General features: G+C 63.5%; 54 protein-coding genes and 2 pseudogenes (1 of these 56 cut by a window edge). 33 read left to right on the top strand and 23 right to left on the bottom strand.

Annotated elements, in window-relative coordinates; translation table 11 throughout:
* The 3 genes from M8744_RS10460 to M8744_RS10450 form a co-directional block, all read right to left on the bottom strand.
* Positions 1 to 857, bottom strand: the 5' portion of a protein-coding gene (locus M8744_RS10460; RefSeq protein ID WP_251414983.1) for an aspartate-semialdehyde dehydrogenase. 166 nt of this gene lie to the left of the window's left edge; the window shows 857 of its 1,023 coding nt (coding positions 1-857); the start codon lies at positions 855 to 857; its stop codon lies off the left edge, out of view.
* Positions 858 to 924: 67 nt separating this feature from the next.
* A complete protein-coding gene (locus tag M8744_RS10455; RefSeq protein WP_251414965.1) occupies positions 925 to 2,103 on the bottom strand; it encodes an MFS transporter in 1,179 nt (392 codons plus the stop codon).
* Positions 2,104 to 2,213: 110 nt separating this feature from the next.
* The gene (locus M8744_RS10450) at positions 2,214 to 2,756 is read right to left on the bottom strand and encodes a helix-turn-helix domain-containing protein (protein ID WP_251414963.1); all 543 of its coding nucleotides are present in this window, start codon (positions 2,754 to 2,756) and stop codon (positions 2,214 to 2,216) included.
* 73 nt (positions 2,757 to 2,829) lie between these two features.
* Between M8744_RS10450 and M8744_RS10445 the strand changes: the two genes are divergently transcribed.
* From M8744_RS10445 to M8744_RS10415, 7 genes are all read left to right on the top strand, one after another.
* A complete protein-coding gene (locus M8744_RS10445) occupies positions 2,830 to 4,107 on the top strand; it encodes an acetylornithine deacetylase/succinyl-diaminopimelate desuccinylase family protein (protein WP_251414960.1) in 1,278 nt (425 codons plus the stop codon).
* 101 nt (positions 4,108 to 4,208) lie between these two features.
* The gene (locus M8744_RS10440; protein ID WP_251414957.1) at positions 4,209 to 5,684 is read left to right on the top strand and encodes an ABC transporter substrate-binding protein; all 1,476 of its coding nucleotides are present in this window, start codon (positions 4,209 to 4,211) and stop codon (positions 5,682 to 5,684) included.
* 109 nt (positions 5,685 to 5,793) lie between these two features.
* Positions 5,794 to 6,741 (top strand): ABC transporter permease, encoded by a 948-nt coding sequence (locus M8744_RS10435; protein ID WP_251414954.1) that lies wholly within the window; start codon positions 5,794 to 5,796, stop codon positions 6,739 to 6,741.
* Complete coding sequence (locus M8744_RS10430) at positions 6,738 to 7,553, top strand: ABC transporter permease (protein ID WP_251414951.1); 816 nt, start codon at positions 6,738 to 6,740, stop codon at positions 7,551 to 7,553. The genes M8744_RS10435 and M8744_RS10430 overlap by 4 nt, the downstream gene beginning before the upstream one ends.
* A complete protein-coding gene (locus tag M8744_RS10425; RefSeq protein ID WP_251414948.1) occupies positions 7,550 to 9,157 on the top strand; it encodes an ABC transporter ATP-binding protein in 1,608 nt (535 codons plus the stop codon). The genes M8744_RS10430 and M8744_RS10425 overlap by 4 nt, the downstream gene beginning before the upstream one ends.
* Positions 9,147 to 10,601 carry an aldehyde dehydrogenase family protein gene (locus M8744_RS10420; RefSeq protein ID WP_251414945.1) on the top strand — a complete coding sequence of 485 codons (1,455 nt, stop codon included), beginning with the start codon at positions 9,147 to 9,149 and terminating at the stop codon, positions 10,599 to 10,601. Before M8744_RS10425 ends, M8744_RS10420 begins: the two co-directional genes overlap by 11 nt.
* Before the next feature lie 30 nt (positions 10,602 to 10,631).
* A complete protein-coding gene (locus M8744_RS10415) occupies positions 10,632 to 11,375 on the top strand; it encodes an SDR family oxidoreductase (RefSeq protein WP_251414942.1) in 744 nt (247 codons plus the stop codon).
* Between the two features lie 136 nt (positions 11,376 to 11,511).
* On the opposite strand, the pseudogene M8744_RS10410 reads toward M8744_RS10415, so the two are convergent.
* From M8744_RS10410 to M8744_RS10385, 6 genes and pseudogenes are all read right to left on the bottom strand, one after another.
* Positions 11,512 to 12,102: pseudogene (locus tag M8744_RS10410) on the bottom strand (Hint domain-containing protein); the annotation flags it as partial.
* Between the two features lie 752 nt (positions 12,103 to 12,854).
* Positions 12,855 to 13,040: a Trm112 family protein gene (locus M8744_RS10405; RefSeq protein WP_251414939.1), complete on the bottom strand. Its 186-nt coding sequence runs from the start codon at positions 13,038 to 13,040 to the stop codon at positions 12,855 to 12,857.
* Complete coding sequence (locus tag M8744_RS10400; RefSeq protein ID WP_251414936.1) at positions 13,037 to 13,684, bottom strand: LON peptidase substrate-binding domain-containing protein; 648 nt, start codon at positions 13,682 to 13,684, stop codon at positions 13,037 to 13,039. Before M8744_RS10400 ends, M8744_RS10405 begins: the two co-directional genes overlap by 4 nt.
* 26 nt (positions 13,685 to 13,710) lie before the next feature.
* Positions 13,711 to 14,637 (bottom strand): tetratricopeptide repeat protein, encoded by a 927-nt coding sequence (locus M8744_RS10395; RefSeq protein WP_251414920.1) that lies wholly within the window; start codon positions 14,635 to 14,637, stop codon positions 13,711 to 13,713.
* A 77-nt stretch (positions 14,638 to 14,714) separates the two neighbouring features.
* Entirely contained in the window at positions 14,715 to 15,503 is a 789-nt protein-coding gene (locus M8744_RS10390) for an exodeoxyribonuclease III (RefSeq protein WP_251414917.1), read from the bottom strand.
* 246 nt (positions 15,504 to 15,749) lie between these two features.
* Complete coding sequence (locus M8744_RS10385) at positions 15,750 to 16,436, bottom strand: response regulator transcription factor (RefSeq protein ID WP_251414901.1); 687 nt, start codon at positions 16,434 to 16,436, stop codon at positions 15,750 to 15,752.
* Positions 16,437 to 16,591: 155 nt separating this feature from the next.
* Between M8744_RS10385 and ribA the strand changes: the two genes are divergently transcribed.
* Together ribA and M8744_RS10375 are read left to right on the top strand one after the other, a co-directional pair.
* Positions 16,592 to 17,683, top strand: a complete 1,092-nt coding sequence (gene ribA / locus M8744_RS10380) for a GTP cyclohydrolase II (protein ID WP_251414898.1) — start codon at positions 16,592 to 16,594, stop codon at positions 17,681 to 17,683.
* 27 nt (positions 17,684 to 17,710) lie between these two features.
* Entirely contained in the window at positions 17,711 to 18,205 is a 495-nt protein-coding gene (locus M8744_RS10375) for a L,D-transpeptidase family protein (protein WP_251414895.1), read from the top strand.
* A 22-nt stretch (positions 18,206 to 18,227) separates the two neighbouring features.
* Here M8744_RS10375 and M8744_RS10370 read toward each other — a convergent pair whose 3' ends face one another.
* Together M8744_RS10370 and M8744_RS10365 are read right to left on the bottom strand one after the other, a co-directional pair.
* Positions 18,228 to 18,881, bottom strand: a complete 654-nt coding sequence (locus M8744_RS10370) for a YggS family pyridoxal phosphate-dependent enzyme (RefSeq protein WP_251414892.1) — start codon at positions 18,879 to 18,881, stop codon at positions 18,228 to 18,230.
* A gap of 104 nt (positions 18,882 to 18,985) precedes the next feature.
* Positions 18,986 to 19,942 (bottom strand): porin, encoded by a 957-nt coding sequence (locus M8744_RS10365; protein WP_251414889.1) that lies wholly within the window; start codon positions 19,940 to 19,942, stop codon positions 18,986 to 18,988.
* Between the two features lie 292 nt (positions 19,943 to 20,234).
* Here M8744_RS10365 and M8744_RS10360 point away from each other — a divergent pair, with 292 nt between their 5' ends.
* Positions 20,235 to 20,777: a DUF3576 domain-containing protein gene (locus M8744_RS10360; protein WP_251414886.1), complete on the top strand. Its 543-nt coding sequence runs from the start codon at positions 20,235 to 20,237 to the stop codon at positions 20,775 to 20,777.
* 84 nt (positions 20,778 to 20,861) lie between these two features.
* Here the strand turns inward: M8744_RS10360 and M8744_RS10355 are convergent, their stop codons facing one another.
* Positions 20,862 to 22,121 (bottom strand): glycosyltransferase, encoded by a 1,260-nt coding sequence (locus M8744_RS10355; RefSeq protein ID WP_251414884.1) that lies wholly within the window; start codon positions 22,119 to 22,121, stop codon positions 20,862 to 20,864.
* A gap of 153 nt (positions 22,122 to 22,274) precedes the next feature.
* Here M8744_RS10355 and leuS point away from each other — a divergent pair, with 153 nt between their 5' ends.
* The 6 genes from leuS (at position 22,275) to M8744_RS10325 (ending at position 28,671) form a co-directional block, all read left to right on the top strand.
* Entirely contained in the window at positions 22,275 to 25,025 is a 2,751-nt protein-coding gene (gene leuS, locus M8744_RS10350; RefSeq protein WP_251414881.1) for a leucine--tRNA ligase, read from the top strand.
* On the top strand, positions 25,012 to 25,500 hold the full coding sequence (gene lptE / locus M8744_RS10345; protein ID WP_251414865.1) for an LPS assembly lipoprotein LptE: 489 nt from the start codon (positions 25,012 to 25,014) through the stop codon (positions 25,498 to 25,500). Before leuS ends, lptE begins: the two co-directional genes overlap by 14 nt.
* Complete coding sequence (holA, locus tag M8744_RS10340) at positions 25,497 to 26,528, top strand: DNA polymerase III subunit delta (RefSeq protein WP_251414862.1); 1,032 nt, start codon at positions 25,497 to 25,499, stop codon at positions 26,526 to 26,528. Before lptE ends, holA begins: the two co-directional genes overlap by 4 nt.
* A 98-nt stretch (positions 26,529 to 26,626) precedes the next feature.
* Complete coding sequence (locus M8744_RS10335; RefSeq protein ID WP_251414859.1) at positions 26,627 to 27,118, top strand: peptidase associated/transthyretin-like domain-containing protein; 492 nt, start codon at positions 26,627 to 26,629, stop codon at positions 27,116 to 27,118.
* Positions 27,118 to 27,708 (top strand): ferric reductase-like transmembrane domain-containing protein, encoded by a 591-nt coding sequence (locus M8744_RS10330; protein WP_251414856.1) that lies wholly within the window; start codon positions 27,118 to 27,120, stop codon positions 27,706 to 27,708. Before M8744_RS10335 ends, M8744_RS10330 begins: the two co-directional genes overlap by 1 nt.
* Positions 27,709 to 27,792: 84 nt before the next feature.
* Positions 27,793 to 28,671, top strand: coding sequence for a DMT family transporter (locus tag M8744_RS10325; RefSeq protein ID WP_251414840.1), 879 nt, complete (start codon positions 27,793 to 27,795; stop codon positions 28,669 to 28,671).
* 60 nt (positions 28,672 to 28,731) lie between these two features.
* Here M8744_RS10325 and rpe read toward each other — a convergent pair whose 3' ends face one another.
* Positions 28,732 to 29,418, bottom strand: coding sequence for a ribulose-phosphate 3-epimerase (gene rpe / locus M8744_RS10320; RefSeq protein WP_251414838.1), 687 nt, complete (start codon positions 29,416 to 29,418; stop codon positions 28,732 to 28,734).
* 209 nt (positions 29,419 to 29,627) lie between these two features.
* On the opposite strand from rpe, the gene M8744_RS10315 reads away from it, so the two are divergent.
* Positions 29,628 to 31,307, top strand: coding sequence for a long-chain-fatty-acid--CoA ligase (locus M8744_RS10315; RefSeq protein ID WP_251414830.1), 1,680 nt, complete (start codon positions 29,628 to 29,630; stop codon positions 31,305 to 31,307).
* A gap of 57 nt (positions 31,308 to 31,364) precedes the next feature.
* Entirely contained in the window at positions 31,365 to 32,186 is an 822-nt protein-coding gene (locus M8744_RS10310; protein WP_251414828.1) for an IclR family transcriptional regulator, read from the top strand.
* Positions 32,187 to 32,195: 9 nt separating this feature from the next.
* On the opposite strand, the gene M8744_RS10305 is transcribed toward M8744_RS10310, so the two are convergent.
* Complete coding sequence (locus tag M8744_RS10305) at positions 32,196 to 33,161, bottom strand: NADPH:quinone oxidoreductase family protein (protein WP_251414825.1); 966 nt, start codon at positions 33,159 to 33,161, stop codon at positions 32,196 to 32,198.
* Between the two features lie 222 nt (positions 33,162 to 33,383).
* Here M8744_RS10305 and M8744_RS10300 point away from each other — a divergent pair, with 222 nt between their 5' ends.
* The 12 genes from M8744_RS10300 to curA all read left to right on the top strand — a co-directional run bounded on the left by M8744_RS10300 (position 33,384) and on the right by curA (position 45,187).
* Positions 33,384 to 35,018 (top strand): long-chain-fatty-acid--CoA ligase, encoded by a 1,635-nt coding sequence (locus M8744_RS10300; protein ID WP_251414821.1) that lies wholly within the window; start codon positions 33,384 to 33,386, stop codon positions 35,016 to 35,018.
* Positions 35,019 to 35,167: 149 nt separating this feature from the next.
* Positions 35,168 to 36,343 carry an acyl-CoA dehydrogenase family protein gene (locus tag M8744_RS10295; RefSeq protein ID WP_251414818.1) on the top strand — a complete coding sequence of 392 codons (1,176 nt, stop codon included), beginning with the start codon at positions 35,168 to 35,170 and terminating at the stop codon, positions 36,341 to 36,343.
* 10 nt (positions 36,344 to 36,353) lie between these two features.
* On the top strand, positions 36,354 to 37,487 hold the full coding sequence (locus M8744_RS10290) for an acyl-CoA dehydrogenase family protein (RefSeq protein WP_251414815.1): 1,134 nt from the start codon (positions 36,354 to 36,356) through the stop codon (positions 37,485 to 37,487).
* Positions 37,488 to 37,506: 19 nt separating this feature from the next.
* The gene (locus M8744_RS10285) at positions 37,507 to 38,325 is read left to right on the top strand and encodes an SDR family NAD(P)-dependent oxidoreductase (RefSeq protein ID WP_251414812.1); all 819 of its coding nucleotides are present in this window, start codon (positions 37,507 to 37,509) and stop codon (positions 38,323 to 38,325) included.
* Positions 38,326 to 38,328: 3 nt separating this feature from the next.
* Positions 38,329 to 38,793 (top strand): MaoC family dehydratase, encoded by a 465-nt coding sequence (locus M8744_RS10280; protein ID WP_251414809.1) that lies wholly within the window; start codon positions 38,329 to 38,331, stop codon positions 38,791 to 38,793.
* Positions 38,790 to 39,725: an SDR family NAD(P)-dependent oxidoreductase gene (locus tag M8744_RS10275; RefSeq protein WP_251414807.1), complete on the top strand. Its 936-nt coding sequence runs from the start codon at positions 38,790 to 38,792 to the stop codon at positions 39,723 to 39,725. Before M8744_RS10280 ends, M8744_RS10275 begins: the two co-directional genes overlap by 4 nt.
* A 17-nt stretch (positions 39,726 to 39,742) precedes the next feature.
* Positions 39,743 to 40,945 (top strand): acetyl-CoA C-acyltransferase, encoded by a 1,203-nt coding sequence (locus tag M8744_RS10270; RefSeq protein WP_251414803.1) that lies wholly within the window; start codon positions 39,743 to 39,745, stop codon positions 40,943 to 40,945.
* 85 nt (positions 40,946 to 41,030) lie between these two features.
* Positions 41,031 to 42,011 (top strand): NAD(P)H-dependent flavin oxidoreductase, encoded by a 981-nt coding sequence (locus M8744_RS10265; protein WP_251414800.1) that lies wholly within the window; start codon positions 41,031 to 41,033, stop codon positions 42,009 to 42,011.
* The gene (locus tag M8744_RS10260; protein ID WP_251414797.1) at positions 42,004 to 42,672 is read left to right on the top strand and encodes a histidine phosphatase family protein; all 669 of its coding nucleotides are present in this window, start codon (positions 42,004 to 42,006) and stop codon (positions 42,670 to 42,672) included. Before M8744_RS10265 ends, M8744_RS10260 begins: the two co-directional genes overlap by 8 nt.
* A gap of 13 nt (positions 42,673 to 42,685) precedes the next feature.
* Positions 42,686 to 43,720: a phosphotransferase family protein gene (locus M8744_RS10255; protein ID WP_251414794.1), complete on the top strand. Its 1,035-nt coding sequence runs from the start codon at positions 42,686 to 42,688 to the stop codon at positions 43,718 to 43,720.
* 4 nt (positions 43,721 to 43,724) lie between these two features.
* A complete protein-coding gene (locus M8744_RS10250; protein WP_251414791.1) occupies positions 43,725 to 44,126 on the top strand; it encodes a PaaI family thioesterase in 402 nt (133 codons plus the stop codon).
* Positions 44,127 to 44,146: 20 nt separating this feature from the next.
* Positions 44,147 to 45,187, top strand: coding sequence for an NADPH-dependent curcumin/dihydrocurcumin reductase (gene curA / locus M8744_RS10245; RefSeq protein ID WP_251414788.1), 1,041 nt, complete (start codon positions 44,147 to 44,149; stop codon positions 45,185 to 45,187).
* A 33-nt stretch (positions 45,188 to 45,220) separates the two neighbouring features.
* On the opposite strand, the gene M8744_RS10240 is transcribed toward curA, so the two are convergent.
* From M8744_RS10240 to M8744_RS10230, 3 genes are all read right to left on the bottom strand, one after another.
* Positions 45,221 to 45,844 (bottom strand): LysE family translocator, encoded by a 624-nt coding sequence (locus M8744_RS10240; protein WP_251414785.1) that lies wholly within the window; start codon positions 45,842 to 45,844, stop codon positions 45,221 to 45,223.
* A 205-nt stretch (positions 45,845 to 46,049) separates the two neighbouring features.
* Positions 46,050 to 47,639, bottom strand: coding sequence for a GMC family oxidoreductase (locus tag M8744_RS10235; protein WP_251414782.1), 1,590 nt, complete (start codon positions 47,637 to 47,639; stop codon positions 46,050 to 46,052).
* Positions 47,640 to 47,762: 123 nt separating this feature from the next.
* Positions 47,763 to 48,221 (bottom strand): Lrp/AsnC family transcriptional regulator, encoded by a 459-nt coding sequence (locus tag M8744_RS10230; RefSeq protein WP_251414779.1) that lies wholly within the window; start codon positions 48,219 to 48,221, stop codon positions 47,763 to 47,765.
* Positions 48,222 to 48,364: 143 nt separating this feature from the next.
* On the opposite strand from M8744_RS10230, the gene ald reads away from it, so the two are divergent.
* Entirely contained in the window at positions 48,365 to 49,483 is a 1,119-nt protein-coding gene (gene ald / locus M8744_RS10225) for an alanine dehydrogenase (protein WP_251414776.1), read from the top strand.
* Between the two features lie 38 nt (positions 49,484 to 49,521).
* Positions 49,522 to 50,229: an SGNH/GDSL hydrolase family protein gene (locus M8744_RS10220; RefSeq protein ID WP_251414772.1), complete on the top strand. Its 708-nt coding sequence runs from the start codon at positions 49,522 to 49,524 to the stop codon at positions 50,227 to 50,229.
* 12 nt (positions 50,230 to 50,241) lie between these two features.
* Here M8744_RS10220 and M8744_RS10215 read toward each other — a convergent pair whose 3' ends face one another.
* Positions 50,242 to 51,048, bottom strand: coding sequence for a mechanosensitive ion channel family protein (locus tag M8744_RS10215; RefSeq protein WP_251414770.1), 807 nt, complete (start codon positions 51,046 to 51,048; stop codon positions 50,242 to 50,244).
* A 253-nt stretch (positions 51,049 to 51,301) separates the two neighbouring features.
* Between M8744_RS10215 and M8744_RS10210 the strand changes: the two genes are divergently transcribed.
* Complete coding sequence (locus M8744_RS10210) at positions 51,302 to 52,000, top strand: glutathione S-transferase family protein (protein WP_251414745.1); 699 nt, start codon at positions 51,302 to 51,304, stop codon at positions 51,998 to 52,000.
* Positions 52,001 to 52,121: 121 nt separating this feature from the next.
* Here M8744_RS10210 and M8744_RS10205 read toward each other — a convergent pair whose 3' ends face one another.
* The 5 genes and pseudogenes from M8744_RS10205 to M8744_RS10185 form a co-directional block, all read right to left on the bottom strand.
* Positions 52,122 to 52,985, bottom strand: coding sequence for a D-amino-acid transaminase (locus M8744_RS10205; RefSeq protein WP_434481363.1), 864 nt, complete (start codon positions 52,983 to 52,985; stop codon positions 52,122 to 52,124).
* 12 nt (positions 52,986 to 52,997) lie between these two features.
* Positions 52,998 to 53,963 carry an N-acetyl-D-Glu racemase DgcA gene (gene dgcA / locus M8744_RS10200; protein ID WP_251414742.1) on the bottom strand — a complete coding sequence of 322 codons (966 nt, stop codon included), beginning with the start codon at positions 53,961 to 53,963 and terminating at the stop codon, positions 52,998 to 53,000.
* A gap of 87 nt (positions 53,964 to 54,050) precedes the next feature.
* Complete coding sequence (gene dgcN / locus M8744_RS10195; protein ID WP_251414739.1) at positions 54,051 to 55,055, bottom strand: N-acetyltransferase DgcN; 1,005 nt, start codon at positions 55,053 to 55,055, stop codon at positions 54,051 to 54,053.
* A gap of 165 nt (positions 55,056 to 55,220) precedes the next feature.
* Positions 55,221 to 55,853 (bottom strand): methyltransferase family protein, encoded by a 633-nt coding sequence (locus tag M8744_RS10190; RefSeq protein ID WP_251414736.1) that lies wholly within the window; start codon positions 55,851 to 55,853, stop codon positions 55,221 to 55,223.
* Between the two features lie 27 nt (positions 55,854 to 55,880).
* A pseudogene (locus M8744_RS10185) lies at positions 55,881 to 55,966 on the bottom strand (IS5/IS1182 family transposase); the annotation flags it as partial.

Below are 55,966 nucleotides of genomic sequence, written 5' to 3'. Positions count from 1 at the left end.
TCGACGGGCGTGACGTAACCGCCATCTTCGCGCTTGTCGATCACCATGATACCGGGCGATTCACGCAGGATATCGCGCGCCTCGTCCTCGTCCAGGAAATCCTCGGTCTCGATATTGATCGCCTCGGCATGGCCCACGAAAACCGGAACGCGCACGCAGGTGGCCGTCAGCTTGATCGAGGGGTCGATGATCTTTTTCGTCTCGGCGACCATCTTCCACTCTTCCTTGGTGGAACCGTCCTCCATGAACACGTCGATATGCGGGATCACGTTGAAGGCGATCTGCTTTTGGAACTTCTTTGGCGGCACGTCATCGGTCGGGTTGTAGACGGCCTTGGTCTGGTCCCACAGCTCGTCCATGCCTTCCTTGCCCGCGCCGGACACCGATTGATAGGTGCTGACAACCACTCGCTTGATCTTCGCGCGGTCATGCAGGGGCTTCAACGCCACGACCATCTGCGCGGTCGAGCAGTTGGGATTGGCGATAATGTTCTTTTTCGAATAGCCATGCACCGCTTGCGGGTTCACTTCGGGCACGATCAGCGGCACATCCGCGTCATAGCGGTAAAGGCTGCTGTTATCGATTACCACGCAGCCTGCCGCCGCCGCCTTGGGAGCGTAGGTTTTGGTCGCGTCCGAGCCGATGGCGAACAGCGCCATGTCCCACCCGGTGAAATCGAAGGTATCCAGATCCTCGGTTTTCAGGGTTCTATCGCCAAAGCTGACCTCTGTGCCCAGGCTACGGCGCGAGGCCAGTACGGCGATCTTGTCCACCGGAAACTGGCGTTCCGCGAGGATGTTCAGCATTTCCCGGCCCACATTGCCCGTGGCACCGACGACGACGACTTTATACCCCATCGGGGATCTCCTTTCGTTTCAGGACGCGCGCTGCATACATGACGGCCCGCACAAGGGAAAGGGGCGATCAATCCAGACGGTCACGCGCAAAGAGATACGGGACCATGCCCAGCAACAAGATCGCGGCAAAAAACGCGAACAGAACCTGGTACGGATCGACCGGGTTTTCCGTAACGGCGGCCGACTGCGCGTAAAGGCGCCCGGTGACGACCTGGAACAGCCCGACGCCGCCGATGGAAAAGAGGTTCATCAGCGTGACACCCCGCCCCGTCAGATGCGCAGGCAGAAAGCTGCGCCCATGGGCCATGATCACCGGATAGGTCATGCCGAACATCGCCACGGTGGTGCACAACACCACCGACGGCCAGTATCCCGCCTCGGGCAGAAACGCCAGCACAACACATCCAAGCGCGCCCGCGGTGTTGCCCGCCACGACCACCCATTTTCGGGTGCCAAGCAGCCGGTCAAGCGGGCCATAGGCAAAGGCCGAAAATACCATTGCCGCCCCCATGATCAGCGTCGCGGTGCCAATCACCTGTGCCGTGGCGCCGTAAACATCGGACAGGTAAGGCCCCACCCACAGCCCCCGCAGACCGGCGGCGGGGGCATAGTTCACCGCCAGCAACGGCAAGATCAGCCACAGCGCGGGAATGCGCAGCACCGCCAGCGCGCTGCCCTTGTTGGCGCCTTCGACGCGGGGCGGGTCTTGCACCAAGGCCCAGACACCCAGCGCAACCAGGATCGACACGCCGGCCAGCCCCCACAGGGTTTCGCGCCAGCCGAACATCTCGACCGCCCAAGCCATCGGGGCCGCGCTGGCCAGGTTGCCGATCGAGCCGACGCCGATCATCGCCGCGCCCAGCGTGGCGAACATGGCGGGCGGAAACATGCGGGCAAATATGTAGTACGAGCCCATCAGAACCGGCGCGCAGCCGACCCCGATAAGCGCCATCGCGACCGAGACATGCGCGGGCGTCGTGGCCATGGCAAACAAGGCCGCGCCACCGCCACCGCCAATCGCCAGCAGCACTGACGCGGTCAGACGCGGGCCGACGCGGTCCAGCGCCTCGCCAATCGGGATCTGCATCAAGGCGAAAACCAGGAACCACATGCCCGATGCAAACGCCAGGTCATCGGGGGTCGCGCCCAGGTCGCGTTGAAGCGAGGTGGTCATGACGGCCAGAAAGGCACGGAAAAACTGACTCAGAACATAGGCTGCACAAAGCAGCGCCAACCCCATCTTCATTCCCGTGCCTCCTCCCAGATCGCCGCAAAGGGGTGGCACGCGGCGGGGCAAGATGCAAGGCAGTGACAGCAATGACCCAAACCCGCGCCGCGCGGGCCTGCCAGTAACGCTCAGCCAGACTGGCCCAGCCGGGCCAGCAGGCGGGCGGCATTGGGAACGTCGAACTTGCGCAAAAGCCGCGCGCGCACATCCTCGATGGTGCGGGGCGACAGGCCCAGCGATTGTGCGATTTCCTTGGATGTCAGGCCGCGCGACAGGTATTGCAGAACATCCCGCTCGCGCGGGGTCAGGGCCGGGCCCTGGGCCGTGCGATCGATGGGCGCGAAACTCAGCACCGTACGTGCAAGCGGTTCGGCAGGTGTCAGGCTGCGGGCACGGAACCGGCACCAGACCCGCGTGCCATCCGCGCGGCGCAGCATGCGTTCGTCGCAATAGGCGCCGTCACGCGCCAGCACCTCGAGCCCGATGTCACGCACCTGCGCGAACTCGGCCGCGCTGTCGTAAAAGATACGGAAACTTTGCCCCGTCAGCGCCGCCGCATCATACCCGGCCATCGCGGCAAATGTGGTGTTGACCGCGCGGATCACGCGATGCTCGGTCAGCACCAGCCCGATTGGCGCGGCGTCGAAGGCGATATGCGTCAGCTCGTCCATCCCCGTATTCCTACGGTATTCACACCGTATTACCAGCCATGCAATATCCCCGGCAGCAAAAATGGGGGGCATCATGGACGTGACCGAGAAACTGATGGCAGAGATCGAGGCGCGGCGCGATGACCTGACCGCGCTGTGCCAGGACCTGATCCGCATCCCCACGCTGAACCCACCGGGCGATAACTATCGCGAAATCTGTGATTTCCTGGCGCGCCGCCTGGAGAAATCGGGCTTTGCCTGCGAGTTCGTCCGTGCGCATGGCGCCAAGGGTGACAGCGACAAGTACCCACGTTGGAACCTCGTCGCCCGGCGCGAGGGCACGCGCTCGGGCGATTGCGTGCATTTCAACAGCCATACCGACGTGGTCGAGGTCGGCCGCGGCTGGACGAAAGACCCGTTCGGCGGCGAGGTCGAGGACGGCAAGGTTTATGGCCGCGGCGCCTGTGACATGAAGGGCGGACTGGCCGCCAGCATCGTCGCCGCCGAAGCCTTTATCGCGGTTTGCCCCGAATATGCCGGCGCGATCGAGATCAGCGGCACGGCTGACGAGGAATCGGGCGGGTTTGGCGGCGTGGCCTACCTGGCCGAACAAGGTTTTTTCGACCCAAAGCGCGTGCAGCACGTCATCATCCCCGAACCGCTGAACAAGGATCGAATCTGCTTGGGCCATCGCGGCGTCTGGTGGGCCGAGATCGAGACCTATGGCGAAATCGCCCACGGCTCGATGCCGTTCCTCGGTGATTGCGCGGTGCGCCACATGGGCGCTGTCATGACCGAGATGGAAGATACCCTGTTCCCGGCGTTGGCCATGAAACGCACCGACATGCCCGTGGTGCCCGAAGGCGCCAAACAATCAACGCTGAACATCAATTCGATCCACGGCGGCGAGAACGAGCAGGCCGCCGATTATACCGGCCTGCCCAGCCCCTGCGTGCCTGACAGCTGCCGCATGGTGATCGACCGCCGGTTCCTGATCGAGGAAGATATCGACGAAGTGCAGGCCGAAATTCACGCCATTCTGCAAGCAGTCAAGGAACGCCGCGCCACCTTCACCTACGATGTGCGTGAATTGCAGCGCGTGCTTCCCAGCATGACAGAGAAAAGCGCCCCCGTGGTGCAGACCGTGGCGCGCGCCATTTCAGACGTGATGGGCAGGGATGCGCAATACGTGGTCAGCCCCGGCACCTATGATCAGAAACACATCGACCGGATCGGGCGGTTGCAGAACTGCATCGCCTATGGCCCCGGCATCCTGGACCTGGCCCACAAGCCCGATGAATACGTGGGCATCGACGACATGGTGGATTCAGCCAAGGTGATGGGGCGCAGCCTTGTCGAACTGCTGACCTGAAGAGTGCTGGGTCATGCTTGATCCCGCTCGTATTTGGGGTGACAGTGTATACAATCGCCCGGCCGGCCCAACACCGGCAGGCAGGAGGAGGGAGACTTACAATGAATTTCCGCAAAATTGGCACGGCCGCTGCCCTGACCGCCCTTTTGGCAGGTGCAGCCCAGGCCCGCGACGAGGTCATCGTTGGCCTGCAGCTTGAGCCGCCGCATCTTGACCCCACCAGCGCCGCGGCAGGCGCCATCGACAGCGTGCTTTACGCCAACGTCTTCGAGGGGCTGACCCGCTTCATGTCCGACGGTTCGATCACGCCCGGACTGGCCGAATCCTGGGACATCTCAGAGGATGGGCTGGTTTACACGTTCAAGCTACGGTCAGGCGTGACATTCCATGACGGCACGACGCTGGATGCCGGCGACGTGAAGTTCAGCCTTGATCGTGCCCGCGCCGAGGACAGCCAGAACGCGCAAAAGGCCCTGTTCGCCGACATTGACACGGTCGAGGTTGTCGACCCGCAAACCGTGCGCGTGACGCTGAGCCAGCCGAACGGCAGCTTCCTGTTCAACATGGCGTGGGGCGATGCCGTGATCGTCGCGCCCGAGTCGATCGACGGGATCAAGCAGACCCCGATTGGCACCGGTGCCTTCAAGTTTTCCGACTGGGTGCAGGGCGACCGTATCGAACTGGTGAAGAACCCCGATTACTGGGGCGACCCCGCCAAGCTGGAAAGCGCGACCTTCAAGTTCATCTCCGACCCGACCGCCGCCTTCGCGGCCGTTATGGCCGAGGATGTGCACGTGTTTTCGGCCTTTCCCGCGCCCGAAAACCTGCCGCAATTCGAAGCCGACCCCCGCTTCCAGGTGCTTGTCGGCTCGACCGAAGGTGAAACGATCTTGTCGACCAACAACAAGATGCCACCCTTCGACAACGTCAAGGTGCGCCAGGCGCTGGCTCATGCCATCGACCGGCAGGCCATCATCGACGGGGCGATGTTCGGCTATGGCACGCCCATCGGCACGCATTTCGCACCGCACAATCCCGATTATGTAGACCTGACCGAGATGTCGGCCTACGACCCCGAGAAGTCCAAGGCACTGCTGGCCGAGGCGGGCTTTCCCGACGGGTTCACCACCACGTTGAAGCTGCCACCGCCCTCATACGCGCGTCGCGGCGGCGAGATCATCGCCGCCCAGCTGCGCGAGGTTGGCATCCAGACCGAGATCACCAACCTGGAATGGCCCCAGTGGCTGGAAGAAGTGTTTCGCGGCAAGGATTTCGGCCTGACCATCGTCAGCCATACCGAACCCGCCGACATCAACATCTACGCCCGGCCCGATTACTATTTCCAGTATGACAACCCGGCCTTCCAGGAGTTGATGACTACACTGAACAACACGACCGAGCCGGACGAACGTTCGGAGCTTCTGCAACAGGCCCAGCGCATGATCTCCGAAGATTATGTCAACGGCTACCTGTTCCAGCTGGCCGCCCTCAGCGTCGCCAATGTCAAGGTGCAGGGCCTTTGGGCCAACGCACCCACCCAGGCCACCGACCTGACCGGCGTCTACTGGCAAGACTGACAAGCCAGGGCCGCCCGGGCCGGGCCACGGGCGGCCGAACCGCAGAATCAAGGGGAAGGGCACGGCCCTGCCCCTTTTTCACGAAAACCGATCAGACACGGGGGCGGCGATGCTGCGCTTTGCTTTGAAACGTCTGCTGTCTCTGGCGGCCACCCTGTGGGTGGCCTCGCTGATCATATTCCTGTCGCTTGAAATCGTCCCGGGCGATCCGGCCGCCTTCATGTTGGGGATGAACGCGCAAGAAGACACGCTCAATGCCCTGCGCGAAGAGCTGGGCCTGAACCAAGGGCCATTGCAACGCTACCTCGGTTGGGTCGGCGGCATGCTGGTGGGTGATTTCGGCACCTCTTACACCTATCGCACGCCGGTGGCCGAGATGATCCTTGAACGGGTGCAGGTCAGCCTGCCGCTTGCGCTTTACGCGCTGACGCTCAGCACCGTCATCGCCTTCCCGGCAGGCATCTGGGCGGCATCACGGCGCGGACGCGCGGCCGATGTGACGGTGATGGGCCTGACGCAGCTGGGCGTTGCGATTCCGAATTTCTGGTTTGCCATGCTGATGGTACTGGTGTTTGCCATCAATCTTCGCTGGTTCAACGCCGGCGGTTTCGCCGGGTGGGACGCCGGGTTTTTCCCGGCCATGAAATCGCTCACCCTTCCCGCCATCGCGCTGGCGCTGCCGCAGGCCAGTATCCTGGCGCGTGTCATGCGTTCCTCTCTGCTCGACACCCTGTCCGAGGATTTCATCCGCACGGCGCGGGCCAAGGGGCTGACACGCGCACAGGCGTTGTGGCGGCACGCCCTGCGCAATGCGCTGATCCCGGTGCTGACGATCATCGGACTGCAATTCGCCTTTCTGCTGGCCGGGGCGATCATCATCGAGAACGTATTCTTTCTGCCAGGTCTTGGGCGGTTGGTGTTCCAGGCAATTTCCGCGCGTGACCTGATCGTGGTGGAATCGGTGGTGATGCTGCTGGTCTTTGCCGTCGTACTGGTCAATTTCGTGGTCGATCTGGCCTATGCCGCGGTTGACCCGCGGCTGAGGGGGCAAAAATGAGCCGCAACCTGGTTCTGGGGGCCGTGCTGTCGGCCGTTTTCGTGCTGGCCGCGCTGATCAGCTTTGCCTGGGTGCCCTACGATGTCACCCAGATGGATATCACCAACAAGATCAAGCCACCCAGCCCTGCGCATCCGCTGGGCACCGATCATTTCGGTCGTGACATCCTGTCGATGATCATGGTGGGTGCGCGCACCTCGATCGCGGTGGCATTGGTGGCGGTGGGCATCGGCATGGGCCTGGGCGTGCCACTTGGCCTGGCTGCGGCCGCGAAAAAGGGCGGCTGGCTGGACGAGCTGATCATGCGCGCCAATGACCTTGTCTTTGCCTTTCCTTCGCTTCTGATCGCGATCATGATCACAGCCGTTTTCGGCGCATCGGCGATCAATGCGATCATTGCCATCGGCATTTTCAACATCCCGGTTTTTGCCCGCCTCACGCGCTCGGGCGCGCTGTCGCTGTGGACGCGCGATTTCGTGCTGGCGGCACGGGTGGCCGGCAAGGGCGCGACGCGCATCAGCGTGGAACATATCCTGCCCAACGTCACCAACCTGCTGATCGTGCAGGGGACGATCCAGTTCAGCCTTGGCATCCTGGCCGAGGCGGGCCTGTCCTATGTTGGGCTTGGCGCGCAACCGCCCACGCCAAGCTGGGGCCGAATGTTGGCCGACAGCCAGACCATGGTCAGCTTTGCGCCGCACATGGCCTTGTTTCCGGGGCTAGCCATCCTGTTGACGGTGCTGGGGCTGAACCTGATGGGTGACGGTCTGCGCGACCGGTTCGACCCGAAACTGCAAAGGGCGCGCCAATGAGTTTGCTGCGCATCGAAAACCTGTCGATGGATATCCACGGCACACCGATCCTCAAGGACGTGTCGCTGTCGGTCGACCCCGGTCAGATCGTGGGCGTGATCGGGGAAAGCGGCTCGGGCAAGTCGATGACCGCCTTTTCGGTGATGCAGCTTTTGCCGGATGGCACCAACTGCGCGGGGCGCATCGCGCTGTCAGGGCACGAGATGCTGACCCTGGGCGAACGCAGCCTGTGCCGCCTGCGCGGCAGCAAGGTGTCGATGGTGTTCCAGGAACCCATGACCGCGCTGAACCCTTTGAAACCCATCGGCGAGCAGGTGGCCGAAACGATCCTGATCCATGAACGCACCAGCCGGGCCAACGCGATGCATCGCGCCGCCGAGGCGCTGGCGCGTGCCGAGCTTCCGCAAGATCGCTTTCCGATGTCGCGCTATCCGCACGAACTGTCGGGTGGGCAGCGCCAGCGCGTCGTCATCGCCATGGCCATCGCCCTGCGCCCCAACCTCCTGATCGCGGATGAACCAACCACCGCGCTTGACGTGACAACACAGGCGGAAATCCTGACGTTGCTGAAACGTCTTGCAAGCGAAGACGGGATGGGCCTTCTGCTGATAAGCCACGACCTGGCCGTGGTGGCCGACATGGCCGATCACATCGTGATCATGCGACAGGGCGAGGTTGTGGAGCAGGGCCCGGCACAAACCCTGCTGCGCGAAATGCGCCACCCTTATTCGCTGGCGCTGCTGGCCGCCTCCGACCACGTCCCCGAGCGCGAAGGCCAGCCACAGGACATGCCGCTTTTGCGCGTGCGCGACGTGGTGCGCGACTATGCGACCCCGCGCAAGGGGCTGTGGGGTACGCCCGGAACGTTCCGTGCCGTCGATGGGATCAGCTTTGATATCCGGCGCGGCGAGAACCTGGGGCTGGTGGGTGAATCCGGCTGTGGCAAATCCACCCTGACCCGCGCGATCCTGGGGCTGGAAGAGGTGCAGGCCGGCACGATCGAACTGGACGGCCAGCCCGTGTTCACCGGGCACCGGCCAAACCGCGCCGTGCGCCGCCGCATGCAGGTGGTGTTTCAAGACCCCTATGGCAGCTTCAACCCCCGCTGGACTGTCGCGCGCCTTGTTTGCGAACCCTTCCACCTGGCAGATGACCCGCCCACCGGCGCGGCCCGCGATGCCGCGGTTGCCGAGGCGCTGGAAAGCGTCGGTTTGGCGGCATCGGATGCCGAAAAATACATTCACGAATTTTCCGGCGGCCAGCGTCAGCGCATCGCCATTGCGCGCGCCCTGATCATCAAGCCAGACCTGATCATCCTCGACGAGGCGGTATCGGCGCTTGATGTCAGCGTGCGCGCGCAGGTGCTTGACCTTTTGGCCGACCTTTCAGACCGTTTCGGCCTGACCTATCTGTTCATCAGCCACGACCTGTCCGTCGTCCGCTCGATCACCGACCGCGTGCTGGTGATGAAGGCTGGAAAGATCGTGGAACAGGGCGAAACCGAACAGGTCTTTGCCGACCCGCAACACCCCTATACCCAGCAACTGATCGCGGCGGCCCCTCAGCTGCCCGACGACGTAAGGAGACTGGCGCATGAGCACTGATCTGCCCCTTTGGTTCGACCCCTCGAAATGCTTGATCGGCGGGCATTGGGTTGCCCCCGCAGGAGGTGGCACCCTGCCGCTATACGACCCCTCCACCGGCGCCCGTATCGGCGAGATCGCCCGCGGCACCGCCGACGATATAGACGCCGCGGTACAGGCAGCCGAGACGGCCCGTCACGGGCCTTGGGCGCGCCTGTCGGCTGCCGAGCGCGGGCGCATCCTGTTGCGTCTGGGCCAACTGGTAACAGAGCGCGTGGACGACCTGGCAAGGATCGAGGCGCTGGACGTCGGCAAACCGTTGAAGCAGGCCCGCGCCGATGCCGTGGCCCTGGCGCGCTATTGCGAGTTTTACGGCGGCGCCGCCGACAAGCTGATGGGCGATACCATCCCCTACCTTGACGGCTACACCGTCTACACGCTGCGCGAGCCGCACGGGGTGACGGGCCATATCGTGCCCTGGAACTACCCGATGCAGATCATCGGCCGTTCGGTCGGCGCGGCGCTGGCCACCGGCAACACCTGCGTTCTGAAACCGGCCGAGGACGCCTGCCTGACAGCCCTTGCCTTTGCCGACATGGCCAAGGCAGCCGGCCTGCCCGACGGCGTGCTGAACGTCGTGCCCGGCCTTGGGGCCGAGGCAGGCGCCGCGCTCACCAGCCATCCGGGCATTCACCACATCAGTTTTACCGGGTCTGTCGGCACCGGGGTAATGGTGCAACAGGCCGCGGCGCAAAACGTGGTGCCCGTGACGCTGGAACTGGGCGGGAAATCCCCGCAAATCGTCTTTGACGACGCCGACCTGGAGGCCGCGCTGCCCTTCCTCGTGAATGCCGGGGTCCAGAATTGCGGGCAAACCTGTTCGGCATCGTCGCGCATTCTTGTGCACCGGTCGATCCACGACCAGTTGCTGGAAAGGATGTCCGCCCGCTATGCCGCGCTGCGCGTAGGCCCGGCGATGGACGACCTTGACGTGGGCCCACTGATCTCGGCCAAGCAGCAAGAGATCGTGTCGGGCTACCTAAACCAGGGCGCCGACCTGGAAATCGCCGGGCGTGCGCAACTGGGTGACATGCCCGCTGGCGGCTATTACGTGCCGCCCACGCTGTTCTCGGGTGTTACCGCCGATCACGCACTGGCACAGTCGGAAATCTTTGGACCCGTGCAGGTGGTCATTCCCTTCGACGACGAAGATCAGGCCGTGCAGATCGCTAACGGCACCGATTACGGGCTGGTGGCCAGCGTCTGGACGCAAAACGGCGCACGCCAGATGCGCCTGGCCCGCCGCGTGCGCGCGGGGCAGATCTTCATCAACAATTACGGCGCGGGGGGCGGCGTCGAACTGCCCTTTGGCGGCATGGGGAAATCCGGCCACGGCCGCGAAAAGGGATTCGAGGCGCTTTACGGCTTCACCACGCTGAAAACAGTCGCCGCCTTCCACGGCTAAGGGTGCGGCAATCCGAAGGAGAGACAAGAAATGAGACTTGAAGGAAAAACCGCGATCGTCACCGGCGGGGCCAGCGGCTTTGGCGCGGGGATCGTGCGCAAATTCGCCGCCGAAGGCGCGCGGGTCATGGTGGTCGACCTCAACGCCGACGGCGCCGACGGCATCGCCGAAGAGGTCGGGAACGGCGCCTTTGGATATGCCTGTAACGTCGCCAATGGCGGTGCGGTTGAGGACATGGCCCAAAAAGCCCTGTCGGAAATGGGTCATGTCGATATCCTGGTGAACAATGCCGGCGTCACCCACCTGCCCAAACCGATGGAAGAGATCACCGACGAGGAATTCGACCGTGTCTTCCTGGTGAATTGCAAATCGGTCTATCTGACCGCCCGCGCGCTGGTGCCGCACATGAAAACGCGTGGTGGCGCGATTCTGAACGTGGCCTCGACCGCGGGCCTTTCGCCGCGTCCGAACCTGAGCTGGTATAACGCGTCCAAGGGTTGGATGATCACCGCGACCAAGTCGATGGCGGTAGAGCTGGCCCCGCGCCAGGTGCGCGTGAACGCGATCTGCCCGGTTGCGGGGGAAACGCCGCTGCTGTCCAGCTTCATGGGCGAGGACACGCCGGAAATGCGCACGAAATTCCTGTCGACCATCCCGATCGGGCGCTTCTCAACCCCCGAGGACATGGGCAATGCCGCCTGTTTCCTGTGCTCGGACGAGGCGAGCATGGTCACCGGCGTCGCGATGGAAGTGGACGGTGGGCGCTGCATTTGATCAATGCCCCACGAAGGCCCCGCGCGGGGCCTTCCTTTCGCGCATCCCTTTGAAAAGAAACGGGCGCGTCATGACGCGCCCGGATTATCTGGCAATCGGCCAGCCCGAACCTGCCGGGCCTATAAGCGGCAGAGGGTCAACGCACCAAAAGATGTGCCTCATGCTTCTTGAGAGAGCGCCGCGCGGCCTTGTATGTCTCAAGACCTTCTGTTTCAGCGATCTCGGGAAAGAGCTCCAGGATCTCTTTTCGTTGCGCGCGCCCCATACCGTAAAGCACCTTCTTGCCCGGCTGGAAACTTTCGGTCCAGGAACCGTTTGACAGAACCACTTCGTGCTCGTCCAGCATGAAATGGATGTAGCTCACCGAGCTTGCCTCGACGGTGTCGATACCATCCATACCCGTCAGGTACTTGGCAGCAACCAGAACCTCGCGCTCTTCGAAGTAGAGCGCGGCCTTGTCATTTGTGATCAGCAACCGGTGCTGCGGCGAGACCATCATGTCACGCTCCGGCAGCCCATGACCAAGAGCGCCCTGGCGGATCAGGACCGGGTTGAATTGCGGAGCCTGTGCCAGTTCCTGGCCACTCAGGGAACGGCGGCCAACCCAGCGAACCGGCTGAAGGCCATGATCGCGTGTAATTATGCGATCGCCCACGCGCAATTCTTCGACAAGCCGCTCGCCCTTGGAGGTCGCGATCAATGTGCCCGGCGTGAAACAGGGTATAACCGCATCTTCAAGAAGAAACACGGTGCCGTTGAAATCACCTTCGATCTCGGGGAAGTCGGGAAACAGCATCACCTCCTCGCCAGAGGCGAGCGTGATCACGGCGTAAGTCGGCGGGTTGTCCGCAGAAAACTGCGGGTAATCGTTGTAGAAATTGCTGTTCTGCTCTTCCGGCGTGAATGTCCCGTAAGAGGTGATTTCAAATTCCGTCTGCGTCGCACCACCATCAAGGCTGACTTCTGTGGCAAACCATAATTTGTCAGCGTCGAATGTCAGCTCCAGGCCAGCGTCGCCGCCGCTGGTTCCTTCCGTGCCTATCCCGCTGCTGGGCGTGAACAGGACGTTTTTCCCGGCAAGCTTGTAGCTACCATACGCTGCGTTGAAAATTGATGTTTCAGACATAATTCCGCCTTTCCAAGGCTATCTCTTAACTTGGCGCTGCAATGAAAACAAACGGCGACTGTGCCACATATTGCCACATCCTAGCCATATTTCCACGCAAAGCAGAGCGGTTTTCTTTTCCGTACAGGAAACACATTGTTTACAAGGCAATCGAAAGAAACCGACCCGCTCGCGTCCATGGATTCTTAGGCTGCATAGTCCGAAAGGACTAAAGAGTCGATCCCGGCCGCGCGACACTCGGCTTCAAGCCGCTCATCGCCGCGGAAAGGCAACTGACGCTCTTTCGTGGCGTACCGTTGGCTTTGAAAGGGCGCAGGAGCCGAGCGCCATACAGGAAGTGCAGGGAAGCGTGCTTAATCCAGCTTGCGCGCCTCGTCTGCCAGCATCACGGGAATGCCGTTGCGGATCGGGTAGGCCAGATGCGCGGCCTTGGATACCAGTTCCTGCCGCTCGGCGTCGTATTCCAGCACCGCGCCCGTTTGCGGGCAGATCAACGCCTCGAGCATGCGCCGGTCAAACGGCTGCGCCACGTCACTCATTGCATCACCTCGCCGCCCGCGCCGCCGCGCAGCGCATATTCCAAAAGCCCCATCAGCGTCTCGCGACGGGTCGTCAGGCAGGGCGCCTCCAACAGCGCCTGCTTATCCTCGGTATCGAAATCCAGAAGCATCGACAACGAGTTGATAAGCAACTCGTCATCTGCCTCGCGCAGCGATTCCCAGTCGGTGCTCAGGCCGCGCGCGCTGAAATAGCGTGACAGCAGGTTCATAAGACCGTCACGGTCAAACCCGGGGTCGGCCTCGTCACCGCCTTGGTCACGTTCGAACCCGTCCCAACTGGCGCGAACGCGGCGATAGGGGGCAAAGCCCTCGACCTCGCCTGTCACCCGGAACCGCGATATTCCGCACAGGGTAATCATGTAACGCCCGTCTTCGGTTTCCGAAAACTGCGTCACGCGCCCCGCACAGCCGATCGTGTGCAGTCCCGGCCCCCGGTTGGTGTCACGGCCCGTGACGGGCTGCACCATGCCGATCAGGCGGTCGGGCACCTTCAGCACGTCATCCAGCATCGCCAGGTAGCGCGGCTCGAATATGTGCAGAGGCAGCCGGGCGCGCGGCAAAAGCAGCGCCCCCGGCAGCGGGAAGACGGGTATCACATCGGGGAGGTCGAACGGTTTTGCCATGCCCAAGAACTAGACCCCCGAACGGGTCAGGCAAATATCATCGAACTCAACTTGCGACGCCCGTTCAAAACAACCGGATCGTTGGGCTTGAGCGCCTCGAAAATCTTGAACAACTGGGCCTTGGCGGCCTCGTCGTTCCACGCGCGGTCACGGCGGAAAAGCTCAAGCAGTTGGTTGACGGCCTCTTCGGCATCGCCCTTGGCGTATAGAGCCTGCGCATAATCATACCGCGCCTGATGATCGTCGGGCTGCGCCTCGACAGCGGCGCGCAACTCGTCAAGCGGCCCTGCGCCCTGGGCCTGGCGTGCCAACTCCAGCTGGGCGCGTGCGGCCTCAAGCGGTGCGCTGGTCACGATCTCGGCGGGCGCGCCGTTCAACGTCGCTTCGGCCTCGTCCAGTTGGTCGGCGGCGATATGGCAGCGCACCAGCCCACCATAGGCCTCGGGGTTGTCGGGCGCCTCGCCCAGGATGGCGGCGAATGTCTGCGCCGCATCGGCCACTGCACCCTGTGCCAGCATCTCTTCGGCGGCGGCCACGGCCTCGTCCAGCCCGCCGCTGGCATCACCGCCCGCGGCTTGCACCACGCGGTCGATGAACGCCTTGATTTCCGATTGTGGTACAGCGCCCTGGAACATGTCCACGGGACGGCCCTTGTAAAACGCAACCACGGTCGGGATGGACTGCAGCGGAAGGCCCTGCTGTGACAGTGCGCTGGCCAGGCGTTGCGCCTCGTCCACGTTGACCTTGGCCATCTTGACGGCACCATTGGCTGCCTTGACGGCATCCTCCAGCATTGGGCCCAGCGTCTTGCACGGGCCGCACCAGGGCGCCCAGAAATCGACGATCACCGGCACCTCGGCCGAGCCGTCGACCACTTCGGCCATGAAAGCCTCTTCGCCCACATCCTTGATCAGATCGCCCGCATCGGGGGTATTTTGCCCAAGTTCCAGCATTGTCTCATGCATCCTTTCATCTTTGCCCTTATATGCGCCCTTCATTCGCAGATTTCAAAGGGCGATTAACCCGCGCCTTACAGATCGAAACTGGCAAAGACGGGCGCGTGGTCGCTCGGTTTCTCCCAGCCGCGCGCGGCGCGCAGGATTCGGCTGGAATGGCCCGCGGCCGCGATGTCGCCGGTGGCCCAGACATGATCCAGCCGGCGTCCCTTGTCGGCGGCATCCCAATCGCGCGCGCGGTAGGACCACCAGGAATAAAGCTGGCCCTCGGGAATATCCTGGCGGGTGATATCCACCCACCGGCCCGCGTCCTGCGTTTCGGCCAGGTGTTCGACCTCGACCGGCGTATGGCTGACCACCTTCAAAAGCTGCTTGTGGCTCCAGACATCATCCTCGCGCGGGGCGATGTTCAAATCGCCCACAAGGATCGACCGCTCGGGCCGGTCGCCATGAAACCAGTCGCGCATCTCGGTCAGGTAATCCAGCTTCTGGCCGAATTTCTCGTTCTTCTCGCGGTCGGGCACGTCGCCACCGGCAGGGACGTAGAAATTGTGGATCGTCACCCCGTTTTCCAGCCGTCCCGCCACGTGGCGCGCATGACCCAGACCGGCGAAATCCATGTCACCCACATCTTCTATCGGCTGTTTCGACAGGATCGCCACGCCGTTATATCCCTTTTGCCCCCGCGCGATCATGTGACCATATCCCAGTGCCGCGAATTGCTCGGCCGGGATCTTGTCGACCGGGCTTTTGCATTCCTGCAGGCACAGCACGTCGGGCCCTTCGTCGCGCAGCAGCTTTTCCACCAGGCCCGCCCGCAGCCGGACCGAGTTGATGTTCCACGTGGCAAGGGTAAAGGGCATGGCGCGGCTCCTGATGCGGTTGGTTGCGGCGTCGACCTAGCACAGGGGCGTTACCGGGGAAAGAAGCCGCGGTATGGCGAAACCCGCCCGAAAAAAGACCCGGGCGAAAAGCCCGGGCCAAGTCCAACAGGGAGGTGCATGCCATTACCCGGACATGCGACGGGATGAGTATGAACTTAACCTGTATACGATACCATACATTGATCTGGATCAGGTAGAGTTCAAATTTCTTTTCACAACCATGCGTTACCCAACCAGACGGTAACCGCCGGATTCGGTCACGAGAAGGCGCGCGTTTGACGGGTCGGGCTCGATTTTCTGACGCAGCCGGTAAATATGTGTCTCCAGCGTGTGGGTGGTGACGCCGGCGTTGTATCCCCAGACCTCGTGCAGCAGCACGTCGCGTGCCACCACGCCTTCGGTCGAACGATACAGGAATTTCAGAATGTTGGTCTCTTTCTCCGTCAGGCGAATCTTGCGATCGTCATCGGTGACCAACAGCTTCATCGACGGCTTGAACGTATACGGCCCAAGCTGGAATACCGCGTCCTCCGATTGCTCGTGCTGGCGTAGTTGGGCGCGGATGCGCGCCAACAGAACCGGGAACTTGAAAGGCTTGGTGACATAGTCATTGGCCCCGGCGTCCAGCCCCAGGATCGTGTCGGCATCGCTGTCATGGCCCGTCAGCATCAGAACCGGCGCCTTGACGCCCTGCTTGCGCATCAACCGGCACAGCTCGCGCCCATCGGTATCGGGCAGACCGACATCAAGGATCACCAGGTCGTACAGACCTTCCTTGACCTTTTGCATCGCGTCCGCACCGTTTCCGGCCTCGAACACATCGAAATCTTCGGTCATTACCAGCTGTTCGCTCAGCGCCTCGCGCAGATCGTCGTCGTCGTCCACCAGCAGAATCTTCTTGAGCTGCGCCATGAAACGCCCTCCTTTTGTTTGCTTGAGTTGCACATGAGTGCCCAACCCTGCGGGGGCAAGTTTTGCTGCAATGCCATCACGCGGACGTGTATGGAATGCGTGCTATGTTTCAAATCCGTCACGAACGGGCTACATCAGGCCGAAAAGGACCGCGCATGAGCTTTGCCCCCACACCGACCGAGACCCTGGCCCGTGCCCGCGCCGATTTGCGCATGGGCGTGCCGGTGGTGCTGTCTGGCGAGACGGGCGGCGCCTTGTTGCTGGCAGCAGAAACCCTGACCGCGCCGCGCCTGGGCGATCTGCAGGCGCTTGGCGGACAGCCGGTTCTGGCCATCACGGCGCGGCGGGCGGTCACGCTAAAGGCCCGGCCCTACGATGGCGACCTGGCCCGCATCGCCTTGCCCCCCGGTGCCGGCCTGCCCTGGGTGCTGGCGGTGGCCGACCCCGCCGATGACCTGGCGATGCCCATGAAGGGCCCGTTCACCACCCTGCGCGAAGGCCCGGCCGACCTCCACCGGCTGGCCCTGTCCTTGACCAAGTCGGCGCAGCTTTTGCCTGCCGCGCTGGTGCATGACCTGCCCGACCCCGAGGCTTTCGCCAACGCGCACGGGCTGACCCGCGTGTCCGCGGCGCTTGCCTCGTCGCTTCTCGCGGCCTCGCCCCATCCCGACGCAGTCGTGAATGCCCGCCTGCCCACCGAGGCGACAGAGGCCGGGCGTCTGCATATCTTTCGCCCCGGCGATGGCACCGAGGAACATTACGCCTTTGAAATCGGCCAACCCGCCCGCGACAAGCCGGTTCTGGCCCGGCTGCACTCGGCCTGTTTCACCGGCGACGTGCTGGGCAGCCTGAAATGCGACTGCGGCCCCCAGCTGCACGGCGCGCTGGCACAGATGGGGCAGGCAGGCGCCGGCGTGCTGTTGTATCTCAACCAGGAAGGCCGCGGCATCGGGCTTGCCAACAAGATGCGCGCCTATTCCCTTCAGGACCAGGGGTTTGACACGGTCGAGGCCAACCACCGGCTTGGTTTCGAAGATGATGAACGCGATTTCCGTCTTGGCGCCGATATCCTGAAATCCATGGGGTTTTCTTCGGTGCGATTGCTCACCAACAACCCGCGCAAGATCGCGATGATGGAAAAACAGGGAATCACCGTAACCGAACGCGTGCCGCTGAAACTGGGCGAAACCGCGCATAACCGCGCCTACCTGGCCACCAAGGCGGCCAAGTCAGGGCACCTGCTGTGACACCCCCCAGAACCCGACCCGCCAGGCATGACCCCGCATGACATGATTCTCACCCCGACCCACCTGCGTTTTGCCGGGCGGAAATTCCCCTGCACGGTCGGGCGCGGCGGTGTCACCCATACCAAGCGCGAAGGCGACGGTGCGACCCCGCGCGGCACGCATCGCATTGTCGGGCTGCTTTACCGCCCCGATCGCATGGCCCGCCCCACCGACTGGGCGGTGCCGATCCGGCCCGGTGACGTGTGGTCCGACGATCCGCGCCACGAAGACTACAACCTGATGGTCCGCGCGCCCTATCCGCACAGCCACGAACGCCTGCGTCGGGCCGATCCGCTCTATGATCTCGTGCTGCTGACCGATTGGAACTGGCCCCGCGCGCAAAAGGGGCGTGGCTCGGCCATCTTCCTGCACCAATGGCGCCGCCCCGGATACCCCACCGAAGGCTGCATCGCGCTCCGCCGCGACCACCTGCACTGGGTCGCCCGGCAAATCACCTGCGATACGCGGCTGATCGTACCCTGACGGGACGGAGGACGGGGCGACGTCAGTCGTAGCTGCGTTCACCGAAAATCGCGCTGCCGACGCGCACATGGGTGGCGCCAAGGGCAATCGCGCGCTCGAAATCACTGCTCATCCCCATCGACAGCCCCTCCAGGTCGTTGCGCGCGGCGATCTTGGCCAGCAGGGCGAAATGCAATGACGGCTCTTCCTCGACAGGCGGAATGCACATCAACCCGCGCACCGGAAGATCCATGGCCCGGCACTCGGCGATGAACCCGTCGGCATCGGAGGGCAGAACGCCGGCTTTCTGTTCTTCTTCGCCGGTATTCACCTGGATGAACAGGTCGGGGCAATGCCCCTCTTCCTGGGCGATACGGGCGATGGTTTTCGCCAGCTTGGGCCGGTCGACCGAGTGAATCGCCTGGAACAGCTCAAAGGCCTGGCGCGTCTTGTTGGTTTGCAAGGGGCCAATCAGGTGCAGGTCGACACCGTCGAACCGTTCGCGGAAATCGGGCCATTTGCCCGCGGCCTCCTGCACCCGGTTTTCCCCGAACGTGCGGTGGCCTTCTTCAAGCACCGCGGCGACACGCTCCAGCGGCTGCACCTTGCTGACCGCGATCAACGTCACGCTGTCCGGGTCACGGCCTGCCTCGGCCTCGGCCTTTGCGATGCGCGCGCGAATATCCGTCAAACCCATTGCCATGCCTCCTGCCAGTTCGGGCGCCACAAAACACCCATTGGCGCAAAAAGAAAAGGGCAGGTCAAATGACCTGCCCTTTCCGAATAAAACTTCCGTTCGACTTAGAACGAGAAGAATGCACCCAGCGAAACGATGGTCGAGTCTGCAACATCGTCGGTCTGCGTGATGCCGCCTTCGAGCGACACGCCGCCGCCCAGGTCGTAGGACGCGCCCAGACCAAAGCTTTCGCCGGCGTTGTTGTCTTCCGACGCGACAAAGCCGTATGCGGTCAGGCCGGTGCCGAAGTCGTAGCCACCGCGCAGCGACCACTTGTCTGCTTCACTGCCAGCGCCGCCAGTGCCGTTGTCGGTCTTGGCGTAGCTGATTGCAGCGTCGACCTGGCCGATCTGGCCACCCAAGCTTGCGAACAGGATTTCGGCGCCGTTGTCGAAGTCTTCATAGGCAAGTGCCGCGGTGTAGCCCGAGAAGGTGTAGTTGATGCCGATACCGGTGGTGTCGACACCAAGGCCACGCTCGCCGCTGTGCACGTGAACGCCGAAGCCGTTCATGCTGTACAGAACTTCAACGCCGTTCGACGCCGAGGTAGCGCCCGAACCCGACTGGTACGCGGTCCATGCGAAGCGCATGCCGTTCGACGAGGTGTTGGGTGCCAGCGAGTAGAAGCCGTTGCCTTCCAGGCCGGTGCCAGCCGACGCGGTCGGCAGGTACAGGTTGGGGGCGGCTTCGATCACGCCCAGGATGTTGCCCATTGCGACGGTCAGGCCGTTGGTGCTCATGTAGAAGCGTGCACCGTTGCCCCAGCCACCGGCGTAAACCTGGCCGAAGGTGCTTTCTTCGGTCTGGATACGCTGACGCGCGCCAAACACGATGCCGCTGTCGGTTTCAGCCGACACGTCGAACTGCAGACGCAGACGCGAAGCGGTGTTGGTGGTCGATGCGCCAACGCTGGGGTTGACGTAGGTGGCGCCGAAACGGCCGTAACCGCTGATCGACACTTCCGCTGCTGCCAGACCGGCGGTCCCGATCAGAGCGGTCGTTGCGAGAATGATGTTTTTCATCGTTGTTCCCTCGGTTTTCAGTCATGCGCCCCAAAACGGGGAATCCGATTTGGGTATGCATAGTCTCTCGCTCTTTTAGGGGTCGGTTTGCAAGCACCCCGGATAGGCTGCGCCGTTTGGGCCGCAAGATGGTGCAGCTTTGCCACACCTTCGCCACGGACCTGCCGCACACACCCCTCCCATACCGCGCGCGGGCACAGGCGCAGGGCGGGTGCGGGAACTAATCCCTTGCCCACGCCCCGTGGCTTGGGTAGGACGGGATCGTAGGTTTTTCAGGGGGCAAGGCCGCAACATGACGTATTCGCGCGCATTCAAGGCAACGATTGCCGTGCTGGCCATTTCGGCGCTGACCGCCTGTGGCAGCGGCCGGGGCAGCCTTGGCGGCGGAATCAGCGGCCCCGGCGGCGCCCCCGGCACCGAAGCGCAGGAAAACAGCCGCTACGACCGCGCTGGCATGCCGCTTGAAGGGCCCTCGGCCATGCGCAGCCAGGGCAGCAGCATCTGGGATGCCTTCCGCCGCAGCGACCCCGATGTCGAAGTCGCAGTCAACCGCTACCTGTGGAACGCGTCGCTGGATGTGCTGAACTTCATGCCGGTGCAATCGGTCGATCCGTTCACCGGGGTGATCGTCTTTGGCTACGGCACCCCGCCCGGCGGCGGGCGCAGCTACCGCGCCACCGTCTATATCAAGGATCCGGCGCTGGATGCGCGCAGCCTGGTCGTGGCGCTGCAAAACCGCGGCGGCCAGCCCGTTGCGGCAGGCACCCGCACCGCCGTCGAAGACGCGATCCTGGCCCGCGCGCGCGAGCTGCGCATAGCCGACAGACGGTTCTAGGTAAAAACAGCCCGTCACCGGCTGGCACGGCGGCCCCGCGCGGGGCCGAGCCATTCCGCTGAACATCCTTGCCGCCGCCCGGCGTCAATCCCCCGTTTCACCCGCTGTGCAGGCGGCCAGTTTGTCTATCCACGCCATCTGGCGTGGCAAGCAGATGGTTTCCAGGTCGTAATTGGCCCTGACAAAGGCCCGCGCGGCCGCGCCATAGGCGGCGCGGCGGTCGGCATCGTCCAGCAGCGCGCAAACCTCTTCGACCAGCTTTTCCTTGTCAAAGAAATCAACCAGCGTGCCGGTCTTGCCCGGCTCGATCGCCTCGTGCAGCGGGCCGGTGTCGCTGGCCACGATCGCGGCGCCCGCGCTCATCGCTTCGAACAGCGACCATGACAGGACGAACGGATAGGTCAGGTACACATGCACCCGGCTGACCTGCAACAGGCTGATGAACCGATCATAGGGGATACGCCCCAGGAAATGCACCCGCGCCCAGTCGGCCGTCGAGATCTGGCCGCGCACCTCGTCGATGAAAATCTGTTTCCACGTCTGGCCCTTGGGCGGGCTCGCGCCATAGCTGACCTCGTCACCGCCCACGATCAGCACCCTTGCGCCGGGCCGCTCTTTCAACAGACGCGGCAAGGCGCGCATGAACACGTGATAGCCGCGATAAGGCTCAAGGTTGCGATTAACGAAGGTTATCACCTCGTCGTCGCGCGTCACCACCGACCCGTCCGGCAACTCCAGACGGGCCTCGGCATTCGGCACCACCTGGTCGGTATGGATACCGTCATGGATCACGCTGATTCGCTCGCGAAAGGCGGGCGGAAAGGTGTCAGCCTGAAACCGGGTCGGGCTTATGCCCATGTCGCACAGCGGAAGATGCACAAGGTTGTTGAGGTTCTTCATCCGTATGCGCAGCGTCGCGGCATCGGGGTCGCCCTTGTCGAACTCGGGGTCGAAATGCATGTGCGGCCAGGCCGAGCGGTGATAAAGCTCGCAATAAAGCCCGATCCGGGCCGTCGGCCAGACATCGCGCAGGAACATCGATTCGCCCCAGCCCGGATGCGCCACGATCAGGTCGGGCGTGAAACCGTGGTCGCGCAGTTCGCGCGCGACGGCGAAACAGGCCTCGGCCCGCACCACCTTGGTTTCGAAATCCACCAGCCACGGGTGGACCTGCTGCCCCGAGCCACGGCTGATCTTGTAGGGAATCACCTTTACGCCCTGCCAGGTGGTCGGCTCTTTCACGCGCAGGGTCAGCGCCACGCAATTATGCCCCGCCCGGGCCAATGCGGGGGCCAGGTGCTTGAACTGGCCGGGAAAATTCTGGTGAATGAAAAGGATATTCATGGCAAGACCCGTGCGTTAAATCTTTTGCGCCCCTTATACATGGCCGGCCCAGCCTGCACAGAGACGCATTTTTGGCCCAAGGCTCTGGACCGTGGGCAATCGCCGTCTTATCAACCCGCCAACAGTTCACCGCCCAGGAAGGGGACGCCACCGATGTCGCGCTATTCCGCCGCTGAAATCGAACCGAAATGGCAAAAGGCCTGGGACGAGGCCCAAGTGTTCAGGGCCGAACGCTCGAAGGACAAGCCGAAATACTACGTGCTGGAAATGTTCCCCTACCCCTCGGGGCGCATCCATATCGGCCATGTGCGCAACTACACGATGGGCGACGTGATCGCGCGTTACAAGATCGCGACCGGCCACAACGTGCTGCATCCGATGGGGTTCGATGCCTTCGGCATGCCTGCCGAAAACGCTGCTATGGCGTCGGGCGGCCACCCCAAGGATTGGACATACAACAACATCGACACGATGGTCGGCCAGATGAAGCCGCTGGGCTTCGGGCTGGACTGGTCGCGCATGTTCGCCACCTGCGACCCCGAATATTACGGCCAGCAACAGGCGCTGTTCCTGGATTTCCTCGAAAAGGGGCTGGTCTATCGCAAGAACGCGGTGGTGAACTGGGATCCGGTCGATATGACCGTGCTGGCCAATGAACAGGTGATCGACGGCAAGGGCTGGCGCTCGGGCGCCGAGGTCGAGCGGCGCGAGCTGACGCAATGGTTCTTCAGGATCTCGGATTATTCCGAGGAACTGCTCGATGCGCTCGACAGTCTCGACAACTGGCCCGCAAAGGTAAAGCTGATGCAGGCCAACTGGATCGGCAAGTCACGCGGTCTGCAATTCTCGTTCGGCCTTGTCGATGGCCCCGAAGGCCACGACCGGGTCGAAGTGTACACCACCCGGCCCGACACGCTGATGGGGGCCAGCTTCATCGGCATCTCGCCCGACCACCCGCTGGCCAAGCTGCTGGAACGCGAAAACCCCGAAGTGGCCGAATTCTGCAAGATGGCCCGCCAGGGCGGCACCACCGAAGAGGCGTTGGAAAAGGCCGAGAAACTGGGTTTTGACACTGGCCTGAAATGCCGCCACCCCTTCGACACCGCGTGGGAATTGCCGGTCTACATCGCCAATTTCATCTTGATGGATTACGGCACCGGCGCGATTTTCGGCGTGCCCGCCCATGACCAGCGCGACTTTGATTTCGCCACCAAATACGGCCTGCCGGTGATCTCGACCTTCGTGCCGGCCTCGGGCGATCACACCCTGCCCGAAGATGGCGGCGCGGCCTTCGTGCCACCCAAGACGGAAACGGTCCGCTGGACCAAGCCCTTCAACTGGGATGAGATGGCAACCGGCGAACAGGCAATCAACGCCGCCATAGAATTTTGCGAAAAGAACGGCGTCGGCCAGGGCGTGACCAAGTTCCGCCTGCGTGACTGGGGCCTGTCGCGCCAGCGCTACTGGGGGTGCCCGATTCCCGTGGTGCATTGCGACGCCTGCGGCGTGGTGCCCGAGAAAAAGGAAAACCTGCCGATCGAACTGCCCTACGACGAGGGCGGCAAGCCGATCGACTTTTCCATTCCCGGCAACCCGCTGGATCGTCACCCCACCTGGCGCGACGCGCCCTGCCCCGCCTGCGGCAAGCCCGCCAGGCGCGAAACCGACACGATGGACACCTTTGTTGATTCCTCGTGGTATTTCGCCCGCTTCACCGCACCCCACGCCGACACGCCCACCGATATGGCCGAGGCCGAGTACTGGATGAATGTCGACCAGTATATCGGCGGCATCGAACACGCGATCCTGCACCTGCTCTATTCGCGCTTCTTCGCCCGCGCGATGCATATCTGCGGCCACCTGCCGGAGAAATCCAAGGAACCGTTCGACGCGCTGTTCACGCAAGGGATGGTGACCCATGAAATGTACGCAGGGGCCGTCACCACAAAAGAGGCTGGCACTCGCTATGACAAAGACGAGGGGGAAGTCATTGCTGCGGGAAGGGAAACTCGCTCGAAATACTATTACCCTGAAGAAGTCGTGCGTTTCGAGTTCAACGGCAAACCCAAAGCTCTCATAGCAAAAGCCGTAGAAAAAGCCTTCCCTGAGGGGAAACCAGACAACGCAACGCTTAATGAATTCTGGGAAACTGAGCGACGTAAAAAAAGAAAAGTCGGTGAGGAAGACATTAGCTTGGATGTCTTCCCCTCGGCCAAGATGTCGAAGTCGAAAAACAACGTCGTCGACCCGGTGCAGATCATCGACCAGTACGGCGCCGATACCGCGCGCTGGTTCGTGCTGTCCGACAGCCCGCCCGAGCGCGACGTGGAATGGACAGCCGCCGGCGCCGAAGCCGCCGCCAAGCACCTTGCCCGCGTGCATCGCATCGTGTCCGACATCGCCACCGGCCAAGACGGCCCGCAAGCGGGTGACGAACAGCTTTTGCGCGAAATGCACAAGACCATCCAGGACGTGACGAACGGCGTCGACAGCTTCGGCTTCAACGCCGCCATCGCAAAGCTTTACGCCTTTACCAACACGCTGGCGAAGTCCAAGGCAGGCACAGAGGCGAAAAAACAGGCCGCCCGCGCGCTGGCCCAGCTCATGGCCCCCATGACCCCCCACCTGGCCGAAGAATGCTGGCAGATGCTGGGCGGCGAGGGCCTGATCGCGCAGGCGCCCTGGCCCGTCGCCGATGAACATATGCTGGTCGACGACACCGTGACCCTGCCGATCCAGATCAACGGCAAACGCCGCGCCGAGATCGAGGTGCCCAAGGACATGGACAAGGCAGAGGTTGAAAAAATCGCGCTGGCGCAGGATGCTGTCATTCGTGTGCTGGACGGGGCCCAGCCGAAAAAGGTCATCGTCGTCCCCGGGCGGATCGTGAATGTCGTTATCTAAACGTGACTTCCTGATGCTGGCGCTGGCCGTGCCGATCGCGGCCTGCGGCTTTACCCCGGCTTACGGGCCGCAGGGCGGCGCGGGCAAGCTGCAGAACCGCGTCACCGTGCAGGCCCCTGACACGCGCGCCGATTACCTGCTGGTTCAACGGCTCGAGGAACGGTTGGGCCGGGCCTCCTCGCCCGCCTACCTGCTGGAAACCGACCTGGATATCGCCGAGGAGCGCATGGCGGTGACAACCAACAACATCACCACGCGCTTCAACCTTGTCGGGCGGCTGACCTATCGGCTGCGCGACGCGGGCACCGGCGAGGAACTGTCCGATGGCCGGGTGGACAGCTTCACAGGCTACTCGGCCACCGGCTCGACCGTGGCGACACTCGCCGCCGAGCGCGATGCCCAGGCCCGGCTGGCAAACATCCTCGCCGACCAATTGGTGACCCGCCTGATCGCCAGCGCCGCCAACCTGCCATGAAACTGTCGGGCCGCGACGCCAGCCGGTATTTCGCAAAGCCGAAACCAGACTCCACCGGCTTGCTGATCTTCGGCGCCGACGCGATGCGCGTGGCAATGAAACGGCAAGAGGTGATCACTTCCCTGATCGGCCCACGGGGAGACGAGGAAATGCGCCTTGCCCGTATTCCCGCCAGCGATCTGCGCAAGGACCCGGCGATGCTGGGCGACGCGATCAAGGCGCAGGGGTTCTTTCCCGGCCCCCGCGTGGCCTTTGTCGAAGAGGCGACAGACGGGCTGGCAAATACCATCAAGGCCGCGCTGGCCGACTGGGCACCGGGCGACGCGCAGGTGATCGTCACCGCCGGGCAACTCAACGCCAAGTCCCCGCTGCGCCAACTGTTCGAGAAACATCCAAACGCCTATGCTGCGGGCATCTATGACAACCCGCCCACGCGCGACGAGATCGAATCGGAACTGACCCGCGCCGGCCTGCGCAATTTCGACGGCCACGCCATGACCGACCTGACCGCCCTGGCGCAAGAGCTGGACCCGGGCGATTTCCGCCAGACGCTGGAAAAGCTCGCGCTCTACAAGCTGGGCGACGACACCCAAGTCACATCCGATGACATCGCCGCCTGCGCGCCCGCCTCGACCGAGGCCGATATCGACGACATCCTGAACATCGTGGCCGAGGGCCGCGCGCAGGAAATCGGCCCCGTCATGGCGCGGCTCGACGCGCAGGGGATGCAACCCGTGGCGCTGTGCATCGGCGCCACGCGCCATTTTCGCACGCTGTTCGCCGCCGCCTCCGATCCGGGCGGCGCGGCGCAGGGCATCGCGCGGATGCGCCCGCCCATTTTCGGCCCGCGCCGCGACCGGATGCTGCGCCAGGCCCAAGGCTGGGGGGCGGCCAAGCTGGAAATGGCGCTGACCATCCTCACCGATACCGATCTGGCGCTACGCTCGGCCGGGCAAACCGCGCCGCAAATGGCACTGGTCGAGCGCGCGCTCATTCGTCTGGCGATGCTGTCACGGCGCGGCGGCTGACCGCTCAGCCGCCCCGGCGCGGGTTTGAAAACGGCGCCGTTGCCCTATCTCTCCTGTCACGCGACCTTGTTGGCCAAACCTGACCGGAGGACACGACGATGACCCGCCATATAAAGACCCGCCGTGACATCCTGCTGACCGGCGCCGCAGCCACCCTTGTGACAGGGGCCACGGGCCTGACCGTGCCGGCCCGCGCCGCAGGGGTTGCGCCCACGCCCACGATGCGCGGGGGCGCAAACAATTATCGGCCCGGTGCGCCCATCGTCGATCGTATCGGCAACGGCGGTTTCTGGATGACAGGCCGTGTGCGCCGTGCGGGCGACGGCACACCGCTTGAAGGGATTCGCATCCAGGTCTGGGCCCACACCACCGAGGGGCACGAGCGCGACCCCCAAAGCCACGGCGCCACACTGACCGGGGCGGATGGCACGTTCCGGCTGGAAATGCCGCAAATCGTGCCCGCCTTCGGTCAACCACATGGCCACCTGGCCTATGACAGCCCCGAGTTCGAAACCGTGTTCCTGCGCCCCGTGATGCGCAGCGCCTCTGACAGCACGCTGCACGCCGAATTCGTTCTGCAACCCGCGTGATGCGCGCGCTGGTCTGGGCCGGGGTCGCGGTGGCGCTTGTGCTGCCGCTGGCGGTCGCCGCGACCAGCCCGCTTTTGCAATGGCGCAGCCCCGTCTATATCGCCGCGGGTTTCGCGGGGGTGCTGGGGCTTGCGGTGATCTTCATGCAACCGTTGCTGGCCGCGGGGGCCCTGCCCGGCTTGCCCGCGTGGCGCGGACGACGGGTTCACCAATGGACGGGTGCGGCGCTTGTGGCGCTGGTCGTGGCGCATGTCGTCGGGCTGTGGGTGACCAGCCCGCCCGACGTGGTCGATGCGCTGCTCTTGCGCTCGCCAACCCCGTTTTCGCCTTGGGGTGTCCTGTCGATGTGGGCGATCTTTGCCGCCGGGGTGCTGGCCCTGCTGCGCAACCGCCTGCGCCCGCGCGGCTGGCGGCGGGCGCATGTCGTGCTGACATCGGTGATCGTTGCCAGCACTGTCACCCATGCCCTGTTGATCGAGGGCACGATGGGCGCGGTTTCGAAATGGGCGTTGTGCATCGCGGTCGTGGCGGTGACGCTGAAAGCCTTTTCCGACCTGCGGGTCTGGCGCTTGATGAAACCGCGGCGCTGAGGGGCTACAGGCGCGCTGCGCATTTCTGTTGCCGCGCGCCACCCCGCAGGGCATAGCTGCGCTGCCCAAACCAAAGGACAGCCCTTGCCCCTTGCCCAGCTTCTCCGCCTTGTCGCGCTTGTTTTCGCGGCGGTCACCTGTGTCGTGCTTGGCGACACGGCAGGAAAATTGCTGACATCCGGCGGGGTCGATCCCTTTTTCGTGGCATGGTCGCGCTTTGCGCTTGCGGCGCTGGTTCTGCTGCCTTTCAGCGGGCTGACGCGCCGCGAACTGCCGGGGCTACTGAATTGGCGTGTGCTGGTCCGCGGGCTGTTCATCGCCTGTGGCATCACCTCGATTCTCACCGCCTTGAAAACCGAACCCATCGCCAACGTGTTCGGCGCATTCTTCATCGGGCCGGTCGTATCTTATGTCATGGCGATCGTGTTCCTGCGCGAACGGCCCTCGGCCACGCGCGGGGTTCTGCTGGCGCTTGGGTTTGCGGGCGTGATGCTGGTGGTCAAACCCGGTTTCGGCGCAACACCGGGCATGGGTTTTGCCCTGCTGGCGGGCACATTTTACGGTGCCTACCTGGTGATGACCCGCACCGTGGCGGGCAGCTATCGGCCGCGCTTCCTGCTGATATCGCAATTGCTGATCGGATCGGTCGCGCTGACCCCCTTTGCCGCCACCGCCGACCTGCCCGCCCTCGACATCCGGCTGGCCCTGCTGCTATCGCTCAGCGCGCTGGGCTCGGCGCTGGGGAACTTTCTGCTGGTTCTTGCCAATCGCCGGGCCGAGGCCAGCCTGATCGCGCCGCTTGTCTACAGCCAGCTCATATCGGCCACGGTGCTGGGCGTTGTCGTGTTCGGCGACTGGCCCGATTGGGTGGCGCTGGCGGGGTTGTTGGTGATCGCCGCTTCGGGGCTAGCCTCGCTGATTGTCGGGCGCCCCCCGCGCGGGCCGGAACAGGGCCGCGCCTGACCGCGCGCCCCCGACCCGAAACCGCACGGTTTCTGCATATTCATGGCAGGCATAAATATATCAGGCGGCGACGATCGAGCTGCGGATCGCCCGGATATTCGCGCCATAGGGGGCCGGGTTTTCGACCGAACCACCCTTGAACACGGCCGAGCCCGCCACCAGCACATCCGCCCCCGCGGCCGTCATAAGCGGCGCGGTTTCAGGCGTAATGCCGCCGTCAATCTCGATGTGAATGGGGCGGTCGCCGATCATTTCACGCAGGCGCTTGACCTTGTCGATCTGGCTGTGAATGAATTTTTGCCCGCCGAATCCGGGGTTTACCGTCATGACGCAGACAAGATCAATCATATCCAGCAGATAGGGCAGATCCTCCAGCCCGGTGCCGGGGTTCAGCGCCAGCCCGGCCTTGCATCCGGCGGCCCGGATGGCCTGCAACGTACGGTGAACATGCGGCCCCGATTCAAGATGCGCCGTCAATATGTCGGCCCCCGCATCGGCAAAGGCCTGGATATACGGATCAACCGGCGCGATCATCAGGTGCACATCCATCACCGTCTTGATATGCGGCCGGATCGCCGCGCAAAGGGGCGGGCCGAATGTCAGGTTGGGCACGAAATGCCCATCCATCACATCGACGTGGATCCAATCGGCGCCCTGCGCCTCAACCGATTGAATTTCTTTTCCAAAATTGGCGAAATCGGCAGACAAGATCGACGGTGCGATCTTGATGGAACGATCAAAGGTCATGGCACGAGTCCCGTGGTGGCAGCGTTGCGCCTGCCTTACACCCGCATCGCGCGGCCCGCAAGAATCCCGACCTGCGGAAGCTAATTCCGAAACTGTGGACAGTCGCCAAAGCTTGTGCCAACTTTCCCCGACTAACAGGGAGGAGTCTACACCGTGGTGCGAAGCTGCAACCATACCAACCCCCTTTGTCTCAAGACCCCGAGCCGCAGATGATGAACCGTTTGCACATGCAGGTCTGGCCCGACGGCGTGCCTGAAACGGTCACGTGGCCGCAAGGCACGCTTTACGACAACCTGTCGAATACCGCGGCAAAACATGGCAACAGGCCCGCGCTTATCTATCACGGCGCCACCTTGACCTATGCGCAACTGGACGAGCAGGTTCAGGCACTGGCTGGCTACCTGCAACAAAAGCTGGAGGTGGATCGGGGGGATCGGGTGCTGCTTTACATGCAGAACAGCCCGCAATTCGTGATCGGCTATTACGCAATCCTGCGGGCCGATGCGGTGGTGGTCCCGATCAACCCGATGAGCCGCCACGCCGAGTTGGAACACCTGGCCCGTGACACCGGGGCATCGGTTGCGCTGGCCGGGCAGGAACTGCTGCAACACATCGCGCCCATCGTGGACGAAGGGCTTATTTCCCACGTTATTGCGGCCACTTACCCGGATTATGCCGCCCCTGGCCGCGACATTCCCCTGCCCGGCGATCTTGAGGCGCTGGACGCGCAAGAGGCCACGGGGCCGGGCGTGATCCGCTGGGCCGCGGCATTGGAAAGTGGTGCGCGACCCGCCCCGCATCGCGCCGGGGCCGATGACCTTGCGGTGATCCCTTACAGCTCCGGCACGACAGGCCAGCCCAAGGGCTGCATGCACAGCCATTTCACCGTCAATGTAACCGCATGGGGCGGCGTTGCGTGGAATCTGTCGGATGAAACCGATGTCAGCCTGGCGGTTTTGCCCCTGTTCCACGTGACGGGAATGCAGGCCTGCATGAACGGCCCCATCATCGTAGGCGGGGCCATCGTTCTCATGACACGGTGGAACCGCGACGTGGCCGCCACGCTGATCGCGCGGCATCGGGTGACCCGCTGGCGTTCGATCTCGACCATGGCGATCGACCTGGTGAACAGCCCCGGGGCTGGACAATATGACCTGTCCAGCCTGACGGCCATCGGCGGCGGCGGCGCCGCCATGCCCGAGGCTGTCGCGAAAAAGCTGCACGACTTGACCGGACTGGATTATATCGAGGGGTATGGCCTGTCCGAAACCATGGCAGCCAGCCATATAAACCCGGTCACCGCGCCGCGACGGCAATGCCTGGGCATCCCGGTTTTCGATGTGGACAGCCGCGTGGTAAACCCCGACACGCTCGAAGAGCTGCCACAGGGTGAGGTTGGCGAGATCGTCACCCACGGCCCGCAGGTATTCCTCGGCTATTGGCAGCGGCCCGATGAGACAGAACGCTCGTTCTTCGAGCTGGACGGCAAACGGTTTTTCCGTACGGGCGACCTTGGCTATATTGACCCGCAAGGATATTTCTACATGGTTGACCGCGTGAAGCGGATGATCAATGCCAGCGGTTTCAAGGTCTGGCCTGCCGAGGTCGAGGCGTTGATGCATCATCACCCGGATATCGCCGAGGCATGCATAATCGGAACACATGATCCGCGCCGGGGCGAGACGGTCAAGGCCGTGGTGGTCCCGCAGGACACGGCCCGCGACCGATTGACCGAACAGGGCGTCATCGACTGGTGTCGTAGCGAAATGGCGGCTTACAAGTGCCCCACGATGGTGGAGTTCACCGATGCCTTGCCGAAATCGGGCAGCGGCAAAGTGTTGTGGCGCGAATTGCAAGAACGCGAGTCGCGCGCGAAAGGCGCGGCTTGACGCGGGCAAAAACGGCGGCCTAGAGCCACCCGGCCCAATTTGAACAGGGAATGTAACGTGAGAAAGCGACTACAGGAGCAAGCGGACAACCATGAGGTTGAGACAGGCGACCGCCAATTCGTGACGGCATTGCATCGCGGTCTCGATATCCTGCGCGCTTTCACACCCGATGACCGGATGGGGCTGGGCAACCGCGAATTGGCGGCACGCACGGGCTTGCCCAATTCCACGGTTTCGCGCCTGACCTACACGCTGCTGAAACTGGGCTACCTGATCTATGACGAGGCCACTGGGCGCTACCGCATGGGCGTGCCGGTTCTGGGGTTGGGCTATGCCTGCCTGGGCGGGATAAAACTGCGCGAGGCCGCGCAGCCGCTGATGCAGCAACTGGCCGACGAATGTGGCGACGGGGTGCTGGTGGCACTTGGCGGGCGCGACGACCTGACGATGACCTATATCGCGGCGGCACGAGCCGCCCGAGGGATGATCTCGCTTCAACTCAACGTGGGCTCGCGCATCTCGCTGGGGCGGTCGGCGATGGGGCGGGCGTACCTGGCGGCCGTCGCCCCGGAACAGCGGGCCGAGTTGATGGCGCGCTTGGCCGACAAGGCCGGCCCGGAGCGTTGGCCCGGCCTGAAAGCCGAGATCGAAGAGGCCGCCAACCAGATCGGAAACCGCGGGTTTTATTGCAATATCGGCCAGTGGCAGGCGGATATCAACGCCGTCTCGGTGCCTTTTGCCTCGCCGCAGGGCGATGGTCCGCCAATGGCCTTCAACCTTGGCGGACCGGCCTACGTGCTGCCACGCGAGCGGTTGGAAAATGACCTGGGCCCCAAGCTGCTGCAGCTTGCCAATACCGTCAAGCACATCCGCGATTAAGGCCGCGCGTCAGGGCACCAGCACCAGCTTGCCCACCGCGCCGCGACCCAGCACCCGAGACAACACCTCGGCCGCGTCTTTCAGCGGATAGCGGCCTTCGATCATCGGCTTGACATGCCCCTTTTGATACCAGCCCAGAAGCTCGGCCATGTTGCCGGCGTAAACCTGCGGTTCGAACCGGGTGAAGTTGCCCCAGAACACACCGACGACGGCGTATTCCTTGACCAGTGCAAGGTTGACCGGCAGCTTCGGGATCTCGCCGCTGGCAAACCCGATGACGAGCAACCGGCCACCCCGCGCCATGGCGCGCGAACAGGCATCAAAGGCCGCGCCACCAACCGGGTCATAGACAACATCGGCCCCCTTGCCATCGGTCAGCGCCTTGATCTGGTCTTTCAGATCGTCGTAGCCGATCACCTCATCCGCGCCGTTTTCGGTGCAGATCGCGCGCTTTTCCTCGGTCGAGGCGACGGCGATCACCCTGGCCCCCATTATCTTGGCGATCTGGATCGCCGCGATGCCGGTGGCGCCCGCCGCGCCCAGCACAACCAGTGTTTCGCCCGCCTTCAGCTGCGCGCGCTGTTTTAGCGCGTGATGCGACGTGCCGAAAGCCACCAGAAGCGCGCAGACATCGGCGGCGTCCATGTCACCGATGGGAATGACACGCGCCGCGGGCGCGGCGACCTTTTCGGCATATCCACCCAGCGTGCAGATCGTGGCCACGCGGTCACCGGGCTTGAAGCCGGTCACATCGGGGCCCACCGCCTCGACCACGCCAGCGGCCTCCATCCCCGGCACGAAAGGGCGGTCGGGGCGGCTTTGATATTTGCCCTGCACCAGCAGACCGTCGGGATAGTTGACGCCGGCCGCCTCGACCCGGATCACGACCTGGTCGCCGCTAGCCTGCGGATCGGGCATGTCGCCATATTCCAGTTGGTCGAGCGACGCGAAATCGTTGCAGATGATGGCCTTCATGGCGGCGTTTCCTTCCCTCATGCGTGCTGTTCGCGTTGCAGGTTAGGGCAGCGGCACCATGCACTCAACCATGGTTGCGCGGGCCCGGCTTGTGACGCAACGGAATTTCGGTCTGCGGAAAAGATCCAATAAAACAAAGGTGAAACGTCATCAATTTCCCTTTGGCATTCCCGGTGCGAACGCTAGTCTGCCCGCAAATATGGGAGCAAAGGGAGAAACGCCATGAAAGGCATGATGCAGCATCGCCCGCTTTTGATCAGCAGTATCATCGAGCACGCGGCCGAAGCGCACAAAACCGGGGAAATCGTATCGGTGCGCACCGAAGGCGATGTTCACCGCCAGACCTACCCCCAGACGCTCAAGCGCGTATACCGACTGGCGAACGCGCTGAAAGGCCTGGGAATCGAGATGGGCGACCGCGTCGCGACGCTGGCCTGGAACGGCTATCGCCATTTCGAGTTGTACTATGCGATCTCGGGCCAGGGCGCGGTGTGCCATACGATCAACCCGCGTCTGTCGGCGGAACAGTTGATCTATATCGTCAACCATGCCGAGGATAAGCTGCTGTTTCTCGACGCCACCTTCGTGCCGATTATCGAAGGGGTGAAAGACGAGCTGCCCAAGGATCTGCGCTTTGTGATCATGACCGATCGCGCGCATATGCCGGAAAACAGCTTTGACGCCCTGTGCTACGAAGAGCTGCTGGAAGATCAGCCCGAAAGCTTTGACTGGCCCGTATTCGACGAGGATACCGCGGCCGCCCTGTGCTATACTTCGGGCACGACGGGTAACCCCAAGGGGGCGCTCTATTCGCATCGTTCGACGCTGCTGCACGCGCTCATGCTGGGCGGCTTGGTCATGGGGCAGTCAATTCCCGCCGAGTCCAAGGTGATGCCGGTGGTACCGCTGTTTCACGTCAACGCCTGGGGCCTGCCCTACGCATCGCCCATGCTGGGCTATTCGCTGGTGATGCCCGGCCCCGCGCTGGATGGCGAAAGCCTGTTCAGGCTCATGGATACCGAAGGCGTGTATTCCGCCTGGGGTGTCCCCACGGTCTGGCAGGGCCTTCTGGCCGAGATCGAGAAGCAGGGCCGCAAGCCCGAGGGCTTTGCCGATATCGTCGTGGGCGGGTCCGCCGCGCCACGCAAGATGATCGAAACCTTCGAAAAGATGGGTGTGCATGTGGGCCATGCCTGGGGCATGACGGAAATGAGCCCCATCGGCACCCACGGCAACATGCCGAAATGGGTGCAGAAGCAACCCTTTGACCGCATGGTGGACCTCAAGGCGCAGCAGGGCCGCCGCGCTTTCGGTGTCGACCTCAAGATCGTGGACGAAGACGGGAACCGCCTGCCCCATGACGGCAAGGCCGTGGGCGAGCTTTACGTGCGCGGCAACACCATTGTCTCGGGGTATTTCAAGAATGACGAGGCCACCGCCAAGGCCATCGACTCCGAGGGGTGGTTCGGCACGGGCGACATTGCCTCGATCGACGACAACGGCATCCTGAACATCCAGGACCGCTCCAAGGATCTGATCAAGTCCGGCGGTGAGTGGATTTCCTCGATCGACCTGGAAAACGCGGCCATGTCGCACCCCGGCGTTGCAAGCTGCGCGGCCATCGCGATGCCGCATCCCAAGTGGGACGAGCGCCCGGTCCTGGTTGCCGTGGCCGCGGGCACCGAAAAGCCCTCGCTCGACGAACTGCACCAGCATATGCTGGAACATTTCGCCAAGTGGCAGTTGCCCGATGACGTGATCTGGGCAAAGGAACTGCCGCTGACCGCCACCGGAAAGGTGTCGAAACTGACCCTGCGCCAGACTTACGCAGACTACAAACTGCCCGACCTGCGCTGACGGTCTGGCCCCGGCAGGGCGCAAGGCGTGCGCCCTGCCGCAGCGTTACGGGCTGGCGGTGGCTTGACCCTCGTCCAAAGATGCGTTTGCTTGCTTGAACGGAATTCCTTTTCGCATTGCGAAAAGGTTTTGCAGAAGGGGAGGACTGCATGGCCGACACCGACGCCACGCTGGATGCGTTCCGCGCCGAAATCAGCCAATGGATCGAAACCGCCTGCCCGGCATCGCTTCGCGGGCGCGCCATGGGCGAGGACATGATCGTATGGGGCGGCCGCCAATGGCAGTTCGCCGAACCTGCGCAGAAGGAATGGCTGGATGCCGCGATAGAACGCGGCATGACCGCCCCGCGCTGGCCCACCGAATACGGCGGCGCCGGCCTGAGTCGCGCACAGGAAAAGATCTATCGCGAGGAAATGGCCCGCCTCCAGGCGCCGCCGCCGCTGGAAAGCTTCGGCCTGTGGATGCTCGGCCCGGCCCTGCTGGCATTTGGCGACGACGCGCAAAAGGCGCGGCACCTGCCCCCGATCACCCGCGGCGAAATCCGCTGGTGCCAGGGCTATTCCGAGCCGGGCGCAGGCAGCGACCTGGCCAATGTGCAAACCCGGGCCGAGGACATGGGCGACCATTACCTCGTGAACGGTCAGAAGATCTGGACGTCTTACGCCGACAAGGCGGACTGGATATTCGCCCTGGTGCGTACTGATCGCGAAGCGCCCAAGCACAAGGGCATTTCTTTCCTGCTGATGGACATGGAAAGCGCCGGTATTACCACCAGGCCGATCCGGCTGATCAGCGGCAAGTCACCTTTTTGCGAAACCTTTTTCGACAACGTGAAGGTGCCCAAGGAAAATCTGGTGGGCGAGCGCAACCGTGGCTGGGACATCGCGAAATACCTGCTGACGCATGAGCGCGAGATGATCGGCGGCGGTGCACGCGGCCTGCTGGGCGGCCGGTCGCTTGGCCAATTCCTTGGTGGTCTCGATGGGGCGATGGATGACCCCGTGACGCGCGCCGAGGCGATGGCCTGCGAAGTGAATTCACTTGCCTTTGCTATGACGATGGAGCGCTACAAGGATCAGGCCGAAGCTGGGCAAGGCGTCGGCAACGCCAGTGCGATGCTGAAATATTACGGCACCGAGTTGAACAAGCGACGTTACGAGTTGCTGATGAACGCGGCCGGCAGCGAGGCGTTGGAATGGGACGGGCCGCATGGCGGGCTGGCGCCGGAGTGGCTGCGCACCAAGGCCAACTCGATCGAAGGCGGCACATCAGAGGTGATGCTCGACATCCTCGCGAAACGCGTTCTCGAACTGCCGAACAGCTAAGGGGCCACGAATGACAACGCTAATGGAGACCGAAGACGAGGTCATGCTGCGCGACGCGGCGCGCGGTTTCGTGGCCGAATCCGCCCCGGTGGCCAAGCTGCGCGAAAATCGCAAGGCTGGTCGCGCTTTCGACCCCGGCCTTTGGCGCGAGATGGCGCAGATGGGCTGGTCGGGCGTGCTGGTGCCCGAGGTCTGCGGCGGGGCCGAGATGGGCCACCGCGCCGCGTGCATCCTGGCCGAGGAAATGGGCCGCACGCTGGCGGCTTCGCCCTTTCTGTCGACGGCGGTGGTTGCCGCCAGCACCCTGCGTGCCGTGGCGACGGATCGCGCAGGCACGGCCCTGGGCCAGATCGCGGCGGGCGATGTGATCTATGCGCTGGCCCTGGACGAAGGGCGCAAGTACGCGCCCGAAAGCACCGCCATGCAGGCCGAGCGGGCGGGCAACGGCTTTCGCCTGACGGGTGTCAAGCCGCTGGTCGCCGATGGCAGCGCCGCCGACCGCGTGCTGGTTCTGGCGCGCACCGCCGGTGCGCCGGGCGACGCGGTGGGGTTGACCCTTTTCGATATCGACGCCGCGCGCGCAGGCCTGACCCGCGACCGGCTCGACACGATCGACAGCCGCGACCACGCCCGCCTGATATTCGACGCGGTCGAGGCGACGGGCGATGACGTGTTGGGCGAGGTCGATAATGGCCTTGCCGTTCTACGCGCAGGGGTACAAGCCGGGCAGGCCGCCATGGCCGCCGAATTGCTGGGCGTTGCGGGCGGAGCCTATGGGATGACCGTAGGCTACCTGAAGGAACGCCGCCAGTTCGACCGCACCATCGGCAGTTTCCAGGCGCTGCAGCACCGCGCCGCCCACCTGTGGGCGGAAATCGAGGTCACGGCATCGGCCATCGCCAATGCAGGCCGTGTGCTGGATAAAACACCCCAAGACGCGCAACTGGCCGTTTCGCTGGCAAAGGCGCGCGCGGCGCAAACCGTCGACCTGGCCGTGCGCGAAGGCGTGCAGATGCATGGCGGCATCGGCATGACCGATGACTATGACATCGGCTTTTACATGAAACGCGCCCGCGTCGGTGCCGAATGGCTGGGCGATTACGGCTATCACGCGGCACTGGTCGCCGCTGCGCGCGGATTCTGAGAAAGGGAAACAGATGCAAATGACACCGGCAAACCTGAACGACCTGACGGGCAAGGTGGCGCTTGTCACCGGCGGCTCTTCGGGGATCGGGCGCATGGCGACCGAAGGGCTGGCCGCCGCAGGTGCGCGCGTGCTGATATGCAGCCGCAAGGCCGACGCCTGCGAGGCCGTCGCCACCGAGATAAACGCCATGGGCCTGCCCGGCACGGTCGAAGGGTTTGCCGGCGATGTCGCCACCGAGGCGGGCATCGAGGCGTTGGTCGCCCAAGTGAAAAAACGCACCGACAAACTGCACATCCTGATGAACAACGCGGGCCGCACCTGGGGCGCGCCCCTGGGCGAGCATCCGTACGCCGCCTGGGACAAGCTGCTGTCGCTGAACGTGACCGGAATGTTCCACCTGACGCAGCTTCTGGTGCCGATGCTCGAAGCGTCGGCCACGCAGGACGACCCGGCCCGCATCATCAACACCGGCAGCGTCATGGGCGAGATACCAAAGGGCACGGCCACCTATTCCTACGCCGTGTCCAAGGGCGCAGTGCATCATATGACGCGCGTCCTGTCGAACGACCTGGCGCCGCGCTATATCACCGTCAACGCCATCGCTCCGGGGCCTTTCGTGTCCAAGATGACCGCCTTTGCCATCGGCACCGAGGAAGGCCAGGCCGAAGCCGCCAAGGGCGTGCCGCTGGGCCGTGTGGGCCGTGACGAAGACATTGCCGGCACCGTGCAATTCCTGTGCGGGCGGGGCGCGGCCTATATCTCGGGCGCGGTGATACCGCTCTCGGGGGGCATGCAGTCCAAAGCGCAGGGCAGTTTGTTCAACCAGGATTTGTGACCCATGACCGACAAGATCACGCTTGAGCGGCTTCGTGCCCGCGAGGGCACGCATTTCGGCACCTCGGACTGGGTCGAAATCGACCAGAAACGCATTGACGCCTTCGCCGATTGCACGAATGACTGGCAGTTCATCCATATCGACCCGGAGCAGGCCGCGCAGACACCTTTTGGCGGAACCATCGCGCATGGCTTCCTGACCTTGTCCATGCTGTCGATGATGTCCTACCAACTGCCCCGGTTGCAGGGCGTTGCGATGGGTGTGAACTATGGCTTTGAGAAGGTGCGGTTCGTCTCGCCCGTGCGGGCGGGGTCGCGCATTCGGGGGGTGTTCCACCTGAAATCGGTGGATATCCAGCCGGGATACGTGGCAACGGTGATGGACGTGACCGTGGAAATCGAAGGGCAGGACAAGCCCGCGCTGGTGGCCGAATGGTTGGGCCGACGCTATCTGGAGGAACAGGCATGAGCGAAATCAGGTTTGACGGGCGCGTTGCGATTGTCACCGGCTCGGGGGTGGGGCTGGGCCGCAGCCACGCGCTGGGCCTGGCGGCACGCGGCGCCTCGGTGGTGATCAATGACCTTGGCGCGGGCACTGACGGCACCGGCGCCAGTTCCGAGGCCGCTCGCGCCGTCGTAGCCGAAATTCGGCAATCTGGCGGGCGGGCCATCGTCAGCGGTGCCGACGTGACCGACCCCGCACAGGTGCAGGCCATGGTTGACGAGGCGGTGGCCGAATTCGGCCATGTCGACATCCTGGTGAACAATGCCGGCATCCTGCGCGACAAGACCTTTGCCAAGATGTCATTGGCCGATTTTCAAAAGGTGGTCGACGTGCACCTGATGGGCAGCGTCAACTGCACCCATGCCCTGTGGCGCCACATGATCGAGCGCGAATACGGGCGTATCGTATTCACCACCTCGGGCAGCGGGCTTTATGGCAATTTCGGCCAATCCAACTATGGCGCGGCGAAGGCAGCGATGCTGGGCCTGATGAACGTGCTCGCGCAAGAGGGCGGGCGCAAGAATATCCGCGTCAACATGCTGGCCCCGACAGCCGCCACCCGCATGACCGAGGATCTGCTGCCGCCCGAAACCCTGGAACTTCTGCGGCCCGAAACCATCACCCCGGGCCTCCTGGCGCTGGTGGCCGAAGACGCCCCGAGCCGCATGATCATGGGCGCGGGCGCGGGCTGCTTTACCGAAACGAAGATCTATGAAACCGCCGGCGTCGCCTTGCAGGGCGACGACCTCAGCCCCGAAGGCGTGATGGCCAACATGGCGCGCATCCGCGACCCGCAAGGCCAAGAAGAAATGCCCGGCGCCTTTAACCAGACCCGCAAATACGCCCGCATGGCGGCCAAGGCCCGTGGCCTGCCCGCCCCGTGGGAAGACTTGTAAACCCAAAGGATATCATCATGCGTGACGCAGTCATCGTTTCCACCGCCCGCACGCCCATCGGCAAGGCCTATCGCGGAGCGTTCAACAACACCTCGGCGCAAGAGCTGATCGGCCACGCCGTATCGCACGCGGTCAAGCGCGCGGGGCTGGATGGCTCGGAATTCTCGGATTGCATCATCGGCGCCGCCCTTCAGCAGGGCAGCACCGGCGGCAACATCGGTCGTCAGGCCGCGATCCGCGCCGGGCTGCCGGTTTCGGTGGCGGGCATGTCGCTGGATCGTCAATGCGCGTCGGGCATGATGGCCATCGCCACGGCAGCCAAGCAGGTGATCCATGACGGCATGGATATCTGTATCGGCGGCGGGGTGGAATCGATCAGCCTGGTACAGAACGAAAAGATGCGCACCGACTGGCTCGCCGACAAGTGGATCAAGCAGCACAAGCCCGCGCTGTACATGTCGATGCTTGAAACCGCCGAGATCGTAGCCGAGCGGTATGGCGTGTCCCGGGAAGACCAGGACGCCTATGCGCTGCAATCGCAGCAACGCACCGCCGCCGCGCAAGAGGCAGGCAAATTCGACGATGAAATCGTGCCGCTGACCACCACAATGGGCGTGATGGACAAGGAGACCAAGGAGATCTCGTTCAAGGAGGTGACGCTGGAAAAGGACGAGGGCAACCGCCCCGGCACCCAGTTGGAAAACCTGCAATCGCTGAACCCGGTCTTCAAGAACGGCCAGACAGTGGCCGAAGGGAAATACATCACCGCCGGCAATGCCAGCCAGTTGTCCGACGGGGCCTCGGCCAGCGTCATCATGGAAGCGAAAGAGGCCGAGCGCCGCGGGCTGCAGCCGCTGGGCCGCTATATCGGCGTCATGGCCGCAGGCTGTGAGCCCGACGAAATGGGCATCGGCCCGATCTATGCCGTGCCGAAGTTGCTCAAGGCGCACGGTTTGAGCATGGACGACATCGGGTTGTGGGAACTGAACGAGGCATTCGCCAGCCAGGTTCTGCAATCGCAGCGCGTGCTGGGCATCCCGGGCGAGATCCTCAATGTAGATGGCGGGGCCATCTCCATCGGTCATCCCTATGGCATGTCGGGCGCACGGATGGTGGGCCACGCCCTGATCGAGGGCAAACGCCGAGGCGCGAAATACGTCGTCTGCACCATGTGCGTGGGCGGCGGCATGGGCGCAGCAGGCCTGTTCGAGGTTCTGTAACCCGATGGCGGGCTGAAGCCCGCCCTACTTCGCTGACCGTAGGCCGGGCTTCAGCCCGGCCGTACCCAACAAAGGTATACCGCACATGGCCCTGCCCCCCGTTCTTCAAAACCTGCGCATCCCCGTGGTGGGATCGCCCCTGTTCATCATCTCGAACCCCGACCTTGTGATCGCGCAATGCAAGGCGGGAATCGTCGGCTCTTTCCCCGCGCTTAACGCGCGCGAAAAGGACGGTGACCCGGTGATGCTAGAGGCATGGCTGAAACGCATCACCGAGGAACTGGACCGCCACAACCAGGACAACCCCGACACCCCGGCCGCGCCCTTTGCCGTGAACCAGATCGTGCATCGCTCCAACAGCCGCCTGGAGCGCGACCTCGAGATTTGCCACAAGTGGAAAGTGCCGATCTGGATCACCAGCCTTGGCGCGCGGGTCGAGGTGAACGAGGCCGCGCATGATTGTGGCGGCATTACCCTGCATGACATCATCAACAACCGATTTGCCCACAAGGCGATCGAGAAGGGCGCCGATGGCCTGATTGCCGTCGCCGCGGGTGCCGGCGGACATGCCGGCGCGCAATCGCCGATGGCACTGGTCAGCGAAATCCGCGAATGGTTCGATGGCCCCTTGCTGCTGTCGGGCGCCATCGCCAATGGCCGCTCGATCCTGGCGGCGCAGGCCATGGGCGCCGACCTTGCCTATATCGGCAGCCCGTTCATCGCCACCGACGAGGCCAACGCCGTGCCCGATTACAAGCAGATGATCGCCGAGCACGGGGCCGAGGATATCGTCTATTCCTCGCTTTTCACGGGCGTCTGGGGCAACTACCTCAAACCCTCGATCGCGCGGGCCGGCATGGACCCCGACAACCTGCCCGAGGCCAACCCCAGCACGATGAACTTCGGCGACGACCGCGAGAAACCCAAGAGCTGGAAGGAAATCTGGGGGTCGGGCCAAGGCATCGGCGCGATCAAGAAAGTGCAGCCAGCGGCCCAATTGGTCGACACGCTCGCCACGCAATACGCCGAAGCCAAGGACGAGATGCGCAGGCTGTTGAATGGCTGAACTGATCGTCATACGCCATGCGCAGGCCAGTTTCGGCGCGGCCAATTACGACCAGTTGTCCGACCTGGGCCACCGCCAGTCGCGCGCCCTGGGCAAGGCCTTGGCGGCCCAGGGCCTGCGCCCTGACGCGGTCGTGATCGGCAGCATGACCCGGCACCGCGAAACGTTGGAAGGCGTGCTGGCGGGCCTCGGCATGACGGCGGCGCCCGAGATTCATCCCGGCTTGAACGAGTTCGACTTTACGGCGCTTCTGAACGCCAGGTTTCACGATGCGCCGGGCCCGGAAAACATGCATACTGACCGCAAGACACATTTCCGTACCCTGCGCGAAACCGTGCTGGCCTGGCAGCGGGACGAGATCGAGAACCCGCCCGAAAGCTGGGGCGCATTCGTGGCGCGGGTAGAAGAGGCCCGCCAGACCATGCTGAAACCCGACGCCGATCAGGTGCTGGCCGTCAGTTCGGGCGGGCCGATCGGGCAACTTGTTGCGGCTGCGCTGGAAACACCGCCCGCGCGACAGATCGAACTGCAACTGCAGACCCGCAACTGCGGCGTCACGCGCTTTGTTTACTCGCGGCGCGGCGCCTTCTACTTTCACGGCTTCAACGAAACCCCGCATATCAATGCAGCCAACGCGCAAGAGCTGCTGACATATAGCTGACGGAGGGACGCGCATGACCGGCAACGCTGCCGCACACCTGGATGAAGAGGCCGTCGCAAGATGGCTGGCGGAGCACATGGAAGATTTCGAAGGCCCGGTTAAGGCGCAGAAATTCGCCGGCGGTCAGTCGAACCCGACCTTCCTGCTTGAAACGCCCAGGGCAAATTACGTGTTGCGGCGCAAGCCGCCCGGTCAATTGCTCAAGTCGGCCCATGCTGTCGACCGCGAGTTTCGCGTTCAGAGCGCCTTGGCGAACACCGATGTACCCGTCGCCCGTATGCGCGTTCTTTGCGACGATGACAGCGTGATCGGCTCGATGTTCTACGTGATGGATCATGTCGATGGCCGGCATTTCGACGACCCACGCCTGCCCGAATTGCCCCATGACGATCGCCGCCCTGTGATGGACGAGATGAACCGTGTTCTGGCAGCCATCCACGATACCGACCTGGTGGCGACCGGGCTGGATGATTACGGCCCCGAGGGCAATTATTACGCCCGCCAGATCGGCCGCTGGACCAAGCAATACCGCGCGTCCGAGACCGAGGCGATTCCGCAGATGGAAGAGCTGATCGCCTGGCTGGAAACGCACATGCCCGAAGATGACGGGCAGCGCACGCTGGTGCATGGCGATTTTCGCATCGACAACATGCTGTTCGCGCATGACGGGCCGCGTTGTGTTGCCATGCTGGATTGGGAGCTGTCGACAACCGGCCACCCCTATGCCGACCTGGGCGCGGTGATCATGCAATGGGGCATGCCGCCCGGCAACGAGGGGCGCGGGCTGGCCGGCGTCGACCGTGCTGCACTAGGGCTGATGAGCGATCAGGAATTCATCGACGCCTATTGCGCGCGGCGTGGCATCGCCGGCATTGACCGGTTCGGTTTCTACCTGGCGTTCAACTATTTCCGCATGGGTGCGATCCTGCAGGGGGTTCTGAAACGTGCGCTTGATGGCAACGCCTCGAACCCCGAACGGGCCATCCGTTTGGGCGGTTTCGTGCCGCTTTTTGCCGAGGGCGGATTGAAAGCGGCAAGGAGTGTCTGAAAAGATGGACCCGCGGCTCAAGGAAGACCCATACCCGTTGCAGGCGCATATGGGGTTTGAAATGGTGGATTGGCGCGACGGCTACGCGCGTTACGACCTGCCCATTGCATCGTATCTCGGCAACCGCTCAGGCATCGTTCATGGCGGCGTGCAGGCCATGATGCTGGACACGGTGATGGGACTGAGCGGGTGTTTCACGGGCGACCCTGACGCGCCACAACATGCGGTGACCCTGTCGATGACCACCAATTTCCTGGCGCAGACCGGGGGCGACCGACTTATCGCGGAAGGTTTCAAGACGGGCGGTGGGCGCAAGACCTTTTTCGCCCGCGCGCAGCTGACCGACAATACCGGCGAATTGATCGCCACATCCACGGGCGTGTTTCGTTATCGCAGCCGTGAATGACAACAAAGGGAGTTTACCAAATGACCGAGACCATGAAACGCATCGTCCTGGCCCGCCGCCCCACCGGCGCGCCCGTTGACGACGATTTCCGCCTTGAGGAAAGCCCTGCGCCCGAACCGGGCGAAGGCGAGGTGTTGGTGCGCGTGCATTACATGTCGCTCGACCCGTATATGCGGGGCCGCATGGACGACGCGAAATCCTATGCGACGCCGGTGCCCCTGGATGGCACGATGGAGGGTGGCGCCGTCGGCGAGGTGATCGCGTCGAACCACCCCAACTTCAAGCCAGGCGATTTTGCCTTTGGCATGTTCGGCTGGGCCACGCACGGCATCCAGCCGGGCGACGTGCTGCGCAAGATCGATCCCGCGCACGGGCCGATCACCGCGTCGCTGGGCGTTTTGGGAATGCCCGGCTTTACCGGGTGGTTCGGACTGACCGAGTATGGCCAGCCAAAGGAGGGCGAAACCGTTGTGGTGGCCGCCGCTACCGGGCCCGTCGGCTCGATGGTCGGGCAGATTGCCAAGGCCCGCGGTTGCCGGGTTGTCGGCGTGGCTGGCGGCCCGGAAAAATGCAAGATGGCGGTGGAAACCTTCGGCTTCGACGAATGCCTGGATCACCGCGCCTACGCAGACGGCGCCGAAATGCGGGCCGCGCTGGCCGAGGCCTGCCCCAAGGGCATCGACATCTATTTCGAGAACGTCGCCGGCAAGGTGCTGGAAGGGGTCTTGCCCCTGATGAACGTGGGCGGCCGCATACCCGTATGCGGCATGATCAGCTGGTACAACGCCGGCGCCCTGGGCGCCAATGCGGGCGGTGACAAGGATCAGTTGCCCAAGCTGTGGCGCATGATCCTTGTGAACAGGCTGCATGTGCACGGCTTCATCATCTCGGATCATTTCGACCGCTTCGCCGATTTCATGCGCGAAGTCGGACCGATGGTGGCAAGCGGCCAGTTGAAATTCGTCGAGGATATCGCCGAAGGGCTGGAAAACGCACCGCGCGCGTTCAGGGGAATGCTTGAAGGCAAGAACAAAGGCAAGCAGGTCGTCAAGGTGATCTGATGCGCCTTTCCGGGGTGGGCAGCTTGCCCACCCTTACCCCTCGGCCAGGATACGCGCGGCCAGTGCCGCGAAAATCACCGAAGACACTTTCCCCATTACCCCCGATGCACGTCCCAGCGCGCGCCCCAGCCAGCCCGCCGCCATGCCATAGGCGCCGGTAATCATCAGGCCGGTCATGACGAAAAGCAGCCCAAGCGCCGCCATTTGCGGCCCCACCGGCCCCAGTGCCGGATCGGTGAATTGCGGCAGGAACGCCATGATGAACAGCGCCACCTTGGGGTTCAGTGCGTTTGTCACGAACCCACGCCACACGGCCCCGCCCGCCCGTGTCGCGCCCTTTCGGGGGTCGGGCAGCGGCGTGCGCCACGCCTTGACTGCCAGCCACGCCAGATAGGCCGCACCCAGGTACCGGATCGCATCATGCGCGCCCGGAATGGCCAGCAGCGCCGCCGAAACGCCCAGCACGGCCAGGCTTACATGCAGGACCGAGCCAAGCGCCACGCCCAGAGCCGCCGCCAGCCCCGCCCGCGGCCCCCCCTGGGCCCCGCTGGCCACGGCAAACATCACGTCCGCCCCCGGCGTCAGGTTCAACACGACCCCCGCCAACAGGAATGCGGCGATGGTTGCGGGTTCCATACCGGCGAGTGTCGCCAGCATCACCCGCCCCCGTGCCGTGGCAGGGTATGGGGAATGGCATCATACAAGGCCCTGTCTTGCACAAGAATGTGCGCGCCTTCGAGAGGGCGGATGGACCGCCGGCTCAGCATCGCCGAAGAAACCGATGCCCTGCCATACTTGCCACGAACACCCCGCCGGGCGGAAACTGCCAAGCGATGCGAACACCACACGGCCGCGCCGGGCATTACGCCGCCCCACGCCCCAGGATCATGTCAGCCGCTTTCTCGGCGATCATGATAGTGGGCGAGTTGGTGTTTCCGCTGGTGATGCTGGGCATCACGCTGGCATCGACCACGCGCAAGCCGGCAACACCCCGCATCCGCAATTGCCCGTCAAGCGGGGCCGCGTCGTCGGCGCCCATGCGCACGGTGCCAACCGGGTGGAAAATGGTGGTGCCCACGTCGCCCGCGGCACGCAACAGATCGCCCTCGTCGTCGCTGTCGATACCGGGCATGATCTCTTGGGGCTGGTATTTCTGCATCGCGGGTTGCGCCATGATCGCACGGGCCTGTCGTATCGCTGCCACGGCCACCTGTTTGTCGCCTTCGGTAGAAAGGTAGTTGGGCGCGATGCGCGGCGCATCATGCGGGTTCGGGCTGGCAACTTCCACGCTGCCGCGGCTTTCGGGGCGCAGGTTGCAGACACTGGCGGTCAACGCCGGAAAATCGTGCAACGGCTGGCCGAACGCGTCCAGCGACAAGGGCTGCACATGATATTCCAGATCGGGTGTTTCCAAGTCGGGACGCGAGCGGCTGAAAGCGCCAAGCTGGCTTGGCGCCATCGACATCGGGCCTGACCGTTTCAGCGCGTATTCCAACCCGATCATCGCCTTGCCCCACAGGCTGTTGGCGATGGTGTTCAACGTGCGCGCGCCGGTCAGGCGCCAAGCACAGCGCAGTTGCAGGTGGTCTTGCAGATTGGCCCCGATGCCCGGCAGATCGGCGGCCACGTCGATGCCGTGGCGTTGCAGCACGTCACCGGGGCCGATGCCGGACAGTTGCAGGATCTGCGGGCTGCCCAGTGCCCCCGCGCTCAAAATCACCTCGGCTCGGGCGGTAGCGCGCTGCACCATTCCACCGCGTTCATACTCAACCCCGATGGCGCGGCCGTCGCGCAGGATCACCCGCCGGGTATGCGCCCGGGTCAACACGCGCAGACTGTCGCCAGTCGCGGTGCGCAAAAACGCCTTTGCCGTGTTCATCCGCCAGCCAGATCGCTGGTTCACCTTGAAATATCCCACACCCTCGTTGTTGCCGGTATTAAAATCCCCGACCTCGGGCAGACCCCAACCGGCTGCCGCGGCTTTCCAATCGTCCAGCACATCCCAGTGCAGGCGTTGGTTTTCCACCCGCCATTCGCCGCCCGCGCCGTGCATGTCGCTGGGGCCATCCACGTAATCTTCGGAGCGCTTGAAATAGGGCAGCACGTCATCCCATCCCCAGCCGGGCAGGCCCGACTGGCGCCAGCCGTCATAATCGGCCGCCTGCCCGCGCAGATACAACATGCCGTTGATCGACGAACAGCCGCCCAAAACCTTGCCCCGCGGATACAGCAAGGAGCGCCCATTCAAACCGGGCTCGTCCACCGTGCGGAAACACCAGTCGGTGCGCGGGTTGCCGATGCAGTACAAATACCCCATCGGAACATGCACCCAGTGGTAACTGTCCTTGCCCCCCGCCTCCAGCAGCAGCACAGAATGGCCGGCATCCGTCAGGCGTTTGGCCAGAACGCAGCCCGCGCTGCCTGCTCCAACGATGATGTAATCGTGTTCCACGCACGCCCTCCCGTTTTCGCGGCACTTTGGGGCAATCAAGGGACAAGCGCAACGGCCCGGCACCCCGTGGCCGACTGCTCTTTCACCTGTACCGGCAGGGCAAGATACCGGAAACGGGTCGGTTCAGACCGGAAGGGCCGTTGTGCTGATCACGGTGCGCAAGGCAAAGGAAGACTGCATTTGCGTCACCCCGGGCAGGCGTGACAAGTGTTGGCGGTGAATGCGGGCGAAATCCTCGGTGTCTTCGGCAACCACTTTCAGGATGTAATCGGCAGTGCCCGCCATGAGGTGACATTCCTGCACGTTAGGAATACGCGCCACGGCCTTTTCGAACGCATCCAGAATATCATCTGTCTGCCCGCGCAGCGTGATCTCGACATAGATGATGCTGGCCATACCCAGTTTGCGCGGGGTAAGCAGGGCGACATAGGCACCGATAAACCCTTCGGCCTCAAGTCGCTGCACCCGACGGTGGCAGGCCGAAGGCGACAGGTTTACCGCCTCGGACAGGTCGGCATTCGATATCCGTCCGCGTTTCTGCAGCACGGCAAGAATCCTGCGATCTGTTGCATCCAAAGCCATAAACGCAGATTCCTTCTCTCATGCGCGGTCATGTTCGAAGAATATTCACATGAAAACGGTAATTGCGACCCAATTATCGACAGAATTGCGCCGTATATGCGACAACCTGTCCAAAAGTTCATTTGCAAGGAGGAGCGCGCGCCATGAAAATCGGTTGCCCAAAAGAGATCAAGCCACAGGAATTTCGCGTCGGCGTGACGCCCAACGCCGCGCGCGAGGCCGTGGCGCACGGCCACGAGGTGCTGATTGAAACCGGGGCCGGGCGAGGCGCGGGGTTCGAAGACAGCGATTATTCCGAGGCCGGCGCGCATGTCGTCGACACCGCCGAAGAGGTATTCGCAACCGCCGAGATGATCGTGAAGGTCAAGGAGCCCCAGACCGCCGAGCGCAAGATGTTGCGCGAGGGGCAGGTGCTGTTCACCTACCTGCACCTCGCCCCCGATCCCGACCAGACCCATGATCTGCTTGCGTCGGGCTGTACGGCCATTGCCTATGAAACCGTTACCGATGATCGCGGGGGCCTGCCCCTTCTGGCGCCCATGTCCGAGGTGGCCGGCCGACTTGCCCCGCAAAGCGGCGCATGGGCGCTGCAAAAGGCAAATGGCGGCAGCGGCGTGCTTATGGGCGGTGTGCCCGGCGTGCGCCCGGCCAATGTGGCGATCATTGGGGGCGGCGTAGTCGGAACCGCCGCCGCACGGGTGGCGGTTGGCATGGGGGCCAACGTCACGGTTCTTGATCGTTCGATTGCACGGCTTTCCTATCTAGACGACGTGTTCATGGGGCGGCTGACCACGCAATTTTCCGACAAGGGCGCGGTGGCCGGGCTGCTGCCGGATCTGGACATGGTCGTTGGTGCCGTTCTGATCCCCGGCGCCGCCGCACCCAAGCTGATCAGCCGCGACCAACTGTCGACGATGAAACCGGGCACGGTGCTGGTCGATGTCGCCATCGACCAGGGCGGCTGTTTCGAAACCTCGAAACCCACCACGCATGAGAACCCGATCTATGATGTCGATGGCATCGTTCATTACTGCGTGGCCAACATGCCCGGCGCGGTGGCGCGCACCTCGACCATCGCGTTGGGCAATGCCACCATGCCGTTCATGCTGGCGCTTGCCGACAAGGGTTGGAAACAGGCCTGTGCCGACGACCCGCACCTGCTGAACGGTTTGAACGTGCACGCGGGCAAACTGACCTACTACGCCGTAGGCAAGGCCCTGGGGATCGACGTGACCTCGCCGCAACTGGTGATAAAGGGCTGATCCACGCTATGCTTTGCCCCGTCTGACAGGATGAGGCAATGGCCACACGATATGCCAAATACGCGCTGGCGCCGGTTCTGGCGGTGCAGGGAGCGGCCCTGCGCCGCCATGCGCTGCGCCTGCCGGAACCGCCCGGGCCACGGCAGGGCCTTGCAGGTGACGGTCCGGCCCTGTCGCTACTGATCGCTGGCGACAGCTCGGCCGCCGGTGTGGGCGCGCCGCACCAGGACACGGCGCTTTCTGGCCAGTTGATTGCACGGCTTGCCCTGCATCGTCGCGTCGCATGGGCGCTACATGCGCATACGGGCGACACCACCGCCGCCTGCCTTGAACGGCTACGGGATTTGCCGCCAGCGCGATTCGACGTGGCGATTTTGGCCCTGGGGGTCAACGACGTGACGCGGGGCCTGCCCCGCCGCATCTGGTTGCGCCGTCAAAAGGCGGTGCATGACCTTTTGCGTCACAAGTTCGGCACGCGCGCGATCTATGCCTCGGGCCTGCCACCGATGGGGGGCTTTCCCCTGCTCAAGGGTGGTTTGCGCTGGATCATGGGGGGCGAAGCGCGCCGCTTTGATACGGCTCTGGCGCTACTGGCCGCGCAAACGCCCGACCTGCACCACGTGCCCTTCGACCAGCCGCTTGACCCCACGATGATGGCTGCAGACGGCTTTCACCCCGGCCCACGGGTCTATGCCCTGTGGGCCGAGGCACTGGCCGCGCGTATCCTGCGCGATGGTGCGACCTGACCTAACGTCAGGTCAGCCCGCTTTCTGGATTTCCACCGAATGCGGATAGGGGATGCTGATGCCCTTGGCATCAAACGCCTCTTTCACCGCCTTGGTAAGGGCGAATTTCACCTCCCAGTAATCGGCGGCGTTCACCCACAAGCGCGTGGTCAGATCCACGCTGCTGTCGCCAAGGTTGGTCACGCGGACCCACGGCTCGGGGTCGTCATGCACGCGCGCATCGGCGCGTGCTTCGGCCAGAATGATCTCCATCGCCGCGTCGGCATCATCGCCGTAATCAATGCCGAACACCATGTCCACGCGCCGTTTGTCATGGTGCGAGTAATTGATGATGATCGACCCCCACGCTTGCCCGTTGGGAACGATGATCTGCACGTTGTCGGGCGTCACAAGCTCGGTCATGAACAGGTTCAGGTCGGTCACGGTACCGGTCGTGCCTCCGATATCGACATATTGGCCCAACCTGTAGGGACGGAACAAGATCAGCATGAACCCTGCGGCCAGGTCGCTCAACGTGCCCTGCAAGGCCAGCCCGATGGCCAGTGTCGCCGCACCCAGAACAGCCACAAGCGATGTCGCCTCGATGCCGAACAGGCCCAGAACCGCCACAAGGACCATCAACAGGATTGCCCACTTGACGAGCGAGGCCATGAAATAGCCCAGCGTCGGGTCGATCCGTGGCGTGGCGTTCACCCGCCGCCGCACGATGCCGCTGACAATTCCGGCGGCCATCCAGCCAAGGATAAGAACCACAATGGCCTTTACCGCGTTGATCACCAGCGGCCCGTAGGCGCCCATTTGCTCCGTTATTGCTTCCATGGAAATGCTCCTGCTCCGACTGCAGCCCACACCGCTCACCGGCGGGCGCGACATGCACAAAGGGCCCGCACTTTCGCGCAAGCCCGGTTTTCATTTCGACACAGCACGGGTTCAGGCCACGCCGCTGCCAGCCTCTTTCGCCATGCGCCATGCGACATGCCGTGTCACATGTCAAAGACGGTTACGCGAAAACGGCCCTTTCTGTCACCGGAAAACCAGCCTAGTTTCCCTGAAAATGGAACACGAGGCACCGATGAAATTTCCCGACGATTTCCCGATCACACGCCGTTGGCCACCACGGCATCCCGAGCGGCTGCAACTTTATTCCTTTCCCACGCCCAACGGGGTCAAGGCGTCGATCATGCTCGAGGAAACAGGCCTGCCCTACGATGTGCACAAGGTCACGCTGTCGGACACGGATGTCAAAAGCGCCGAATTCCTGTCGCTCAATCCCAACAACAAGATTCCCGCCATCATCGACCCCGACGGGCCGGATGGCGCGCCGTTGGCCCTGTTCGAAAGCGGCGCGATCCTGATTTACCTGGCCGATAAAACCGGCCAGCTGCTGCCCAAGGCACCCGCAGCGCGATACCAGGTGCTGCAATGGCTGATGTTCCAGATGGGCGGCGTCGGGCCGCTTTTCGGCCAGCTGGGGTTCTTTTACAAGTTCGCCGGAGCCGAGATAGAAGACCCCCGCCCGCGCCAACGCTACATAGCCGAGGCGCACCGCCTGCTGGGCGTGGTGGAAACCGCGCTGGATGGGCAGGATTGGATCGCGGGCGACTATTCCATTGCCGATATCGCGCTGGCACCATGGCTGCGGGCGCTTGATTTCTACGGTGCGCACGAGGTGGTGGGCTGGGCGGATCACCCGCGCACGGTGGCCTACCTTGATCGTTTCCTTGATCGTGCGGCGGTTCAACGCGGCCTGGAGATCCCGGCGCGAGACTGAGACCCCAACGGGCCGTGTGCCCGCCGTCAACGCTGGGCACAGCCACGGCTTTACATCACGCCCACCTGGCAAAAAAGGCGGCCCCGGAAGGGCCGCCTTGTCATGCAGCGTATCAATGCCTTCAGATTGCCGACTTGCGGCTTTCGTCCAGGTAGATTTCGCGCAGGCGCCGGGCCACGGGGCCCGGTGTGCCTTCTCCCAGCTTGGTACCGTCGATTTCCACGACCGGGAAAACAAAGGTTGAGGCCGAAGTGATAAACGCCTCATCCGCCTCTTTTGCCTCGTCGATGGTAAAGGGGCGTTCCTCGACTTCCATCTGTGCCTCGCGGGCGAAACGCAGCACGGCAGCACGCGTGATGCCGTGCAGGATGTCGTTCGACAATTGCCGGGTGATGATCTTGCCACCCTTCACGATGTAGGCGTTGTTGCTGGTGCCCTCAGTGACATGCCCATCTTCGATCATCCACGCGTCGTCGGCGCCGGCCTTCTTGGCCATCATCTTGCCCATCGACGGGTACAGCAATTGCACCGTCTTGATGTCGCGGCGGCCCCAGCGGATGTCTTCGATGCTGATCACCTTGATGCCGGTCTTCGCCGCCGGGCTGTCGGCCAAGCCCGGCTTGCTCTGGGTAAACAGAACCAGCGTCGGCCGCGTGGTCTGGGTGTCGGGAAAGACGAAATCACGATCCCCGGACGATCCGCGCGTGACCTGCAAATAGATCATGCCCTCGTCGATATCGTTCAGGCGCACCAGCTCGCGGTGGATTTCCAGCAGATCGTCGAACTGGTCTGGCTTGTCCATGTCCAGTTCGGCCAGCGACCGTTCCAGCCGGGCCAGGTGGCCATCGAAATCAAGCAGCTTGCCGTCTAGCACGCTGGTCACTTCGTAGACGCCATCAGCCATCAGGAAACCGCGATCAAAGATCGACACGGTGGCCTCGGTCTCGGGCATGTACTGGCCGTTCACGTATACGGTGCGGGTCATGGGTGGATCTCCTTATCCCCAAAGGCCGGCACTGGGCGGGTGCACGCCGGCGTCATCGAACAAAAGCGGTGGGTCGCGGTCTTCTGCCAACAAGAGCGGCCCGTCAAGATCGGTCACAAGCGCGCCTTGCGCGACAAGCGTGGCGGGCGCCATCGCCAGCGAGCTGCCAACCATGCAGCCCACCATGATATCATAGCCTTCGGCGCGCGCCGCGTCGCGCAGGGCCAGCGCCTCGGTCAGGCCGCCGGTTTTGTCCAGCTTGATATTGACCACGTCATACTTGCCCTTCAGCGCGGGAAGGCTGGCCCGGTCATGGGCGGATTCGTCGGCGCAGACGGGCACGGGACGGTCCATCCCGATCAGTGCCTCGTCGGCGTCGGCGGGCAAGGGCTGTTCGACCAGCGCCACGCCCAAGCGCACCAGGTGCGGTGCCAGGTCGGCATAAACCTGGGCCGACCACCCCTCGTTCGCGTCCACGATGATGCGTGCCTTCGGCGCGCCGCGGCGCACCGCTTCAAGCCGGGGCATGTCGTCTGGCGTGCCCAGTTTTATCTTCAGCAACGGGCGATGCGCGTTCTTGGCTGCTTGCGCCTCCATCTCGGCCGGGTCGGCCAGCGACAGGGTATAGGCGGTAATCTCGGGACCCGGCGCGGGCAGGCCCGCCAGTTCCCAAACGCGCTTGCCGGCCTGCTTGGCCTCAAGGTCCCAAAGCGCGCAATCAACGGCGTTCCGGGCGGCGCCTGCCGGCAGCAGGTCGTATAGCGCCGCGCGGTCGAACCGTTCGGGCAGGCTGTCGATCTCGGCGGTTACGCTATCCAGCGTCTCGTCATAGCGGGCATAGGGCACACATTCGCCCCACCCCGCAACGCCGCCCTCGGTGATGCGCACGGTGAGAACCTGCGCTTCGGTCCGGCTGCCCCGGCTGATGGTGAACACCTGCGCCAGGCGAAACACGTCGCGGGTTACCTCGATCTGCATGGGGTTTCCTCTCTCCAGAAATATCCCGGGGGGAGGCCGCAAGGCCGGGAGCAATGCCCCCGGCCCGGGCCGGCAAAAGGCGTGCCCTCAGGTCAGCGCCGCCAGCGCATCAACCAGCTTGCCAGCACCGAACCGGAACGGGTCTGTCGCGGGCAGGCCCAGGCGAGTCTCGATATCGGTCAGATAGGCGCGCGCCTCGTCTTCACTCATGTGCTGGGTGTTGATCGAATACCCCACTACCTCGGCCGCGGGGTTGGCCACCCGTGCCAGCGATGTTGCCATGTCGCGCACAGCCTCGAGGCTGGGCAACTGGTAGCCTGGCAAACCGCGCATGTGCTCACGCGTGGGCTCGTGGCAGACGATCAGCGCATCGGGTTGCCCGCCATGAACCAGCGCCATGGTAACACCCGAATAGGACACGTGGAACAGGCTGCCTTGCCCTTCGATCAAGTCCCAATGGTCGTCATCGTTGTCGGGCGTCAGCCATTCGATCGAACCGGCCATGAAATCGGCGATCACCGCATCCAGCGGCACACCGTCGCCTGTAATCAGGATGCCGGTCTGCCCGGTGGCACGGAACGACGACTTCATGCCGCGTTCGCGCATCTCGGCATCCATCGACAGCGCGGTATACATCTTGCCCACTGAACAATCGGTGCCCACGGCCAGACAGCGCTTGCCGCGCCGCTTCACACCATTGGCGATAGGGTATTTCACCTCGGGGATGCGCACATCGTGCAGCTTGCGGCCCGTTGCCTCGGCCACGGCCACCAGGTCGGGCTCGTCGCGCAGCAGGTTGTGCAGGCCCGAGGCCAGGTCGAACCCTTCTTCCAGCGCCGCTACCAGCACCTTTTTCCAAGCCTGGCTGATCACGCCGCCGCGATTGGCCACGCCGATAACCAGTGTCTTGGCACCAGCGGCCTTGGCCTCGGCCAGGGTCATGTCGGTCAGGCCCATATCGGCCTTGCACCCCTCCATGCGGAATTGGCCCACCGCATTTTCGGGGCGCCAGTCCTTGATACCCTGCGCGACCTTGGCAGCCAGTTGGTCGGGGGCATCCCCCAGAAACAGCAGATACGGCGTCTCAATCATCTCGGTCCCCCTTCGTGACACATGTTAGCGGACACCTAACGATATTCGCAGGACAATTCGATCCGTTTCTGCCACTATTGCCGCCAAACAGTCGAAGATTATTGCGCCGGGAAAACAATCTGCCGCAGAAACGTGCAAGTTTTCACCCTGCACAATTATTCGGCATCAAAACAGTGCCAGTGTCGGAAACCCGCCAGCCTCCTTCAAGACTTCCATCAATTCGGCGAGCGGAATCAGGCTCAGGAATACAAGCGCATCGAACAGGTTTCGGCGCAGAACCGCCACGTCAAATGTTACTTGCGGCGCCGTGCGAAACCCCGCAAGGCGCGGCAGAATTCGCGGCACCCGCGCGGCGTAATCGTCATAGTCCGTGCCAAGGCTATGGCGCAAATATGCCTCTTCCCGCGAGGCGGTGCGGTTGATAATGGTGAAAAACAACATGCCCAACAGCGCGGTCATCACCACCGATCCCAGCATCAGGCCAAAGCCCAGCACGCCCAGCGTGGAAAACAGGTACAACGGATGACGGCAGATCGAATATGGCCCATCCTGAACGATCTCAAGGTTCTTGCGTCCGCCGATATACAGGATCGACCACAACCGCCCAAGCACACCCGCGATGATCAGGAATATCCCCAGCACCTCCAGCGTGTCGAACAACCAATGCGCGTCCATCCATGCCGAACGCGTGAACAGCACCAGTGGCACGATGGCCAGGAAGGACAGGCGCAGCATCAGGATACGACGGGCTTGATCGGCGGGGGCCACCGCGGGCGGGGAGAGCAGAGCATCATTCATCTGTGGGGCTTTCACTAGGCTCAGGACTCATAGCCAATAAATGACGAGCGCCGCGAGTGCGATGGCGGAGAGGAAGACCTTTGGGCATCTGTCGTATCGGGTCGCCACACGTC

The organism is Lutimaribacter degradans (assembly GCF_023703375.1).
GTDB classification, from domain to species: Bacteria; Pseudomonadota; Alphaproteobacteria; order Rhodobacterales; family Rhodobacteraceae; genus Lutimaribacter; species Lutimaribacter degradans.
Note: the sequence above shows the minus strand (reverse complement) of the source record. Positions and strands in the feature narration are given on the sequence as shown.

What these genes read in the sequence shown, in the direction of transcription:
- M8744_RS10455 (WP_251414965.1), bottom strand. Translation starts at nt 2,103, where the DNA reads ATGAAGATGGGGTTGGCGCTGCTTTGTGCAGCCTATGTTCTGAGTCAG.
- M8744_RS10450 (WP_251414963.1), bottom strand. Translation starts at nt 2,756, where the DNA reads ATGGACGAGCTGACGCATATCGCCTTCGACGCCGCGCCAATCGGGCTG.
- M8744_RS10445 (WP_251414960.1), top strand. Translation starts at nt 2,830, where the DNA reads ATGGACGTGACCGAGAAACTGATGGCAGAGATCGAGGCGCGGCGCGAT.
- M8744_RS10440 (WP_251414957.1), top strand. Translation starts at nt 4,209, where the DNA reads ATGAATTTCCGCAAAATTGGCACGGCCGCTGCCCTGACCGCCCTTTTG.
- M8744_RS10435 (WP_251414954.1), top strand. Translation starts at nt 5,794, where the DNA reads ATGCTGCGCTTTGCTTTGAAACGTCTGCTGTCTCTGGCGGCCACCCTG.
- M8744_RS10430 (WP_251414951.1), top strand. Translation starts at nt 6,738, where the DNA reads ATGAGCCGCAACCTGGTTCTGGGGGCCGTGCTGTCGGCCGTTTTCGTG.
- M8744_RS10425 (WP_251414948.1), top strand. Translation starts at nt 7,550, where the DNA reads ATGAGTTTGCTGCGCATCGAAAACCTGTCGATGGATATCCACGGCACA.
- M8744_RS10420 (WP_251414945.1), top strand. Translation starts at nt 9,147, where the DNA reads ATGAGCACTGATCTGCCCCTTTGGTTCGACCCCTCGAAATGCTTGATC.
- M8744_RS10415 (WP_251414942.1), top strand. Translation starts at nt 10,632, where the DNA reads ATGAGACTTGAAGGAAAAACCGCGATCGTCACCGGCGGGGCCAGCGGC.
- M8744_RS10405 (WP_251414939.1), bottom strand. Translation starts at nt 13,040, where the DNA reads ATGAGTGACGTGGCGCAGCCGTTTGACCGGCGCATGCTCGAGGCGTTG.
- M8744_RS10400 (WP_251414936.1), bottom strand. Translation starts at nt 13,684, where the DNA reads ATGGCAAAACCGTTCGACCTCCCCGATGTGATACCCGTCTTCCCGCTG.
- M8744_RS10395 (WP_251414920.1), bottom strand. Translation starts at nt 14,637, where the DNA reads ATGCTGGAACTTGGGCAAAATACCCCCGATGCGGGCGATCTGATCAAG.
- M8744_RS10390 (WP_251414917.1), bottom strand. Translation starts at nt 15,503, where the DNA reads ATGCCCTTTACCCTTGCCACGTGGAACATCAACTCGGTCCGGCTGCGG.
- M8744_RS10385 (WP_251414901.1), bottom strand. Translation starts at nt 16,436, where the DNA reads ATGGCGCAGCTCAAGAAGATTCTGCTGGTGGACGACGACGACGATCTG.
- ribA (WP_251414898.1), top strand. Translation starts at nt 16,592, where the DNA reads ATGAGCTTTGCCCCCACACCGACCGAGACCCTGGCCCGTGCCCGCGCC.
- M8744_RS10375 (WP_251414895.1), top strand. Translation starts at nt 17,711, where the DNA reads ATGACCCCGCATGACATGATTCTCACCCCGACCCACCTGCGTTTTGCC.
- M8744_RS10370 (WP_251414892.1), bottom strand. Translation starts at nt 18,881, where the DNA reads ATGGGTTTGACGGATATTCGCGCGCGCATCGCAAAGGCCGAGGCCGAG.
- M8744_RS10365 (WP_251414889.1), bottom strand. Translation starts at nt 19,942, where the DNA reads ATGAAAAACATCATTCTCGCAACGACCGCTCTGATCGGGACCGCCGGT.
- M8744_RS10360 (WP_251414886.1), top strand. Translation starts at nt 20,235, where the DNA reads ATGACGTATTCGCGCGCATTCAAGGCAACGATTGCCGTGCTGGCCATT.
- M8744_RS10355 (WP_251414884.1), bottom strand. Translation starts at nt 22,121, where the DNA reads ATGAATATCCTTTTCATTCACCAGAATTTTCCCGGCCAGTTCAAGCAC.
- leuS (WP_251414881.1), top strand. Translation starts at nt 22,275, where the DNA reads ATGTCGCGCTATTCCGCCGCTGAAATCGAACCGAAATGGCAAAAGGCC.
- lptE (WP_251414865.1), top strand. Translation starts at nt 25,012, where the DNA reads ATGTCGTTATCTAAACGTGACTTCCTGATGCTGGCGCTGGCCGTGCCG.
- holA (WP_251414862.1), top strand. Translation starts at nt 25,497, where the DNA reads ATGAAACTGTCGGGCCGCGACGCCAGCCGGTATTTCGCAAAGCCGAAA.
- M8744_RS10335 (WP_251414859.1), top strand. Translation starts at nt 26,627, where the DNA reads ATGACCCGCCATATAAAGACCCGCCGTGACATCCTGCTGACCGGCGCC.
- M8744_RS10330 (WP_251414856.1), top strand. Translation starts at nt 27,118, where the DNA reads ATGCGCGCGCTGGTCTGGGCCGGGGTCGCGGTGGCGCTTGTGCTGCCG.
- rpe (WP_251414838.1), bottom strand. Translation starts at nt 29,418, where the DNA reads ATGACCTTTGATCGTTCCATCAAGATCGCACCGTCGATCTTGTCTGCC.
- M8744_RS10315 (WP_251414830.1), top strand. Translation starts at nt 29,628, where the DNA reads ATGATGAACCGTTTGCACATGCAGGTCTGGCCCGACGGCGTGCCTGAA.
- M8744_RS10305 (WP_251414825.1), bottom strand. Translation starts at nt 33,161, where the DNA reads ATGAAGGCCATCATCTGCAACGATTTCGCGTCGCTCGACCAACTGGAA.
- M8744_RS10300 (WP_251414821.1), top strand. Translation starts at nt 33,384, where the DNA reads ATGAAAGGCATGATGCAGCATCGCCCGCTTTTGATCAGCAGTATCATC.
- M8744_RS10295 (WP_251414818.1), top strand. Translation starts at nt 35,168, where the DNA reads ATGGCCGACACCGACGCCACGCTGGATGCGTTCCGCGCCGAAATCAGC.
- M8744_RS10290 (WP_251414815.1), top strand. Translation starts at nt 36,354, where the DNA reads ATGACAACGCTAATGGAGACCGAAGACGAGGTCATGCTGCGCGACGCG.
- M8744_RS10285 (WP_251414812.1), top strand. Translation starts at nt 37,507, where the DNA reads ATGACACCGGCAAACCTGAACGACCTGACGGGCAAGGTGGCGCTTGTC.
- M8744_RS10280 (WP_251414809.1), top strand. Translation starts at nt 38,329, where the DNA reads ATGACCGACAAGATCACGCTTGAGCGGCTTCGTGCCCGCGAGGGCACG.
- M8744_RS10275 (WP_251414807.1), top strand. Translation starts at nt 38,790, where the DNA reads ATGAGCGAAATCAGGTTTGACGGGCGCGTTGCGATTGTCACCGGCTCG.
- M8744_RS10270 (WP_251414803.1), top strand. Translation starts at nt 39,743, where the DNA reads ATGCGTGACGCAGTCATCGTTTCCACCGCCCGCACGCCCATCGGCAAG.
- M8744_RS10265 (WP_251414800.1), top strand. Translation starts at nt 41,031, where the DNA reads ATGGCCCTGCCCCCCGTTCTTCAAAACCTGCGCATCCCCGTGGTGGGA.
- M8744_RS10260 (WP_251414797.1), top strand. Translation starts at nt 42,004, where the DNA reads ATGGCTGAACTGATCGTCATACGCCATGCGCAGGCCAGTTTCGGCGCG.
- M8744_RS10255 (WP_251414794.1), top strand. Translation starts at nt 42,686, where the DNA reads ATGACCGGCAACGCTGCCGCACACCTGGATGAAGAGGCCGTCGCAAGA.
- M8744_RS10250 (WP_251414791.1), top strand. Translation starts at nt 43,725, where the DNA reads ATGGACCCGCGGCTCAAGGAAGACCCATACCCGTTGCAGGCGCATATG.
- curA (WP_251414788.1), top strand. Translation starts at nt 44,147, where the DNA reads ATGACCGAGACCATGAAACGCATCGTCCTGGCCCGCCGCCCCACCGGC.
- M8744_RS10240 (WP_251414785.1), bottom strand. Translation starts at nt 45,844, where the DNA reads ATGCTGGCGACACTCGCCGGTATGGAACCCGCAACCATCGCCGCATTC.
- M8744_RS10230 (WP_251414779.1), bottom strand. Translation starts at nt 48,221, where the DNA reads ATGGCTTTGGATGCAACAGATCGCAGGATTCTTGCCGTGCTGCAGAAA.
- ald (WP_251414776.1), top strand. Translation starts at nt 48,365, where the DNA reads ATGAAAATCGGTTGCCCAAAAGAGATCAAGCCACAGGAATTTCGCGTC.
- M8744_RS10220 (WP_251414772.1), top strand. Translation starts at nt 49,522, where the DNA reads ATGGCCACACGATATGCCAAATACGCGCTGGCGCCGGTTCTGGCGGTG.
- M8744_RS10215 (WP_251414770.1), bottom strand. Translation starts at nt 51,048, where the DNA reads ATGGAAGCAATAACGGAGCAAATGGGCGCCTACGGGCCGCTGGTGATC.
- M8744_RS10210 (WP_251414745.1), top strand. Translation starts at nt 51,302, where the DNA reads ATGAAATTTCCCGACGATTTCCCGATCACACGCCGTTGGCCACCACGG.
- M8744_RS10205 (WP_434481363.1), bottom strand. Translation starts at nt 52,985, where the DNA reads ATGACCCGCACCGTATACGTGAACGGCCAGTACATGCCCGAGACCGAG.
- dgcA (WP_251414742.1), bottom strand. Translation starts at nt 53,963, where the DNA reads ATGCAGATCGAGGTAACCCGCGACGTGTTTCGCCTGGCGCAGGTGTTC.
- dgcN (WP_251414739.1), bottom strand. Translation starts at nt 55,055, where the DNA reads ATGATTGAGACGCCGTATCTGCTGTTTCTGGGGGATGCCCCCGACCAA.
- M8744_RS10190 (WP_251414736.1), bottom strand. Translation starts at nt 55,853, where the DNA reads ATGAATGATGCTCTGCTCTCCCCGCCCGCGGTGGCCCCCGCCGATCAA.